This is a genomic window from Porphyromonas uenonis 60-3 (assembly GCF_000174775.1).
Taxonomy (GTDB): domain Bacteria; phylum Bacteroidota; class Bacteroidia; order Bacteroidales; family Porphyromonadaceae; genus Porphyromonas; species Porphyromonas uenonis_A.
The window spans coordinates 1-41,601 of the sequence record NZ_ACLR01000192.1 but is presented as its reverse complement, the minus strand read 5'-3'; the positions used below and the strand labels follow the sequence as shown (position 1 = coordinate 41,601).

30 protein-coding genes and 1 riboswitch are annotated in these 41,601 nt (G+C 52.5%); of the genes, 28 read left to right on the top strand and 2 right to left on the bottom strand.

All coding sequences use genetic code 11. The features are described from left to right. The first annotated feature begins 467 nt into the window (after positions 1-467). The 17 genes from PORUE0001_RS07880 (at position 468) to PORUE0001_RS07795 (ending at position 29,469) form a co-directional block, all read left to right on the top strand. Positions 468-1,046: a DUF3575 domain-containing protein gene (locus PORUE0001_RS07880; RefSeq protein ID WP_007365893.1), complete on the top strand. Its 579-nt coding sequence runs from the start codon at positions 468-470 to the stop codon at positions 1,044-1,046. Positions 1,047-1,079: 33 nt separating this feature from the next. After that, on the top strand, positions 1,080-2,534 hold the full coding sequence (locus PORUE0001_RS07875) for a DUF3868 domain-containing protein (RefSeq protein WP_232501440.1): 1,455 nt from the start codon (positions 1,080-1,082) through the stop codon (positions 2,532-2,534). A gap of 45 nt (positions 2,535-2,579) precedes the next feature. Continuing rightward, positions 2,580-3,749, top strand: coding sequence for a fimbrial protein (locus PORUE0001_RS07870; RefSeq protein ID WP_007365901.1), 1,170 nt, complete (start codon positions 2,580-2,582; stop codon positions 3,747-3,749). 215 nt (positions 3,750-3,964) lie between these two features. Then, the gene (locus tag PORUE0001_RS07865; RefSeq protein WP_007365902.1) at positions 3,965-4,912 is read left to right on the top strand and encodes a FimB/Mfa2 family fimbrial subunit; all 948 of its coding nucleotides are present in this window, start codon (positions 3,965-3,967) and stop codon (positions 4,910-4,912) included. 31 nt (positions 4,913-4,943) lie between these two features. After that, the gene (locus tag PORUE0001_RS07860) at positions 4,944-6,263 is read left to right on the top strand and encodes a DUF4906 domain-containing protein (RefSeq protein WP_007365918.1); all 1,320 of its coding nucleotides are present in this window, start codon (positions 4,944-4,946) and stop codon (positions 6,261-6,263) included. 25 nt (positions 6,264-6,288) lie between these two features. Continuing rightward, positions 6,289-8,304: a hypothetical protein gene (locus tag PORUE0001_RS07855; RefSeq protein ID WP_007365909.1), complete on the top strand. Its 2,016-nt coding sequence runs from the start codon at positions 6,289-6,291 to the stop codon at positions 8,302-8,304. Between the two features lie 6 nt (positions 8,305-8,310). Then, positions 8,311-10,071 (top strand): hypothetical protein, encoded by a 1,761-nt coding sequence (locus PORUE0001_RS07850; protein ID WP_007365911.1) that lies wholly within the window; start codon positions 8,311-8,313, stop codon positions 10,069-10,071. A gap of 484 nt (positions 10,072-10,555) precedes the next feature. Next, positions 10,556-10,885: a hypothetical protein gene (locus tag PORUE0001_RS07845; protein ID WP_007365915.1), complete on the top strand. Its 330-nt coding sequence runs from the start codon at positions 10,556-10,558 to the stop codon at positions 10,883-10,885. Then, complete coding sequence (ruvC, locus tag PORUE0001_RS07840) at positions 10,882-11,460, top strand: crossover junction endodeoxyribonuclease RuvC (protein WP_004331386.1); 579 nt, start codon at positions 10,882-10,884, stop codon at positions 11,458-11,460. Before PORUE0001_RS07845 ends, ruvC begins: the two co-directional genes overlap by 4 nt. 28 nt (positions 11,461-11,488) lie before the next feature. Then, the gene (locus tag PORUE0001_RS07835; RefSeq protein ID WP_007365905.1) at positions 11,489-12,880 is read left to right on the top strand and encodes an alpha/beta hydrolase family protein; all 1,392 of its coding nucleotides are present in this window, start codon (positions 11,489-11,491) and stop codon (positions 12,878-12,880) included. Positions 12,881-12,891: 11 nt separating this feature from the next. Beyond that, positions 12,892-14,343, top strand: coding sequence for a leucine-rich repeat domain-containing protein (locus PORUE0001_RS07830; protein ID WP_007365916.1), 1,452 nt, complete (start codon positions 12,892-12,894; stop codon positions 14,341-14,343). 90 nt (positions 14,344-14,433) lie between these two features. Next, a riboswitch (cobalamin riboswitch) is annotated at positions 14,434-14,651 on the top strand. Between the two features lie 183 nt (positions 14,652-14,834). Further along, positions 14,835-15,944: a hypothetical protein gene (locus tag PORUE0001_RS07825; RefSeq protein ID WP_007365897.1), complete on the top strand. Its 1,110-nt coding sequence runs from the start codon at positions 14,835-14,837 to the stop codon at positions 15,942-15,944. 25 nt (positions 15,945-15,969) lie between these two features. Then, positions 15,970-22,956 carry a DUF4465 domain-containing protein gene (locus PORUE0001_RS07820; protein ID WP_007365900.1) on the top strand — a complete coding sequence of 2,329 codons (6,987 nt, stop codon included), beginning with the start codon at positions 15,970-15,972 and terminating at the stop codon, positions 22,954-22,956. Between the two features lie 603 nt (positions 22,957-23,559). Next, positions 23,560-25,311 (top strand): phospho-sugar mutase, encoded by a 1,752-nt coding sequence (locus tag PORUE0001_RS07810; protein ID WP_007365906.1) that lies wholly within the window; start codon positions 23,560-23,562, stop codon positions 25,309-25,311. Positions 25,312-25,329: 18 nt separating this feature from the next. After that, on the top strand, positions 25,330-27,576 hold the full coding sequence (locus tag PORUE0001_RS07805) for a tetratricopeptide repeat protein (protein ID WP_007365894.1): 2,247 nt from the start codon (positions 25,330-25,332) through the stop codon (positions 27,574-27,576). Positions 27,577-27,611: 35 nt separating this feature from the next. After that, on the top strand, positions 27,612-28,883 hold the full coding sequence (locus PORUE0001_RS07800) for a phosphoglycerate kinase (protein ID WP_007365908.1): 1,272 nt from the start codon (positions 27,612-27,614) through the stop codon (positions 28,881-28,883). Further along, positions 28,873-29,469 carry a GNAT family N-acetyltransferase gene (locus PORUE0001_RS07795; RefSeq protein ID WP_198400687.1) on the top strand — a complete coding sequence of 199 codons (597 nt, stop codon included), beginning with the start codon at positions 28,873-28,875 and terminating at the stop codon, positions 29,467-29,469. The genes PORUE0001_RS07800 and PORUE0001_RS07795 overlap by 11 nt, the downstream gene beginning before the upstream one ends. Before the next feature lie 217 nt (positions 29,470-29,686). On the opposite strand, the gene PORUE0001_RS07790 is transcribed toward PORUE0001_RS07795, so the two are convergent. Beyond that, a complete protein-coding gene (locus tag PORUE0001_RS07790) occupies positions 29,687-31,417 on the bottom strand; it encodes an ABC transporter ATP-binding protein (protein ID WP_007365914.1) in 1,731 nt (576 codons plus the stop codon). 3 nt (positions 31,418-31,420) lie between these two features. Beyond that, positions 31,421-33,196 (bottom strand): ABC transporter ATP-binding protein, encoded by a 1,776-nt coding sequence (locus tag PORUE0001_RS07785; RefSeq protein ID WP_007365917.1) that lies wholly within the window; start codon positions 33,194-33,196, stop codon positions 31,421-31,423. A gap of 673 nt (positions 33,197-33,869) precedes the next feature. Between PORUE0001_RS07785 and PORUE0001_RS10740 the strand changes: the two genes are divergently transcribed. From PORUE0001_RS10740 to PORUE0001_RS07735, 11 genes are all read left to right on the top strand, one after another. Further along, positions 33,870-34,043: a hypothetical protein gene (locus PORUE0001_RS10740; protein WP_198400686.1), complete on the top strand. Its 174-nt coding sequence runs from the start codon at positions 33,870-33,872 to the stop codon at positions 34,041-34,043. A 26-nt stretch (positions 34,044-34,069) separates the two neighbouring features. Then, positions 34,070-34,960: an OmpA family protein gene (locus PORUE0001_RS07780; protein ID WP_039865803.1), complete on the top strand. Its 891-nt coding sequence runs from the start codon at positions 34,070-34,072 to the stop codon at positions 34,958-34,960. A 59-nt stretch (positions 34,961-35,019) separates the two neighbouring features. Further along, positions 35,020-35,178, top strand: coding sequence for a hypothetical protein (locus tag PORUE0001_RS07775; protein WP_157750202.1), 159 nt, complete (start codon positions 35,020-35,022; stop codon positions 35,176-35,178). A gap of 19 nt (positions 35,179-35,197) precedes the next feature. Further along, on the top strand, positions 35,198-35,623 hold the full coding sequence (locus PORUE0001_RS07770) for a TerB family tellurite resistance protein (RefSeq protein ID WP_007365904.1): 426 nt from the start codon (positions 35,198-35,200) through the stop codon (positions 35,621-35,623). Between the two features lie 20 nt (positions 35,624-35,643). Continuing rightward, on the top strand, positions 35,644-35,958 hold the full coding sequence (locus tag PORUE0001_RS07765; protein WP_007365895.1) for a hypothetical protein: 315 nt from the start codon (positions 35,644-35,646) through the stop codon (positions 35,956-35,958). Positions 35,959-36,080: 122 nt separating this feature from the next. Beyond that, positions 36,081-36,725, top strand: a complete 645-nt coding sequence (locus PORUE0001_RS07760) for a hypothetical protein (protein ID WP_007365910.1) — start codon at positions 36,081-36,083, stop codon at positions 36,723-36,725. A 13-nt stretch (positions 36,726-36,738) separates the two neighbouring features. After that, positions 36,739-38,070, top strand: a complete 1,332-nt coding sequence (locus PORUE0001_RS07755; protein WP_007365913.1) for a hypothetical protein — start codon at positions 36,739-36,741, stop codon at positions 38,068-38,070. 25 nt (positions 38,071-38,095) lie between these two features. Beyond that, positions 38,096-38,299 carry a hypothetical protein gene (locus PORUE0001_RS07750; protein ID WP_007365899.1) on the top strand — a complete coding sequence of 68 codons (204 nt, stop codon included), beginning with the start codon at positions 38,096-38,098 and terminating at the stop codon, positions 38,297-38,299. A gap of 60 nt (positions 38,300-38,359) precedes the next feature. Next, entirely contained in the window at positions 38,360-38,602 is a 243-nt protein-coding gene (locus PORUE0001_RS07745) for a hypothetical protein (protein ID WP_007365903.1), read from the top strand. Positions 38,603-38,637: 35 nt separating this feature from the next. Continuing rightward, on the top strand, positions 38,638-39,243 hold the full coding sequence (locus PORUE0001_RS07740) for a pyroglutamyl-peptidase I (protein WP_100067382.1): 606 nt from the start codon (positions 38,638-38,640) through the stop codon (positions 39,241-39,243). Then, positions 39,221-40,912, top strand: a complete 1,692-nt coding sequence (locus tag PORUE0001_RS07735) for an ion transporter (RefSeq protein ID WP_007365896.1) — start codon at positions 39,221-39,223, stop codon at positions 40,910-40,912. The genes PORUE0001_RS07740 and PORUE0001_RS07735 overlap by 23 nt, the downstream gene beginning before the upstream one ends. Positions 40,913-41,601: the final 689 nt, after the last annotated feature.

The window sequence follows — 41,601 nt, the reverse complement described above, 5'->3', positions numbered from 1 at the left end:
GCTTCTTCCGAAGTTTCATTTCATTCTTCCGAAGTTTCATTTCCCGGCTCCGTGGAAAAAGTTCGTTTCCTCACTGGATATTTGCGATTTCCTCCATAGAGGCGTAGAGGAACTCATCGTATATCATGCGTCAACTCTGGGCAAGCGGGACTGTCATTTTATATCTTATCAAGAAATAACCATCTTGTAGAGGCTCTTGTCGATATTTAGGCCCTTGGCACCAACAATACACTATACATCAACACATTAGATATGATGTCATGTCCGAAAATGACAAGTGCGCCATGTAATCCTGTCCGAATATGACAAGTTTTTGTCCGCAATTGATAAGATATTTAACACCGCTGAAGTCTAATTTTGCAACAGAAACCTAGGAGACAGATCAACTACCTCGATCACGAGATGAACATTAGGTACAGGAGATGCCTCCCTTCCAGATTAGTCATGAACCCGTTATTGCAAACCGTATGAAAAATAGACTTATCTCTCTCCTTATCTCCCTGCTGGCCACCATAACATGGTGCACGGCGCAGGATGTTGGGATCAAGACCAATTTCCTCTACTGGGGGACTGCTACACCCAATCTTGGCATTGAGGTCCGGGTCGCACCACGCTGGACCATCGATCTATCGGGTGGGTACAACTTCATCAATCCGATCAATAAGGAGACAGGCTTGAAATGGATGCACTTCTCCGTCCTACCTGAGGCTCGTTACTACCTCTGCGAGGCGTTCAATGGCCATTTCTTCGGTCTTCATGGTCTCGTCGGTTTTTACAATGTCAATAGACTCAACGTCCCCATAGGTCGTCTCAAGCGCCTCAAAGATTACCGCCTGCAGGGGTGGGGATATGGTGTCGGTATCACCTACGGATATGAGTGGGTACTTGCTAAGCACTGGAATCTGGAAGCCTCTATCAGTGCGGGCTACGCACTCTTTGACTACACAAGGTACAATTGTGAGCACTGTGGTAAGGTGGTCGCCAAAGAGAAGAAGAACTACTTCGGCCCGACCAAAGCAACGCTTTCACTGATTTACCTCTTCTAGATTACATCACACGATAATATAAGCAGAGAAGATATGAGACACACTATATGTAATATGTCACTCGCCTGGATGGCTCTCCTGATGCTATGCTCCCTGTCGACGCTATCCGCACAGCGCCAGGAGATGAATCCCCTACAGGGGATCAAGAGTACCTCGCAGACCGTCGTGACAAGACATGGAGACAAGGCTTTGGTAGACTTCACACTCGACCTGACCGAGATGACTCGTCTCAACAGTAACACGGTCCTAGAGGTCACCCCTGTCCTGCAGTCCAATGCTGACTCTAATCAGCTCGCATTGCCTCCTATACTTATCTCAGGACGCACTCGGGCTATCATGCTCCGACGCAAAAGCATCGAGGCAGACATCATACGCAGCAAGCACCGGGAGCAGAGCTATCAGTACACGATAGAGGTACCTTTTGCGCTATGGATGAAAGACGCCTCTTGTCTACTCCGTGCTAAGAGCTCCGGATGTGCTGAGTGCGACCTAGGCGACTATACCGCTTCACTGACACCTAATGCGCTCGCTCCGCTCTATCAGCCTACTTATCGCTATGCGATGCTCGTACCTGAGGGTGAGGAGACCAAGCGTCGTGAGGAGAGCCTCACGGCCATGATTACCTTCCCAGTCAATAAGACGAATCTGAATCTGAACCTCGGTAATAACCGCGCTGAGGTCAAGCGTATAGACAACAAGCTCCAGGAGCTCACCACCAATAGCGCTCTCACTGTCGATGCACTCTCATTGACTGGATACGCTTCGCCAGAGGGTAGTGCTGACCTCAACCAGAGACTCTCTGAGGGTCGTGTCGAGAGCATAGCTGCTTACCTCGTACGCACCTATCCACGCTTCAAGAATCACTACACTTCACGCGCTATGGGTGCCGACTGGGACGGACTACGAGCCGCCATCGAGGAGAGCAGCGTTGACTATAAGGAGCAGATCCTCCAGATACTCCAGGAGCGACCCGCCAGCGAGCGCACCGCAGCCCTACGTGCTATAGACAATGGCAAGACCTATGCCCACCTGCTACAGACGTACTACCCGCCACTACGTCGCACCGTCATCACCTTCTCCTTTGTCGTCAAGGGCTTTGACCTAACCGAGGCCAAGGAGGTAATCAAGAAGCACCCGACACACCTCAGCCTAGCCGAGGTCAATCTGGTGGCCAATAGTTACCCCGCCGGCAGTGCTGAGCGGTACGAGACCTGGGCGATCGCTGCAGACGCTTTCCCCAATGCTGTCGAGCCTGCGACCAATGCGGCGATCATGGACTTTGAGGCAGGTCGCTATGCGCAGGCCGTCAAGCTACTAGAGCGATACAAGAAGAATACGAAGCTCTACACCATCCTGGGCATCGCCTACGCCTATAATGGGCAGTACGATGATGCTCGTACCTACCTAACCAAGGCTGCACAGCTCGGTCTGCCCGATGCTCAGTACAACCTCGATGAGTTCCTACACTATATGCAGGACAACTTCTAAGCAGATAATCAAACTAAATATTCACCACTAATCAAATCAACTATTATGAAAAGTAAGCTTTTCCTACTGAGCCTCGTGGCTCTCACGCTCGCTTTCACAGCGTGCAACAAAAAGGACGATGTCAAGTCCGAGACAGACGCTACCATCAGCGTTGCTATCAAGTCTGCCGACCTCAGAGCTTATGAGGATGGCGCAGGCACTGCCGATATGCAGGTTAAGACCCTAGCCGTCATGGTCTACGAAGGTCAGGCACAGGTTGCCTACAAGGAGGCTGCCACGGCTGGTGATCTCGAGGTCAAGGATATCGAGACCACCGCTGGTACCAAGACGCTACTCGTTGTTGCTAACTTCGAGGGGACTGATTTCCAGGGCAAGTCTCTAAATGATGCTCTCGCTATGACCCATGAGCTAGGTGCTGACGATCAAGATCCAGCTAAGGGCAAGCACATGCTCACCTCTGACGCTACTCCGGTAACGCTCAAGAAGGGCAAGAACTTCTACGGCTATGCAGATGGTGACGGCAATCACATCTCTAATGATCCTATGCAGCTCAAGCACATCCACGCTGGTATGTCTTTTACCAGTGTAAAGGTTGACTTCGCAACTCAGTACAAGGATCTCTACAATGTCAAGTTTGACAAGGGCGCTATCATGGCACTTATCGCTAAGAAGCAGTCTAACGTCTTCGGCGCATCTCTTGTTAACGCTGATCCTAACTACCTCTATGGTGAGCAGCACTTCGGCCAGGCTGACAACAAGTACACTCCAAAGGCTAACTACAAGGAGATGGCAGAGCTCAAGATGGCTATCACCGAGATCTCTGAGACTATGACGGGCAAGGGCTTCTACGTGCTAGAGAACAACTCCGCAGAGCACCCAACGATCCTCTGCATCAAGGGCGAGCTCACACAGAAAGGTGGCGCAGCTCTAACAGCTGATCAGGCTAAGGAGGCTGTAGCTGCTGGATGGATCGTATCTGAGACAGATCACTCTACTTTCTACCCTGTCCTAGTTAACTGGGAGAAGGACGGCTACACATTCACAGGCACGACTGACAAGAAGGGTATCGTACGCAACAACAAGTACGAGATCTCTCTTACGATCACTGGCCCTGGTACGAACTCTCCTGAGGAGCCAACACAGGAGAAGGCTAACCTCGATGTCATGTGCAAGGTTACTCCTTGGAACATCGTCAAGCAAGAAGTCGTCTGGTAAGACGCTCTCTACAGATAGCTTTAGAGCCACCGGCTAGTTGTGGTGGCTCTAGAGCCGTCTCTATCACAAGTCGGAGAGCCTGCGTCATACGCTTGCTCGGTCATCTTTCCTTGCTTCATAATAATTTGATAGTCAGACACACGATCAGATGTCGTTTGACGGCAGCCTCTCCCACTTGTTACTCTTTACTTTAAGCACCCCATTGAGACACTAATATGAATATCGTACAGAGATGGATCAATAAGACAGCGATCACGGCGTGGACAGTGTCGATGATAGCCCTCTTGTCTGGCTGCATCGCAGAGGATCTCGAGGATTGTCCCCAACCTTTCGAGCTGACCGTACGAGCTGTAGATATCTCCAACAAGGATATAACCTCTGATGGGGATGTAGAGAACGTGGTTCTCTTCACGTTTGATGAGTCTGGCAAGCGCCTTGACAAGATCCTCCTCAACGCTAAGGAGATCAAGGCCCGCAAACCTATTCACATCGAGCACTACGGCCCTAAGTCGCTCACTTTCGTCGCTTGGGGTAATGTAACAACTGCTGATATGGCTCGTCTAGAGTCCGTACAGCGTATCGAGGATGTCCAGATGCCACTACAGCGTGCAGACGGCTTTGGACAGTACCCCACAGACCTATTTTCTGGCCGACTAGACCGAGAGCAAGTCTACGGCAAGCTCGAGCTAGGCAAGCCTGCTACTGTAGACATTTACCGACGCACCTGTCAGGTCAATGTGACAGTCCTAGGCTATGAGCAGTGGCTAAACCGCCAGGGGTATAAGAGACAAGCTTTTGACCCGACAAACTACGCTGCAGCCCAGATACTATTCGGTAAGTCCCTAGACAACTACTCTATAGTTGACACATACGGTGGTAACCCCACGACCTACCGTCTGACGGGCTCTCTAGATAGCTCTACGGGCGACTATCACATAGCACCCTTTAGGGTCTACCCGCCTATCGAGAGCAAGCCATTCCAGCTAGACTTCTACGTCGGCGACAACTGCTTAGAGAGCTTTACCAAGGACTCACGAGGCACGCTCCTACTACCTGAGATAGGCAAGATGCTCAACGTACTCATCGACATGCGATCTGGAGATATATCCGTGCAGGTCGTTGTGACCCCGTGGAATGTCGTACATCAGTTTGTCATCTACTAAAGTCTCATTCACATGCAAAGCTTGAAATCCTATGAAACCATATAGACCTATACTTACAACGCTGCTCGCACTATCGGCACTCCTCTTGACAGTGCTCTCAGGGTGTAAGCGCAGTGAGCTGAGAGAGACTTTAGAGCCTGCCACCGTACAGCTCTCTATTCCGACGATGACCCTGCGCGGGGGAGAGCTCCTCGTAGAGGACTTGCCCGTGCAGACGATCCGTATCCTAGTCTTCAATAAGGCGGGAGGAGCTCTAGATGCACAGCAGAGCTTTAGCTCTCCGACCGATCTCAGCGACTGGCTACGTGTGGAGGCTCACGAAGGAGCTAAGGATATCTACGTCATTGCCAACGAGAGTCCCGCTATGAGCGACGCACTCAATAAGATCGTCTTCAAGCAAGACCTGCTCGGCATGGCTATCCCTGATAAGGACCCCAGCAGTGTGACAGAGCCTCAGCCGATGTTGCTGATCGGTCAGGGTACAGCTACCCTCACGAAAGATCAGAAGAATGAGGTGACAATCGCCTTGGTTCGCTCGAGAGCTAAGATCACGCTCGACTTGAAGCAGGAGACGGCGACCGATGACCAGATCATCATCCGTAGCGTTTCGATCAGTCGCTTGCCTAAGACCAGTATGCTTTTGACACCCGCCTCTTATCACCTGGGCGAGACCTGGATCTACAGCAACGCCGAGAAGGTTACGCTAGTCAACAACGCAACGACAACTTATATCCCAGACAAGACGCTCTACACCTACGAGAGTCTCGATAGCGATACGACAGGCCATGCGCCTATTCTGACCGTTGAGGCTCTCTATAATGGAGTTCCTACAACCTATACGGCCTATGTCAATGATGAGACGAGTGATGCCGACCATCACTACGCACTGCATCGCAATCATCACTACCAGCTAACAGGTACGATCACCAAGATCGGAGCGCACAACGCATTACTGCTGAAGACGGAAGTCTTGCCCTGGGATGTAGAGACGAGTGAGAAGAAGCTCGAGGTGCCTAAGATCGTGAGCATCACTCCTTCTCCTACGGAGACCTACTACGTGACCGACACAGAGGCTGCCGAGTTCAAGGTCAAGATAAGCTCCAGCAGCGACCCCTCTAAGTGGCGCGCCACACTGACCAATGCTCTTGACTTCCGCTTTGACATCACAGGGGGCGCCGTACGAGAGGGATTAGCCGATGGCACTACCGAGTACACCATTCGGGTGATCGCTACGAAGCCCGCAGGCGTTAACCTGCGCTGCACGCAGCTACTCTTCACCTCGGAGTATCTAGACCTAGTAGGGGCAGGGATGCCTAAGGAGGGTATCAAGATCTGTCAGAAGCATGCTTAGCAAACCATTAGAAGCATCATAGATTATGAATAGACTAATAGATATTTCTACCCGCTTAGTGGGATATGCCTTGATACTGCTGATGGTATCAGGTTGTATAGCGGAGAGACCCGTGGCATGTCCTGATGACGACTCCTCAGCGCAGCTATCATTACGACTAGCCGTACAGGATATACGTTCTCTTCGTGCTACAGAGCCAGGGGTTGAAGCTCTTAATGAGAACAAGATTGAGAGCTTACAGATCCTCTTTTACAGTTCAGGTGCACTCTACTGGTCAGTCTCTCCAGCGCCCTCCACGGATGGCAACTATAGTATACCGATCCCAGAAGATAAGCAGGGAGGCTTCGATGGCAACTCTACGTATGACATCTATGTCGTGACCAACCTGACCTTCACAGCTCCACCGCAAGAGAGCGATCTAGCGAAGATCCCGGTTAGCGAGTCGGTAGCTAAGCTGCCTAACGATAAGTTTGTCATGCAGGGCAAGACTTCCAAGCAGATCGACCTAAAGACCCCTGAGGGCAAGCAGCTCGGTGCCGTTGAGCTACGTCGTGTCGCCAGCAAGCTACGCATCACGCCTACCGTAGATATCACAGGATATGCAGTGACTGGCGACATACAGGTCAAGTTCGTCGGAGCTACAGATCGTGGATATCTTACGGCTGAAGAGTCAGCTGACGGAGCTACACCCATCAGTTATGACTATCGAGCTACTCAGGATCAGCAGCCACAGCTCTTCTACTCTTACTATAGTAATTGGAGTAGCGATCCCGACCAGGCTCCCTACTACCTCCTCACCGTGCCACTCAAGAAGGAGGGCGAGATGACAGTTGTCAACAACTACTATCGCGTAGCCCTGACGCCTGCGGAGCCGCACTTTACGGCCAATAAGCTCTACGACCTGAAGCTCGGCATCCACAAGCTGGGCTCCACAACTCCCGAAGAGCCTGTGGCGATCACGGGCACGCTCTCTATCCTCCCCTGGGCTCTCTGTGATGATCAGTATGATCTCCCAGCAGCTAACTATCTAGAGGTGTCAGAGAAAGAGGCTCATATCTACAATGTGGAGACTCATACCATATCTTATGAGTCCTCTAAAAAGCCAGTCACGCCCCAGATCGTGGAGGTTAGCTTCAGCTATGTCAATGGAGCTACGGGAAAGGCAATAACAAAAGCTATCCCCACCTCCAGTGATCAGTACCCGACGGTTACCGTGGTGGGCAATCAGATCAAGATCCAGTCTAAGCTACCGATCAACAACATTCCCAAGAAGATCCGCATTAAGGTCAGCAATGGCATCGCAGAGCTAGATAAAGAGGTCACGGTATATCAGTATCCATCCCTCTTTATTACCCACACGATGGGCACGAAGTCTTCGCTCAGACCTGACGGGACCTTAGCACATAACGGACTAAACAACAAAGCCATCTACCGTATCACCGTACAGAACCCACCCGAAGGTATGATCCTAGGCTTCCCGCCGAGAGAGACGACAGACTTCTGGCCAGGATACTGGAATGGTAGTCGCTGGGTGCTAACAGGAGGAAATAAGATCTCTAAGCTTACCACAAAGCGTGACGCTGAAACCGCTCAGATGGTCTCTCCCAGCTTTGAGCTAGCCTCTCAGCTTGGAGCCACAGAAAAGTGGTCCTACCTAGAGTATGGTTGGACTCAAGATTACTCAGGGTGGAATCTATCTTGGACTAGGACTAACAAGATAGGAGCTTTTGATGAGACCGCTCTATGCGACTGTGCTCTCTATACGGAGACGCGTATAGTCAATGGCCAGGAGGTAACCCTCGGTGATTGGCGACTACCGACAGAGGCTGAGATCAGACTGATAGATCAGCTACAGAACGACCCCAATAGTGCAGTCAAATCCATTATGACGGGTAGATACTACTGGAGTGCTAAGAGCGATGCAGCAATAGAGTTGCAAGGTGGTAGCAGCGGCTCCACTAGAGAAGCATTCACCCGTTGTATACGCGACGTCAAGGAGCCGACGATTCAGTCACATGTACCGTACAGATTAGACCGATAGAAAGTTATGACTAGAACGAAGATATTTCTATACTTCCTCCTGCTGGTAGCCTTTATGGCGCTATCTGCGTGCCAGCAGGAGCAGCGTACAGCTCCTGTAGATCAGGATGGAGAGCGGGTCACTGTATCCCTCTCGGTAGATGTACCATGCTATGCCCCCATGCGTGCTATGCAAGAGGGCATCGATGAGAACAAGATCGACCGGCTAGAGCTACTCGTCTTCAACGAGGCGGGACTGATGGCTGACTATGCACTCGCTACGAATCTAACCAAGGTTGGCGACAATCAGTACACCTTCACTGCCCAGCTGAAGCCACAGACGGAGCCGTGCGTCATCCACTTTGTTGCCAACCGCAACTACGGGGGTAGCGACTCGGGTCGGCAGTATCTAGGACGTAAGGAGAGCGATGTACTCCTCTCAGACCTCGTGACTATGGCGGAGGTCAGCCAAAAGAAGAGCATCCCGATGTGGGCTCGCAAGAGTTACTCTGAGGTAAAGGAGAATAGCAACCTAGGCGAGATCAAGCTCCTACGCTCTATGGCCAAGTTTACGCTAGAGAGCCACACCACTAAGCTCGCTGATGTCTCCTACACACTATGTAATAGCTACGACTGTGGCACCGTGGCTCCCTTCAAGCGAGCCGAGCTTCCAGACCTAAACGAAGCTTTTAGCGTAGACAACCGTGTGCCGACCGTGCCGAGAGAGACCTTTCTAGACAATGGAGATGCAGGCCTCGGCTGGTACGCAAGTGGGGCTTCTATTTACGGCTTCGAGCGAAGGAACAAGGTGGCAAAGCCTATCTCCTGCCTCGTCATACGAGCTAAGTATGACGGAGCTACAGACTACTCTTACTACAAGCTCGACTTCGTCAAGAGTGCTAATCGTCTAGAGCGTTACGACCTCATCCGCAACTACTGGTACAAGATGACCATTCAGGACGCCTTAGCTATCGGAGCCTCCACCCTAGACGAGGCACTTGCCGGGCCCGCAGTCAATAACCTCGCACTCTCTGAGGAACTGCAAGCCTACCCCTCGTACTCCGATGGTAAGGGCCGACTAGAAGTCGAGGCGAGCAACTATATTATAACGCATGGAGAGCAGACGCTCACCTTTAAGGCAAATTATTACCCCGAGGGCAGTGCCACAGCTCAAAATGATAAGCTCCAGATCGTTGCCGTGCGCAATGCTACTGACTACAACGCCATAAAGGGTAAGGGTGATGTCTCAATCGATAATACCACAGGACAGATTACAGCAACGCTCCAACCGGCTTTGATTGAAACGAGTCGTATCTCCGACATTATCGTAGGTGTAACGGGTGACCCCGACTTGATGCGCATCGTACGTGTAGAGGTGAGAAAACCTTATAACTATGAGCTCTTTCAGGTGAATGGGCAGCCTGCGGTTGGCAATGCGGTTACGGCTAACGTCCATGGGCAGAAGGGTGCACTCTCTTTCGTTATAACCCTGCCAGAAGACTTTAGGGCGCAACAGCTACCGATGCGCCTGCGCTTCTTTACGGAGCACTTCTATCCAGATGTAACAACGGAGGATGGCCGTATGGGCAAGTTCTCCTTCGGCCTTGCCAAGGATGGTGCAAATCCAGTGGGTCGTCCCTGCTACACGACCATCATCACCAAGCTGCCGACAGACCGGACACTCAGGTGCACCTTTCTCTCGAACAAGAGCACCTGTGCCGAGACCATTGAGGTGGTATCGGTCGAGAATCTCTTTGACACACAGCGTGTCATCGTCAAGGCCAACTAAGTACTTAAGAGGGGGGCTCTACTACTTAGTTGAGCTAGTGAGGCTGTTACTCCTTGTGGAGTGGCAGCCTCATATTGTTAAGTTGAGGACCAAGGAATATATAAGCTGAGCGTCGCTACGCAGCGCCACAGCCCGACTCTAGTCACTCCACCAGTCGCGTTGATTCGGATATCCTCCCGAGGAAATCGAGAAGCGCCAGGGAGCAAATGAAAATTCCCCACGGAACCGGGAAATAAAAGTTCGGAAGAATGAAATGAAACTTCGGAAGAAAGATTTCGAAGTTCCGAAGAATTTTTCCATTCCTCCGTGGATAATCAACAATCTCCACCGAGGAATTCTTCGATTTCCTTGATAGTCCCGTCGATGAACCCTTTCGATACCATGCGTCCACTCTGAAGAAGAGGAGAAGGAGGGGCTTTTTTGGTATCTTTGTGGCGTGCGGCTGGTTAGTCGCACGATACTCTTTAGTTAACTACTGCTTCTTATGTACCGAGTGAATGTCTCTTTCTTTCTCAAAGCTCAGGAGTATGCGCTCCTTGACGAGTTCCTACGCACTAGGCTGGTGCCACTACTCCGTGACGATGAGGGCGTGGCGCAGGTAGATCTCCTAGAGGTGATGGCGCAGGCGCCTGTCGTGGAGATGGCGCAGCCGATGGACGATATGGTTCTAGCTCTGCTCATCTCTCTAGAGCAGGAGCGAGATCTAGAGCACTATCTCTCTGAGGTACTGGGCGAACGTTTGGAGCTGCTGGGCAAGACCTTCGGCGAGCGCGTCCTATACCATGTCACACCGATGAGAGAGATCGCACTATGAGCAAGTCACGTGGCGAGCGCATACTGATAGGCATTGATCCTGGCACCATCGTGATGGGCTACGGGCTGCTTTCTGTGCGGGGGCAGCATGCCGAGATGCTCACCATGGGGGTGATCGAGCTGAGCCGTTACGAGGACCACTACACCCGTCTGGGACGCATCTACAAGCGTGTGGCGGGGCTGATCGATGAGTTCCTACCTGACGAGATGGCTCTGGAGGCACCGTTCTATGGTAAGAATGTGCAGTCGATGCTCAAGCTGGGGCGGGCGCAGGGAGTCGCTATGGCGGCGGCCCTGAGCCGAGATATACCCATCGCAGAGTATGTGCCGATGCGTGTCAAGCAGGCGATCACGGGTACGGGGCAAGCTTCCAAAGAGCAGGTGGCGACAATGCTCCAGCGGGTGCTACGCATTCCCGCCGAACTGATGCCCGAGAAGCTTGATGCGACCGATGGCTTGGCGGTCGCCTACTGTCACTTCCTGCAAACCTCCAATGCGGTGGCTACGTCCAACGAGAGTGCCAAGAGCTGGAAGGAGTTTATCAAAGCCAACCCCAACAAAGTGCACGGACTCTAAGCGAAACCAAACCATGACACTAGGAACTATGACCTCAACCCGCAAACTACTCACACTCCTCTGCTGCTACCTCTGTGGCGTACTGCTTCTATCGGCACAACAAGCGACAAAGCAAGTGGCTCCTCTCGGCATTTGGGAGGGCACCCTACAAGTTTCAGGCACGGAGCTACCGCTCCGCTTCAACATCTTCAGAGATAAGCAAGAGACTATCTACTGCACAATGGATAGTCCGTCGCAGATGGCGACAGGTATCGAAGCAACAATCGAGCTTGCCGATGGCATCGTCATCACCATCCCGAACCTATACGTTCGCTACGAGGGCAAGCTCGTGAGTAGCGATACCATCGTAGGGACCTTTGCGCAGGGTGGTATGTCGCTACCGCTCACACTCGTACGGGCCAGCAAGCCCGCCAAGGCTGATCGTCCGCAGACACCACAGCCACCCTACCCCTACGAGACGGAGGAGGTGACCTTTTACAATGGCACGGCACCGCTCCACGGCACGCTCACCTACCCTGTCGGACATCAGGCAGGGAGCCGTGTGGAGCAGGTCGTTCTCTTTGTCTCTGGATCGGGCATACAGGATCGTGATGAGACCCTTGCGGAGCATAAGCCCTTTGCCGTGCTGGCGGACTACTTGGCTCGGCAGGGCGTAGCGACGCTGCGCTACGACGACCGTGGCTATCACGACGATATAGACTCGGTCGGTGTTGCCGAGGCGACCACCGCAACGCTAGCGGACGATGCTGCAGCGGCGATCAACTTCCTACGCAGTCGGAAGATTTTCGACAAGGTGGGCGTGCTGGGGCATAGCGAGGGCGGTACCATCGCCTTCATGCTGGCAGCTCGAGGTATCCCTGACTTCATCATTAGCTTAGCGGGGAGCACGCTGCCTGGCAAGGAGGTTTTACAAGACCAGATGGACCTTGCCCTAACTCGGGCGGAGGTGCCAGAAAAGCTTCGCGCAGAGTATCTACGAGCTGCTGTAGCAACCTTTGACCAAGCGGCTCAGAGCGACTTGCGTGGCGAGGCTTTGGTCACCAAGGTGCTTTCGGAGGGACATTACCAGCTCCCTATTGGGTTGGTTTTGGATCTCAAGAAGGTTGCCGACGGGCTGACCCCTTGGCTGATCTACTTCACACAGTATGATCCAAAGGGGGATATAGCGCAGACGCACTGCCCAGTGCTGGCGCTCAATGGTTCGCTAGACCAACAGGTGCTAGCGGATAAGCATCTGCCCGTCATCGAGCAGAGTCTCCCGACGGGGACACCACGGCAAGTGTGCCAGCTGGAGGGGCTGAACCACCTCTTCCAGCATGCGACGACAGGAGCCGTGAGCGAGTATTATCAGATCAGTGAGACGATCGCTCCCGAGGTACTGGAGCTGATCGCTGAGTGGCTCACCAAACTAACTAAATAAGGAGTAAATCAATGAGTAAGATTAAGATGCCAAAGAGCGGTGAGACGGGGCAGCTCTTGTGGCGATATGACCCCAAGGATAGCTCTCTCACGCTGTCAGGTACGGGAGCTCTGCCCGACTACCCTATTGGGCAGGCCCCATGGTTTGAGTTCAACGATCAGATTGATATGATCGTCCTGAAGGAGGGTGTGACCCGTATCGGTGACTACGCCTTCTATAACTGCACGGAGCTCACAAGCGTTGAGATACCCGAGGGGGTGACCTATATCGGAGAGAGCGCCTTCGCCTGCTGTCAGAGCCTAGAGTCTGTGACGATCCCAGGGAGCGTCACGGAGATTGGCGAGGGGGCTTTTGAGTCTTGTGACAGTATGCTCGCACTAGAGCTTACCTCGGGACTGAAGTGTGTGGGCGCTTTTGCCTTTAGCGAGTGTGTCGCTCTCAGGGAGCTCGTCCTCCCAGACACGGTGGAGCGGATCGGGCGTAGTGCTTTTGCAGGTACTATGGCGCTCCACGAACTGGTCATCCCGGGCAATGTGCAGGAGATCGGGGACAACGCTTTCAATGGTTGCATCCAGCTCAGCAGTCTCACGCTCTCGGAGGGCATTCGGGTGATTGAGGAGATGGCTTTCAGCAATTGTAGTGACCTTACGAAGGTGCTAATCCCCGCCTCGGTAGAGCGTCTAGGCGATGGAGTCTTTGCGGACTGTCTGGCTATGGAGCAGATCTCCGTAGCTCCAGAGAGTGAGCACTACGTCGTGCGGGATGACATCCTATACAGTAAGGATCTGAGTGTCTTGGTACACTACCCTGCGTCTAAAGAGGAGCAGGAGTTTACGATACCTGAGGAGGTGCGTAAGATTGCGGGGCTAGCCTTCGCGAGCAACTACTTTCTAATGGAGGTGATGCTCGGAGATCATCTAGAGGAGGTGGGGTCGTATGCTTTCGCCCGCTGCTCGAGTCTCAGCTTTATGTCTCTGCCTGCACAGACGACTCGTCTTGGGGTTTCCCCCTTCCACGACTGCATCATGCTCCTCGAGATCGAGGTGGATCCGAACAATCCATGCTACTCCTCGATCGACGGCATCCTATATAATAAGGAGCAGACGCAGCTGATCCAGTATCCAGCGGGACTTTATGATGATGATGTCTATAGAATCCCCGACACGGTGCAAGAGATCGCTGAGAATGCTGGCTACGATGCTCAAGACCTTGAGGTCCTAGTGATACCCGAGAGCGTGCGCAAGATCGGAGATATGGCGTTTGCCTTCTGCGATAAGCTCCGCAAGGTGGAGATACGTGTTGCCGACCCCGCACAGGTGGAGGTCGGAATAATGGCTCTATTTAGCGTAGCTGGCACGGCTCGCAAGCTCATTGTGCCAAAGGGAAGTAGCAAGCTCTACAAGAAGAGCGAGAGCTGGCTAGAGTTCACCTCAAACATTGTCGAGGCGAAGGATAAGGGATAGAGATTAGAAGTTAGAGGAGCCCCGCGTCACGAGTTGACTTGCGGGGCTTCTTTTGCGTAACTGTTTTTTGTTGAGTTGATTGCTTTTAGTACCTTTGCCAGCGATCTTGGTTAGTGGAGAGGTGCGCCACTCCACTCTAAGAGGGAATCAGGTGCAAATCCTGAGCAAACCCGTTGCTGTAAAGCTCACCAAAGGCTAATGTGTCATCGACTTGATGAAGCCACTGCCCCGCTAACGTCACTCAGGGGTGGGAAGGATACACCTTAGCGAGCTAAGCCAGAAGACCTGCCACGATCCTTTTTCTATCAGTCTGCAACGTGGACTTTGCAGCACGATACGCTTGGGGCAAGGGGGCGCTCGTACGCTCTCTGGTACTAGATGACTGGGACAGATGCTCCTAGTCCGTGGCTCGTTGAGCCGTAAAGTCGTTGATTCGTAAAGTCTGCCACGCTGTACTGATACAGCATGTTAGTTCCCCTAGACTCTACGATATGAGACCTATCTACTCGCTTGTACTACACAGCCTCGCCTATCTACTCTTCTTAGGTGTGGCGACACTCTCTGCCCAGGAGAGTCGCATTACAGAGGTGGTCGCTTACCACCCAGCTCCCGGACAATTTATGGGGAGCGAAGTGATGGCGAGCAAGGGCGTAACAACTTATCAAGAGCTACTCCAGCAGGCACAGCGCATCCTCGTCCAGGATGGGCGCTTTCTCTCTCTCGGTGGGTGGGGTGGCTACATCATCGTTCGCATCCAGCCCGCATTGGTCAATCAACCTAACCAAGCGGACTTTGCGATACTGGGCAATGCTTTCATCGGTAATGCCGAGCCAGGGATCATCTATGTGAGCCAAGATACTAATGGTAACGGACTGGCGGACGACCCATGGTACCGCATCCGTGGCAGCGAGGACTATCGGAGCAACCTAGACTACGCAATCACCTACTACAAGCCAAAAGACCCATACAACGACCCCGTCGCTTGGAGCGACTCGGAGGGTGACTCGGGACTCATACCGCGCAATAAGTACCACACGACAAATAGCTACTACCCGCTCTGGGAGGGTGACAAAGTAACCTTCTCGGGGGTTCGCCTACCAGACTGTATGAAGCAAGAGCATGAGGGAGGCCTTTGGGAGTCTCAGCCTTACGCTTATGGCTATGCAGACAATCACCCTAACGGTTCCCTGGGTAGCTACATTGATATAGACAGTGCAGTCAATGCTAAGGGTGAACTGGTACAGCTAGATCGCATCGACTTTCTCAAGGTGCAGACGGGCGTCCACCAGCAGACCGATGAGACGGGCGAAGTCTCGACCGAGTTTGCGGGCATCAAGCCCCTCGCCAAAGGAACCAGCATCATTTCCCCCACAGTAGCGACACCAGCCGTGCATCTCTTCTATAGCGACAACCAGCTATATGTCGAGAGCGAAGTGACGGGTACGCTATACCTATATAATATAGACGGGCAACTCGTCTTGACGCACCCGCTCTCTGTGGGTAGCGCGACGGTCGCTCTGCCCGCTATGAGCGATTGCTACGTCGCACTCTTACGCCTAGAGGGCGGAGCCTTTGCGACTTATCGTATATGCAGACAATAACAAACTATACATTCACTCAATTACTATGCAAAGAACAGTAACGACAACGCTCCTACTACTCTGCTGGTTACTCCTGCCACCGATCGTGTGGGGACAAGAGGACAAGACGCTCTTGATGCCCACGTCGATCTATGGCAATAACGAGCATAAAGTGGGAGACACCCCGCTCATCCTCTACGATAGTGGAGGAGCCGATGGCAATGCCCAGGCAAACAAAGCTGGTAAGATCGTCTTCATGCCAGAGCAAGCTGGCAAATGTATCGAGATAGAGATACAGGAGCTTGCCTTAGCCAATCAAGACGAACTTTACATCCTCGAGGGCAGTGCACCTTTCTCTGATTGGCTGACGCCTAACGAGAAATTAGTCATCAGGAAGTTTGCCAAGGCGGATAGACCAACGCTACCCCTTAAGCTTCGCTCTAGTGACAAGTCTGGTAAGCTAACAATCGGTAGCAAGACGAAGGCGAATCCAGGCGCAGGCTTTAAGATCATCGTACGCACGGTCGATCAGCCTGCGATCAAGATTACCTCTATCCTAGAGGACAAGAGCGCTAGCCACGACCCTTACATCGGTGAGCAGTCGCTCATCGTCTCTAACCTCAAGATTACAACCGAGGGACTAGCCAAAGCTCCCAAGCTGACGGCTCTGCACTACAAGCTCAGCAACACAAAGCCGAGCGACATCACGGCGATATACCTCTACGAGGTGAACAGCCGTAAGCCCAAGCAGCTAGACGCTGACAAGCTACTCGGCAAGACGACCGAAGTCTCTGCCGAGGGTACGATCACTCTCTCTAAGGAGTACACGCTCTCTGAGCCTAACTATGATCTAGTTCTGGTCGTTGACCTCAAGAGCGACGTGGCGGCTGGTAGCCGTATTGATGTTGCTACGACGAAGCTCACGACGACTCTGGGCGATCACGCCGTAACGCTCCAAGAGCCTAAACCGCTCACCGTAGAGGATGCCTACGCGCTTGCTAAGACTCCGAAAACCTACACCGTAGGCGACAAGTCTCTGACACTATACGACGATGGCGGTAAGCACGAGCCGATCAGCGAGAAGTTTGACGGATACGCTGTCTTCAAGCCAGAGACTGCTGGCAAGGTGATCCAGGTAGACTTTACAAAGCTAGATCTCTTTAGCTACTCTTCTATCGGTCGTGCCGACCTAGTTGAGGTGTACAATGGCTCAGAGGTCAATGCGGACAACCTCATCATCAAGCTCAACAAGGAGAAGGCTTACAAGGCAACTTCTACAGCTTCTGACGGGAGCCTGACGATCCGTCTCGTAACGAATGCGGGGACTCCCAAGGCTGGCTTTGAGGCTCTGGTCTCTCAGATCGCTCCTCTGCCTATGGCGGTTGACTCGCTCTCGGGTAGAACCATTGAGGTTGACACTTTTGCAATGCCTATCAATGCAAGTGTCAAGCAGGTCGGCATGGTTGCCTTCACGCTCGTCGCTCAGGGAACCAAAGACCCTGTCACACTGCAGCGTCTAGACCTAAGCTCTATCAGCAAGACGACAGACATCGCTCAGGTTGCTCTCTACTACAGTCCGATCGTCGATGACTTTACGAAGGCTAAGGAGATCGCACACTGGGACTTTGCCCAGGCACTCACCGCCACACTCCCCACACCTCAAGCACTGCGCGAGGGGGCTAACCACTTCTACCTAGTCGTAGACCTCCAGGAGACTGCGAACAAGGGAGGCAAGATCAACCTATCCATTGATAAGATCCACCTCTCGGCAGGCGAGAAGACGCTACCCGAGAAGGAGCGCACCCGCACGGAGGCTCTAGAGGTAATGAATAAGATGGTGCTCACCCTCGGTAAGCATCATGTCAAGGTGTACGAGCCTTGGGACTTTACGCCTCAGCTCAAGCACAGCCTTACCACGGGATATGACACCGACGCAGGCGAGCGTAGCGTCACCTTTGAGGCTACCGCTCCAAACAACGTCATCCAGCTAGACATCAATGAGTGGGACTTCTACTATTCCTCTTGGGGTAGCAAGCCTACGCTCCGGATTTATGACGGTGAGGATGCCACAGCTCCTCTGCTCTTTGAGCTAAAGCCCGACCGAGAAGCCTTCAAGACGAAGCCATCCGACTACATCCGCTCTACCCAAAAGTATCTGACCTTCGTCTTTGACGCTAAAGGTGGTTCCGGCTCGCTAGGCTGGCGTGGTCAGGTCAAGCAGTACCTGCCACAGGACATGAAGGTGGACTCAGCCGCTGCAAAGCAGATCGAGCTTCCCTTCATCGCTGTCGGCTCAGAGCTGAACCCTGTCTTAGCTCTTGACATACATACGATCGGAGACCGCAAGCCGATCCACATGGACGGTCTCACGGTAGACCTCAAGGGTGGCGCTCCTCAGATCAAGCGTGTGGCTCTCTACGCTACTACGGCTGAGGGCACACTCGAGGCGAACAAGCTCATCGCAGAGGCTCAGGTGGAGCCAACGATGCAAAGCGTTGATCTCCCAGCCGATGCACTAGCGAAAAACGGCACGCTGAAGGAGTTTGCCAATAACTATATCCTCGCAATAGACATTCGCAAGGATGCTCCATTAACTGAGAGTATAGACGTGGCTATCGCCAAGCTAACTGTCTCTGGTAAGCCTATTACCGTCCGTGACGCTGATCCTAAGGGATCGTACAAGCTGGTCAACATCTTCAATCACCCAGCCTCAGGCGACAATAAGGAAGTGACCGTAACCACGCCCCTATCGTACTACGACGAGGGCGGTCCCGATGGCAAGGTGCTCAAGAACACAGGGTCGTACGTGACCTTCCTCCCATCCCACGAAGGCGAGGTGGTAACCCTCACGATCGACTCAATAAATCTACGAAGAGCCACCTTCGGCATCTACTCTGGACGTGACCACAAGAATGAGAGCAAGCTTCTCTCCACTGGAGATAACAACATACTCAAGCAGACTGGTGTCAGAACCTTCACCTCGCAAGAGCAGGACGGCTCTCTGACGGTCTACTTCAAGGGTTCAGACACTTACACTTTCGGGTGGGCTGCTCGTGTAGAGAGCGTCAAGCCTCGCGACCTTTTTGTTGAGAAGGTCTCCGCCACGGCTCTCCCCGTAGATAAGCAGGGTGTACTCTCGGGTAGCTCACTGCCCGCTGTACGCATCGACCTAACCACAGCTGGAGAGAAGGGCAAGACGACCCTCGAGAAGCTACAGCTAGAGATCTCTAGCGAAGGCATCGAGGAGCTCGCACTATACGCTACAGGAGCTATCAGTGAGTTTGATGAAGCTCATCTGATCGCAACGGCTAAGCCACAAGCTACGCAGACGGAGGTCATCTTTAAGTTTGACCCCGCCGATATACTGAAGCTACCACGCACGCAGTACTACTGGGTCAAGGCTCAGCTCGCTGGCGACCTCAAGGTAGGCACTCCTATCTCGGTTACTGCCAAGAGTGTTACCATCGGAGGTGCCAAGTACGATGTAAAGCAGGAGAAGCCCTTTGACACGAAGACGCGCAAGGGTGGACTCCAAGGCACGCTCCGTGTCGGCTCTAGCAGTGCTGCCTCCTACAAGAGTCTAGCTGCAGCCGCTAAGGATCTGACCAAGCAGGGAGTCTCTGGCGCCGTCACCGTAGAGGTCGAGCCAGGTGAGTATCCCGAGGCAGTCCTCCTAGAGCGTATCCCCGGAGTTTCTGCCAAGAACAGCATCACCATCGTTGGTCTCGGCAACACTCGTGACGAGGTCGTCCTCTCTGCCAATGGGTATAACAAGCCTACTGGAGACGATGCCCACCGACGTGCTTATGGTGTGATGACCGTACGCAATACCCCCTACGTGACGCTACGAAATATGACGATCCACTCGACAGACCTAGGCTTCCCAACAATGGTCTACGTACAGGAGAACTCATCGCACTTCACGATGGATAATTGCCATGTCTACACCAAGAACACGAGCAACTCTAACTACAACATGTCTCCAAGCCTTGTTAAGGTAGAGGGAGCTAGCAACCCACACGCTCAGAGCTGTGATGTCTTGGTTGAGAACTCGCTCTTTGAGGGTGGACACATTGCTCTACAGATCGGTGGTACGACGACCGTTGCCAACCCCGTAGGCAAGGGCTATACGGTGCGCAACAACCGCTTCGTAGATCATAGCGGTAAGGCTATCTACGTCACACGTGCCTCCGAGGTGCTTATCGAGGGCAACGAGATGGTACAGCAGATCGCTCCTCAGAGGGATTACAGCGGTATCGATGCGACCTTCCACACGGATGCTAAGATCATCGGCAACGACTTTGACCTAACACAGCCGAAAGCTTATAAACTCAGCAACCTCGTCGGTATCAATGTCCGTGAGGTACAAGGCGAGGGGCTACTCGTCGCCAACAATGTGATACGCATCACGCGTGGATCTGCTACTAGCCGAGCTTTTGCAGCTAGCAAGGTGACAGGACTGAACTTTGTCTTCAACACCGCTATAGCTCGTGACGGCAAGTGTACAGCACTCCTCATGCTCAATAACACGATTGCCTCGTCTCTCATCTCAGACAACATCCTGCAGAACCGAGACGGTGGGGGCATCCTCTTTAGCAATCAACCGCTCCCCAACGAGCAACTCACTTGCGACCGCAATGCGCTCTACACCTCTGACAGCAAGGGCGTACTCATCACCGCTAAGGGTAAGAAGTACGACGCAACCAACTATCAGCAGGCGACAAAGAGCACAGCATCCAAGATCGTAGAGGTACCCTTCGTCTCTGACAAGGTGCTCTACCCGAAGGATATGACCGTACTGCCACAGGGAGCTCCGCACGCTGCTATCACAACGGACATCCTCGGCACAGCTCGTGACAAAGAGCATCCGACCGTCGGTGCTTACGAGCAGGATCCTAATGTAAGCAACGAGGCTCCTAAGCTAACCAACAAGCAGGTGGTTCGTACACTACATCAGTCCGCTACGATCTCTGTCGAGCCAGATCAGATGACCGACGTCTACCTGATGACGATCGTAAAGGGCGAGAAGGCTCCAGACGCTGCTGCGATACGAGACAAGGGCAGACACTTCACCGCTCTTGGCAAGCGTACGACTGAGTTTACCATCATGGGGCTAGAGCCTGAGACCACTTATGAGGTCTACGGACTCCTCCACGGTACGCTCAATAATAAGGATGCCGAGCCTGAGCTCCTCTTTACCTTTACCACCACCTATATGCCTACACGAGTAGCTACCTTTGAGAAGGACAACCGCACCATAGAGGGCGATGTCGTCTACTCAGGGACCAATAGCTTCGCAGGAGTCAAGGTCGTCGAGGACTTCACCCGCTCACGCAATCAGATTGCTGAGATGGCGGGCGACAAGGTGACCATCACCGTGACCAACTCCAAGGGCAAGATACCTCAGCGAGGCTTCTCGCTCATGGCAGACCGCCCCGTCTATATGCGCATCGATGGCGGTACGCGTATCACGCTCCCCGCTACTGAGCAGGAGTGGGCATACGTAGACCTGGCTCAGAGAGGCGACATCCATGAGGTGACACTCGAGAGCCGTGGCAAGCTATGGATCGACGACTACAACGGCGACGCCCTCGCCATGCAGCTCGCTATCGCTCCCGTGACCATCAATCTCGGACAGCAGGCTCAGCTGACGGCTGAGGTGATCCGTGGCGTAGCGCCTTATAGCTATAAGTGGTCACAAGGCGACTCACTGCAGACTGTCTCCGTAACTCCTACGCAGACGACACGCTATAGTGTCACTGTGACCGATGCTGCTGGTAGCCAAGTAACCGAGAGCGTCTATGTTTACGTCAATGGACTACACGGCGAGGCGATGGTGGCAACCTTTGAGGAGGAGCCACTCTCTAGCGAGGAGCCTTACAGCCAAAAGGCTCCATTCGGCAGTGGCTCGTTTGCTTTCTCCAACAGCTACAATGCTGAGTGGAATAGCTGGAGTGGCTTTGCCCTAGCAGCTAGTGCCGATACGACCTACACGGGCAACTTCCAGACGCAGCAGTATAACAACGTCGTCGGTGGTGGTCAGGAGCAGGAAGGTAAGTCCAAGCAGTATGTCGTGGCTTACTGCCCAGGTGATAATCCTCAGTGGGGCTCTTACAATCCCGTCGTCACGGTCATGTCTGGTAGCGACCGCAAGGTGCAGCTCGAGGGTGTCTATCTGACCAACACAGCGTGGGTCAAGAGCTTTGCCACCCAGGGCGATAAGAACTATGGCCGTCCCGCCTTTAAGGAGGGTAGCTTCTTTATCGTGACCATCACGGCTGACAATGGTAAGAAGGTCGAGGTACCACTCATCGACTATCGCAATAAGAAGCGCGAAGTGGTCAACGACTGGAAGTGGGTCGATCTCTCCTCTCTCGGTGAGGTCAAGACGCTCAAGTTCTCCATCCAGTCGAGCGACAGCTATGCGCCTAGCTACTTTGCAATGGACAACCTGCACATCAAGCAGGATGCCTCTACCAAGCCCGCTAAGGAGCAGATAGCCCTTGAAGTGGTCGCAACCACCGAGAGCACAGCGCAGATACGCTGGCAGACGCTCCCCACGCAGGTAAGCTACACCGTAAGCTATCGTCCTGTAGGAGCTGACGCTAGTGCGACGCAGACGATGCGCCTTGATCCTACGCAGCAGCTCCGCTCGCTAGAGCTTCGTGACGGCTACGTCTACACCACCCTCGAGGGGCTACAGACGGGCACACGCTATGAGGTCACCGTCGAGGCGACCATCATGCCCGCTATGCAGACGGTCGCTCAGGGTAAGACCACCTTCACGATTCAGGCGACGGCCATCAACGCTATCGACGGTGAGACCGCACGTGTCGTAGCCACTCCCGAGGGTATCCTCGTGATAGGTCTACAGGGTGCGACCGTTGAGCTCTACACAGTTAGCGGTGCTCAGATAGGTCGCTACCAGATCACCGAGCCTGAGCAGCTCATCGCTGAGCAGCTCCAGTCTGGTATCTACATCGTCGCAGCCCACAAGGCAGGCGCAGTACGTACCTTCCGACTGATCCTCTAGCGATAAGCTATACACGGAGCCTTAGCTCCACACGCTTCGTAGCCCCACTCGGTCCTCGTGCCGGGTGGGGCTACTGCTTGGTGCGGGGGGCTCTCCTACCCGCCCCAAACTCACGCCACAAGCGACAATAAGGAACACTATCCAAGTTTTCCAAAATCATTCCTCGCTTGGAAACTTTCTTTTCCTCCGTAGGACACTTTCTTTTCCTCCGTAGGAAACTTATCTGTCCTCCTAGGAAACTTATCTTTCCTCCGTAGGGAACAGCCATTGTCCACGGAGGAATGAGAAAATTCTTCGGAACTTTGATTTCATTCTTCCGAAGTTTCATTTCATTCTTCCGAACTTTTATTTCCCGGTTCCGTGGGGAAAGTTCGTTTTCCACCGAGCTATTGGGAATTTCCTCGTTATGCGCTACTCTGTATCGCTTATTTTGCTAACTTTGCTCCTACTGCGAGAGGTTAGCTAGTGCAAGCCATTTACGGTATATGGGGCGCCTTCTGACCACTCGCTACGAATCCACAACGGCAGCACGGGTAGCGCTACAATAGGGCGCACGCAACCTGCCAACAATACTTTCAAACAATCTAACGACACAATAGAACTATGGCAACTTTATCACCCGAACTTATACAGCAAGCACAGGAGCGTGCCAAGCAGTGGCTCGAACCCGCTTTCGACAGTGAGACACGTCAGCAAGTAGAGGCTCTCCTTGCGGCTGAGGACAAGACGCCTCTCGTGGAGGCTTTCTACCAAGTACTAGAGTTTGGCACGGGCGGCCTGCGAGGCATCATGGGCGCTGGTACCAACCGCATGAATAAGTACACCGTCGGCATGGCTACGCAGGGCTTGGCGAACTATCTCCTGCAGTGCTTCGCTGGCGAAGAGATCTCCGTAGCTATCGGCTACGATGGACGCAATAACAGTCCCTTCTTCGCTCAGACGACGGCCGACGTGCTTACGGCAAACGGCATCAAGGTCTACCTCTACGATGCGCTGCGCCCTACCCCGATGGTTTCCTATGCGATCCGTCAGCTGGGCTGCAAGAGTGGCGTCATGGTGACTGCCTCTCACAATCCCAAGGAGTACAACGGCTACAAGGTCTTCTGGAGCGACGGTGCTCAGATCATCGCCCCGCACGACAAGGCGATCGTCAATGAGGTGAAGAGCATCACAGACATTGACCAAGTGAAGTGGCAAGGCAATCCAGCGCTCGTCGAGATGATCGGAGCCGAGATGGACGACCGCTTCATCCATGATGTCTGTGCCCTATCGCTCTCGCCTGAATCGGTGCAGCGTCACAGTGATATGGCGATCGTCTATACACCCATTCACGGTACTGGCGTACGTATCGTACCTCGTGCACTAGAGGCTTTTGGCTTTAAGAATATCATCCATGTGCCCGAGCAAGATGTGATCGACGGCAACTTCCCGACGGTCATCTCGCCGAATCCCGAGGAGCCGGCAGCGATGAAGCTGGCGATGGAGCGTGCCGAGGCTACGGGCGCTGATCTCGTCCTAGCGAGTGACCCTGATGGTGACCGCATCGGTGTCGCTGTGCGCAACGAGCAGGGCGAGCTACACCTGATCAATGGTAATCAGATCTGCGCCCTCCTGACCTACTACACGATAGCCCGCCGCAAGGAGCTGGGCGACCTGCGTCCCGATGACTTTGTGGTCAAGACGATTGTGACCACGGAGTTGATCCCCACCATTGCCAAGGACTACGGCGTAGAGTGCATGGACTGCTACACGGGCTTTAAGTGGATCGCCAACGAGGTGCGTGAGCAGGAGGGCAAGCGCCGCTACATAGGTGGTGGCGAGGAGAGCTACGGCTACCTCTGGGAGACCTTCGTACGAGACAAGAGTTCGGTGTCAGCTTGCTCTATCTTTGCAGAGCTGACGGCGTGGGCACTGGACAAGGGGTTGACCATTGATAAGCTTTTGGAGAAGATTTACAACGAGCATGGCTACTTCCTCGAGAAGGGTATTAGCGTAGTGCGCAAGGGCATCAAGGGCGCTCAGGAGATTAGCCAGATGATGGTCGACTACCGCTCCAACCCGATGAAGGAGCTGGCTGGCAGTCCCGTGGTGAAGATACTAGACTATCAGTCGCTCGAGGGTAAGTGTCTCAAGAGTGGCGAGACCTTCCCAATCAAGATGCCAGCTACCAGCAATGTGCTACAGTACCACACAGCGGACGGAACGGTCCTCTCGATACGTCCCTCAGGTACGGAGCCTAAGATCAAGTACTACATTGGGGTCACCTACAAGCGTGGCACTGACCCTGCCTGCGACAATCCCGAGCAACTACTCCGTGATCGTATCCAGGCGATACGTGAGCAGCTAAGCATCTAAGCAGGTACACATTATTATATGGTTACAGACGACATCTACCGGCTCATCTCTGAGCATCAGATCGCCCAAGCGGTCAAGCTACTAGGCGAGCAGATGCAGTCTCACGTGCGTATCCCCGTGGAGCAGCGCGACCGCTACCACTCGGCAAAGCGTATCCTAGAGACGATGCTACAATACCTAGAGTCTCCGATACAAGACCCTGAGCTGGTGACGAACTACAGCTACCTGCTCCGGACACTCTATGAGGTGACCGATGCACTACGAGATACGGAGTGGGTGGCTCAGTCGCCTCAATACGAGAAGCAATCAAACTACTACGCTCTACTGCTAGACAATGGAGGACTCGCAATGGTTGTCGAGCAACTGACGCTCCAGTCGAACCTCGCAACGGTTGACCGACCACGCTACGACGAACTGGTCAAGCGCCTCACAATGGGACTCCTCTATACGCAGGAGTGGAGCGACGAAGTAGCCACCTCGCTAGACCAGCTAGACGACTACATACAGCAGGCAGCTCTCACGGCTGTAACCCTAGCTTTGCTACGCTCGTGGCACTGGGGTAAGCTCTGCTGGCTACTCGCTAAGCTGATGGAGACACGAGGCGAACAGACGATGGTGCGCATTCGTGCTGTCGTCGGGGTGCTCCTCGTCGGCGAACTATACAGTAGCCGTCTGGCACTCTACGAGGAGCAGCTCCCCTACAAGCCTCAGCAGATCAGCGAGGCGATTACCCTCGAGGAGTACGACATGATCTGGAGCCATCGCCTCCGCATGAAGTACACGCCACAAGTGGTGGAGTATGTGCAGAAGCTCTTCGGACGCTTCAACAGCCCAGAGTTTCAGCAGCGCTTTCAGGAGATCATCTCTTCGACGGGCGACAGAGAGGAGCCAGCCACCTTCGAGAGTGTCTTCGGGAATGAGGAGGAGCTCCTCCCTCTCGTGGGCGATGTGCAGGAGGGCTACGAAGCGCTGAAGCGTCTCGTGGCTCGTGGTTTCGATGTCAACGCTTTTGCGACTAGCTCGCTCCTGCAGGGACCTTTCTTTGAAGATGAGGCGCATTGGTTAGTTCCCTTTGACCTGCAGCACAGTTCGCTGGGAGCCGTGATGGCTCAGTTTAGCAATGAGTACCAGCTCGGCGAGGATCAGATCATGACGCTACTGCGTGAGTCCATCTTCCAGCAGGTAGACATAGACTTCTACGGCTCCATCTTTAGGATTAGCCAACTGCCTGGACAGGTGCTACAAGGCATCTCGCAGGGCGTCCTAGCTATGGAAAACGTGATCAACCGCACCCCTTACATCCGTCCACAGGAGCGACGGACGCTAGAGGCGGACGACTATACGAAAGCGCTACAAGGCTACATCTGCCAGCTGGCACGCATCTTCACCTTTATTGAGGCAAAGGTGGCTGCTAAGACACCCTTCATGATGCACTTTGGCCAGCCCAATCCCTTTGCACAGGCGCAATCGGAGCAGCTCTGCGACAAGCATCTCGACCTATTGCGCGCTTACTGCGTCCAGACGAAAGAGTATGCAGGCGAGCAGGCTGCTATACAGTTTCAGCTGGGACGCACCTCAGAGCCAGAGGCTCGTGCGCAGCTTATGTACCGCCTTGCGCAGACCTATTACGAGGAGCAGAAGTACATGCAGGCTTACTTCGTCATGCAGCAGATCCCTCCGCAGCTACTCTCGGGAGACACGAGCCCGCTCTTTATCGCCCAGATCCTCTACCGCATGGAGCAGCCGATGCTCGCCATCTCACTACTAGAGCAGGTGCGACAGCAGGCAGATCCTGAACGGCCTTCGCTCGCTATCTCACGACTACTCGGTGTGCTCTATGTAAAGCTCCGCATTTACGACAAGGCGCTCCCGCTGCTCTTGCAGTGCGAGTTTGAGGACGAGCACCCCGACACGCTCTATCCGCTCATCGCTTGGTGCCTCATGATGACACAGCGCTGGGAGGAGGCAAAGGCTTACGCTAGTCGCTCCGTTACCTCGTACGATCAGCTGGGCAAAGACTCTCTGGAGCTTCAATACAAAGAGTTTGTACCCCTACTGCCCGCTCTCTTTACGCTCGTCGGCGGAGATCTACAGGGCACCCTGCAAGCTCTGGGCAAGCTCCTCGCATCGGCTGACGAACAGCAACAGAAGCGGTTCATCTCCGCCTACGGGGAGTGCATGTACGACCTGAGGCAACTAGGCGTACCGAGCCATCTGCTGGAGCTAATACAGACTTGGCTCCATCAGCGCATCAATACTTTCTAAGTTTATTCACACAGACCAAATACACACCTCTATTCATGACAAACATTCATCAGTTCGACTTCTCCGGTCTCCGTGCTCTCGTGCGTGTAGACTTCAACGTTCCCTTTGACGACAAAGGGCAGATCACCGACGACACCCGCATGCGTGCCGCCCTGCCTACACTACGCAAGATCCTATCCGACGGCGGGAGCGTCATCATCGCCACGCACCTCGGCCGCCCCAAGGGTCGTGACCCCAAGCTCTCTACAGCGCTCATCGTGCCCCACCTCAAGGAGCTCATACACGTACCCGTCATCCACTGCCCCGTGAGCCGTGGTGCACAGGCACAGGAGATGGCGCAGGCACTTCAGTCGGGCGAGATATTAGTATTGGAAAACGTACGCTTCGAGGAGGAGGAAGAAGGCAAGCTCCGCAATGCTGACCAGTACACTGACGAGGAGGCTCTCAAGGCTGCAAAGGCTGATCTCAAGGAGCGTCAGAAAGCTTACGCTAAGGAGATGGCCACGCTAGCAGATGTCTATGTCAACGATGCTTTTGGAGCAGCACACCGAGCACACGCCACGACGGCGCTCATCGCTCAGTACTTTGCCGCAGACAAGAAGATGTTTGGCATGCTCATGCTACAAGAAGTCGAGGCTGTACAGCGTGTCCTGCATGGTGCTAAGCACCCCTTTACCGCTATCTTAGGAGGGTCTAAAGTCTCCTCCAAGATTGACATCATCCTCAACCTGATGGACAAGGTGGACAACCTCATCATCGGGGGCGGTATGGCCTACACCTTTGTCAAGGCGCAGGGTGGCGAGATCGGTCGCTCCCTCTGTGAAGAGGACAAGATCGACGTGGCACGGGACATCATGGAGCGCGCTAAGGCTAAGGGCGTACGACTCCTCCTACCCGTAGATACGGTCGCCACGTGCGACTTTGCCAACGATGCGCCTGCCGAGACCTTCCCAACCAATCAGATCCCTGCCGACCGCATGGGTATGGACATCGGTGCTCAGGCTTGTGCCGACTACCGTGAGGTTATCCTGACCAGCAAGACGATCCTATGGAATGGTCCTGCGGGAGTCTTTGAGTTTGACAACTTCGCTCGTGGCTCCGAAGCTATAGCCAAGGCAGTCGCCGAGGCTACACGACAGGGCGCCTACTCGCTCGTCGGTGGCGGGGATAGTGTCGCCTGCATCAACAAGCTCGGGCTAGGTGACGAAGTATCTTACGTATCCACTGGTGGCGGTGCGCTCCTAGAGGCTATCGAGGGCAAAGCTCTCCCAGGCATCGTAGCCATCGACCCCAACTATGGCAAGTAATATGGGACAAGACGCATCCGCTACCCCACTCGTCTCGCTCGTTCGTATGACACGGTGCGACCTCTGCAATGAGACGCACCAGCACCATCTGCCTACGCTCAGACAGCTCTACGAGGAGGCCTTTCCCCATAGTGAGCGTCGCCCTTGGAGTGACCTAGAGCAGCTCATTGGGGCGCAAGGCGCTTACCAGTTCTTCCTCTTGGAGCATCCAGAGCTAGGGGTCGTGGGCTTCATCACGCTGTGGCACTTCGACGACTTCTACTACGGAGAGCACTTTGCCATCCTACCGCAGCTACGCAACCATCGCCTAGGCGAGCAGACGCTACAGACGGTCAAGGAGTACATTGGGCGCGAACCAATCTACTTTGAGGTTGAGCCCGAGACGCTCTCCGAGATAGCTGGGCGACGCATCAACTACTACGAGCGTAATGGCTTTCAGGTGGTCAAGCGGGACTACCTGCAGCCCCCGTATCACCGTGAGGAGCAGGGCGTACCGCTCTACATCATGTCGTCCGAGCTAGGCGAGAGAGACTTCATTGAGCGAGTCTGCCAGACACTCATTGATCAAGTCTACCCACACTTCTAGACACGACATCCCCATCAACGTAAGAGGAGACGGCCACACCAGCTGGTCGTCTCCTCTTTTTCTTGTTTCCTCCCTTGGAACCGAAAAGTTACAAGAGGAGAACTCTTTTTGGAACTCGTATGTACTACTAAGCCAACACAAGACAAAGAGGTTCCAAGTCCGCCCCTCAGCTTTCGCCCAAGGGGGGCAGTAAGCTGAGGGGCTAAGTTGCCTTCGCCTAGCTCTCTACTTGCTGCAGGTCACAGGCGGTGCGGTAGTAGCCCGGCACATCGTACAGTTCGTCAGGCGTGCCAGAGGCAGCGACCGTGCCCCCAGAGAGTACTACGATGCGGTCCGCATTGCGTATCGTACGCATACGGTGGGCAATGATTAGCACCGTCTTATCCGTCGTAAGCTGTGAGAGAGCCCGCTGTATATGCGTCTCACTCTCCGCATCTTGGCTCGCAGTCGCCTCATCGAGGATGATGATCGGAGCATTCTTGAGGATAGCTCGAGCTATTGATATGCGCTGACGCTCACCACCAGAGAGGCGACTGCCATTCTCCCCTATCTGCGTCTGGTACCCCTCGGGCAACCGCGCTACAAAGTCGTCACACTGCGCTAGCCGAGCAGCCTCGAGTACCTCGGCATCTGTCGCCTCTTTGCGTCCGACGCGAATGTTTTCCAGCACCGTATTATTAAAGAGTACCACATCTTGAAAGACGATGGCGTAGTACTTGAGAAGTGTCTCTGGATCGACTGCTGTTAAGTCTTCGCCTCCGAGCGATACGGTACCACTCTGACAGTCCCAGAAGCGGGAGGCTAGTCGTGCACAGGTACTCTTGCCCCCACCGCTCGGACCGACGAGAGCCGTCACCTCGCCCTGCTTGGCGGTAAAGGAGACATGATTCAGCACCTGCGCACCCTCATTGTAGGAAAAGGATACATCCTCAAACGTTAGGTCGAAGCTCTTAGGCGCAAAGTCTGTCCGCCCCTCCTGTGTCGGCATATTGTAGATCTCATTCATACGATCTATCCGCACAGAGGCAAAGAGCGTTACGAGTGCATTCGCCATCAGCATAGTCAGCGGTGTATAGACCGACACGGAGATGAGCAGGAAGAAGAGGAGGATGCCGAGCGACACCTCTCCTGCCAGGTAAAGGTGGCTCCCCACGACGACTAGCGTCGGTATCGCCAGCTGTAGCAAAGAGCGTAGTCCATTGACCACGACGAAGCTAGCCAACTCGGTGTTAAAGCTGGTGCGTTCATGACTCGCCAAGACGGCATCCAGCTCTGTCATATAGAGCGTTTCGCCACCGTATGCCTTGATCGTCTGATGTAGCTGTAGCCCCTCCTCGACCTTTTCGCTCACAGAGAGTTGCGACTTAGATGCCTTGACGAAGGAGCGCTTTTGCGAAGCCAGACATCCCCATAGGATCAGGAGCGACACGGGCGCTGCCCAAAAGAGTGCCAAGGCTAACCGCCAATCTAAGGAGGCTAATCCACATCCCGCCAAGATGAGGACTATAAAGGAAGCTACCATCTGTGGCAGAGTATGCGAATAAGCGTTTTCAAGAAATGAGACATCAGACATCACACGGCTTGTCAGATCACTCGCATCGTGGCGGTCGAAGAAGGAGAGCGGGAGTCGTCTCATCTTCTCCGCTAGTCGTATGCGCATAGTAGCACTCTCGCTGTAGACGGCGAGGAAGGTGCTGTTGTACTGTCTGCGAGTGATGAGATACATACCTATTATAGATAGGAGTGCCATCCCTACCAGTGCCCAGAGGGTGAGGTCTCTGCTCTCGCCAAATAGCTCCATCATTAGGAGGTAAACGAGCATCACGGGGAGCATGAAGGAGAGGTTTTGCACACCAGTCCAGAGACAAGCCGAGAGGAAGTTGTGCGCTCCTCTAGGCGAGAGCGCCATCTTGCGCTCCATCCAGTTGATTAGATTTAGATGCTTCATAGCTTATATAGTCCATTTGATAGATTCTTGATACTCTTGCCACATAGAGGCATAGAGTCCATTAGTACGAGCCAGTAGCTCCGTGTGGGTGCCTTGCTCTACGATGCGTCCCTGCTGCATCACCACGATGAGATCCGCATTGACGACCGAGGAGAGACGATGCGCTATCATCAGGACGGTCTTGTGCGCCATCAGACGATGCAGGCTCTCCTGGATCGCATGCTCACTCTCAGGATCTGCAAAAGAGGTAGCCTCGTCCAGGAGCAGTATCGGCGCATCCTTGAGGAAAGCTCTCGCCAAAGCTATCCGCTGCTGCTCTCCCCCACTGAGGTAGACACCCTTAGAGCCGATGACCGTGTCCAACCCATGTGGCAAACTACGCACCAGCTCTAGGCAGTGCGCTTTGTCGAGGGCGGCATAGATCTCTTCGTCCGTAGCCTCAGCAGATCCGTAGGCTACATTGTCACGGATGGACTTCTTAAAGAGCCTTTCATTCTGGAAGACGAAAGAGATGTGCCGTAGCACCTCCTCGACAGCAACCTGACTTATATCTTCTCCCCCAATAGTAATCCGCCCTGTCTCCACATCCCAAAAGCGAGCCACGAGACGAGCCAGCGTTGTCTTGCCACTCCCGCTAGCTCCTACGAGAGCCACGCAGGCGCCCTCAGGGATTGTGAGCGTCACATCACTCACTGCCAGAGGAGCCTCTGGACTATATCTAAAGGACACCCCCTCCAGCTGGATCGTATGACTAGAGAGCGAGAGAGGCGTACTACCCTTTGCCTCAGTAGAGGCATCGCAGAGGGCATCCAGCCTATCCAGAGCTTGTACAGCCTCACGCTTGCCACTGACCACATACATGAGCCGCATCGTACACTCACCGATGAAGGGAGTCACGAGGATAAAGAAGACCAAGCTGCTCACCACACCGACCATATCTTCGCCTCGACTCAAGAGATAATAGGCGAAGGGTACCAAGATAAAGGCATAGCCAAAGGAAGCTACCGTATAGATGCTAAACATCCGCCGACAACTACGTGCATAGACCTTCGCCCATTTAGCATAGTCCAGTAGCGTCTGGTGAAAAGCATTGAAGGAGTAGATCGACTGCTGGAAAGCTTTCACCACGGGCATACCACGCACATACTCAACCGCCTCGCTGCTCATCCTTTGCTGGTGATTCATATAGGCACCCATACTCTCACGGTACGCTTTGTTGGTCATCATCGACCCCATCGCCAGGAGCTGTATCAAGACAGGTATGAGACAGAGCAGAGCCATGCGCCACTCTAGGACAAACATCATCACGCAGAGCGTCACAAAGCAGACCAGCGTCCCAACGAGGTCTGGCAACTGGTGAGCGCAGAAAGTGTGGGTCAGGCCAACATTGTCGTCGATGACGTTTTTGAGCTTGCCTAGGTTCTGCTGATCGAAGAAGCCCAAGGGCATCTCCAGCATACGCCTCATAGCATCCCCTCGCAAAGTCCGCTCTACCCTAAAGGCTGCCACATGCGTCAGCATCAATGCCAACCCATAGAGGAGTATATGGAGCAGTCCCGCCCCGACTGCCAACCAAGCCCATCGCGTGATGGCGCCTGAGTCCACAGAGCCACCGAGTAACTCCCGCAGGATAAGCCAAATAAAGATGAATGGCACCAGTGCCACCACGTGCGCCACGGCAGAGCAGACCAGCCCTAGATAAGCGAGCGGTCGCTTGCTCCCCATGGAGCGCCCTAGGCGTCCCAATGCACCTAGAGATTGATTGTTTGATTGTCTCATATTGATCTGTTGTTATATACTTGGAGCCGTTTTACTTAAAATAGATCCTATGCGCAAGAGCGCTCAGCGAGGAGCTAAAAAAGCATCGTCCTATGGGCACCCTTACACAGTGCAAAGGTAGAGCGTAATCCTTAGAACAGCAATACCAAATAGTCGGTAATCTATTGTATATCAAAATGATGCGAACGTTCAGCATCTATCGTTCGAAGCCTGTCAGGACTCCTTCCTTCGATTAGTTAAATTCTGAATATTATACGGAGAGAGATGCGCTCAGATACTGGTTTCTCCCGAGGAAATTGAAAATCTCCAAGGAGCAATCGGCAAATTCCTCGGAACTTTGAAATCTTTCTTCCGAAGTTTCATTTCATTCTTCCGAAGTTTTATTTCGAACTTCCGATAAAATGAAAAATATCTCCGTGAATATTTTCAAATTCTTCCGAGAAAATCTTCGCATAACTCCACATTTCAACCAATTACTCAGTTTCCCAAGAACAAAACTCCCTTCATTTCGGTATTTTATCGACATTACACCGCTAACAATCAAACAGTTAAACGAATTCTCGCCGGCAACTGTTTTTTTTTGTTAAACATTCCGTACCTTTGCCAGTGAAGTTACTAAGGAGCCTATGCTCCATTGCAAAAAGACATAACAAAAATCAGATGATATAACCCTATGGGACGCAAACGATCGACACCTATACCCGGTCTCTCCTTCTCATGGCAGAGAGCCGTAGGCGTAACGAAGCTCAGACAGCGAGTATCTCGGCGCACTGGTATACCAACGAGCAAAAGTGGTCTGAACCAAAAGATAGGCCGTGGCATCCTGAAGAAACTATTCGGACGATAAAACAAAACTATAACACGATAAAACCTATGGACAAAATCAAAGTATTTGGTAAAGCTCAAAACCGCACAGCACTAGGTATCGTACATGCCTACATGATTATGTATCCACATGCGACCCTAGCAGACCTGCGCAAAGCATTTCCTAATGAGCTAAACCCTGACAAGGGTGTCCCAGAGACCTTTATCTATGCAGATGAAAAGGGGACTACAGCTAATTGGAACGGATACTTTAAGGCTCCCGACGAGCTACTCACGACGGGTGACGGCAAGAAAGTCGCTCTCGTCAGTATGTGGACCAAGCCGAGCTTTGAGAAGATCGTACGACATGCTACACAGTATGATATTGTGGTAGCAGAGTTTGAGAAGGCGGGACGAGTTGGCGAGAAGGGCGGCTTCCGACTAGAGTACCTCAACGGCTACATACCCCCAGTGGCTAAGAAGAAAGGACTCCCCTGGTGGCTCTGGCTCATCATCGCACTACTCCTCATCGGAGGCATCGTCGCATTCTTCCTGCTTCGTAAGCCCAAGGTGGTCGAGGTCGAGAAGGTAGTTACGGTTGAGAAGGTAGTCTATCGAGATCGTGTTGAGAAGATTGAGAAAGACTTCAATGCCGCCAAGTTTGTCCAGGGCAAAGCAGATCTAACGGACGAGGCTAAGTTTGTCCTTCATGACCTAGCCAAGCTAATGGAGGCTAATCCAGACCTAAAGCTCAAGATCGAGGGACACACCTCAGAGGAGGGCGATGAGGCCTTCAACCAGCGACTCTCAGAGGAGCGAGCTCAAGTCGCTGTAGACTTCCTCATCAGCCAAGGCATCTCGGCAGACCGCTTGCAAGCTGAGGGCAAGGGATCTAGTGAACCAATTGACCCAAGCAACCCTGATGTCAATAGGCGCACTGAGTTCATCGTCATAGAGTGAGCACGCAGAGGCTCACCATCACAACGCAACTAATAAATAACCAACTAAGTAATACTACAATGGCAGTAAAACGAACTAAATCAGGTAAAATCGACAAGCGTACCAAGGAAGGTAAGGCTATGCTCGAAAATCTAGCAAAGGCTCGCGCAGCAGCCGCAAGAAAACGTCGTCAAGAAGACGCTAGTCTACTCAGACGTATCAAACGAATGCTCAAATAAAAAAGACAACGACAGAACTATGAAATCAGATATAAAGAATGTAGCAGCTTTTCTAGCTGTAGCCATCTGGGCAGACGGTGTATACTCCGAGGAGGAAAACGATATGCTCACAGACATCGCAGAGGCACTTGACGTAGACTCCGCATCACTCATCCAGCAGGTACAAGAGGCGGTCAATACCCTAGAGGGTAAAGATGACGACGCTGTCCAAGAGTACCTCATCAACAACGCTTCGGCTATTGAAGAGGATGAGACCAAGAGACTCTTGCAGTGCGCTATCGAAATTGTGATGGCTGATAATGTTATCACAGTGGATGAGGTACAGGTGCTCTTTGACCTAGCAGACGCTATGGGCGGAGAGGTAGAGCATGCTGACGTAACGCTCATGCTGCTAGACCTCGTTAAGTACAGCCCTGAGATTGAGGTAGAGTTCCAACCATACTAATAACCAATAACTATAACAACATGGCAGACTTTCGCATTGACAGCCGTATGAAGGTTAAAACCCTCAAGGCAAACTTTAAGAAAGAATTTGGAGCTACGCTCCGCGTCTACACGACGGAAAACTGTAAGGCAATGGCCGATGACGAGGCTACAATCGGATCTCTCATGACCTCCTCTGCAAAGGGTGGTGTGCTGACCGTAGGTGGCAACCTAAGGGTCGGTAACTTCGAGAAGAAGATTGCTGAGCTGTACGGCGTAGGCGTGCAAGTGGCCAATGCTAAGAACACTGAGCTCAGTAGCGACAATATCACACTAGTCGCTGCAGGCAAGAAGTAATCTACGTACATGTCAATGGAGCACTACCCCTCAGTAGTGTCTCCATTGACTATATACCCGTCTCAAAAGGAAAGAGCTACTTTTCCCCCTTCTACACACAGACTACTTAGCGGTACCTCTATATGAGTACGAAGAAGATTATCATTTACGCTGTTCTAGCCCTTCTAGGGTTTGTATTCATCGGTAACGTAATCAGTACGGCTTGTAGCAGTAGTGCTGTCAAGCAGTTTAAGAAAGCCCTCGAAGATGGTAACCTCTCCGAAGCCTCTAAGTATATCGAGCAGATTGACGACAGCTCCGACAAGGAGCGCTGTGCGCTACGTCTGATACGCGTCTACCTAGAGCTAGATAACTCCAAGCAGGCTATCTATGTATACGAGGTCCTCACGCCATACCACGAAGGTCGAGACAATATCTCGTACTCCTTTAACGTCTACGAGCGGGATGCCTGTAAGCTACTCAGAGATTACCTAGTCAAGCATGGAGACTACGAGACTGCTTGGAACTACTATCCCCTAAAGTCTCTTGATGAAAACTATATAGGTAATGCCCCCTGTCTCTACGACTACATGAATGATGTCGTAGTGGCTATGTGTGCTGCTGGACGACAAGATGAGGCTAGTCAGTTTGTAAGGAGTAAGCTATCGTGGTTCGCCACCTATGTAGACGCAAGTAGTAGTCAGTACGCCAGTGAGTATGCTGCTTTCCAAAGTAATCAGGTGAGAGAGCGGTTAGAGCAACTCATAGATGAGTCTTATAACTACTAGACGAAGAGAAGGGATGAAAGGTCTGTTACAGATACTCTATGGAGGATTGCTCCTTTGCACTCTCCTAACTTGTGTAGGATGCGGGCAGGGCAATAAGAAGGACGCAGAGCTTGACAAGATCTCTGAACTAGAGCAGATGAAGTATGACAACATATCGCAAAAGCTAGACCTCCTCTGCTCAAAAGCTCAAAGTGCACACAGCGATCTAGACTTACAGACGATCTATACTGAGTTAAGTCAGATCGAGTACGACTACAATCCCGACGGTATGGGCGAACGTGCACAGCAAAAGTGCCAGCAGCTCAAGGATAGACTCGCTGTGCTCCAAGCAAGTCCGAGTAGTCTACAACAGATTTCTTCCTCTAATGAAGCTAGCACTTCAGAGTCAAGACCTTCCGCTAGCAAGGGACTCATATCTAGAAGACACATGAAGGTTGACGCTGTCAAGCGTTACCCTTATTACTTCAAGTCTCAGGACCAGCTCCACATCTCTGTGACCCCTCATGGCTCTGCGCGTGTCTCCCTCTTTGACATCAATCGCCAGAAGCGTCTCAAGCAGTGGCACGTACAGAGTACTCTAGAGGAGCAGGTGACTATACCATCGGACGGCATCTACATGATAGAGTTACGACCCGATGGTGGAGAGCTTATCACCGATATATCTCTCTCATACGAAGGCGCAGATAACAACAAGCGACCACGCGTCTCGGAACGAACGGTAAGCTGTAAGCAGGGAGACTTCCTGGCAGAAGCTACTGCGAGTGTGCGGGTGTCGACAGTCTTTAAAGAGCCAAAGAAAGTCGGGCTCCGAGGCAATCTCAAGTCTATCTTCTCTGGTAAGTCTCGAGCTTTGATATCCGTACCTGTGCCTGCGGGGAGTGATGCCATACTATACTATCTCCGTATATCTACCAATGAGAAGACAGCTCCCAGCGATGGCAAGTTTGCCGACAACTTATCCCTCGCCTCTAAGCAAATCAAAATCCTGGGCATCAAGGTATACGAAAAGCGCACCCTCAGTAGTAGTGTCATCGACCGACTGCTCTTTAATACGCGTCCGCCTCGTGAGGAGGATGCCTTTTGCAATATGTACGTCTTGACCGATGCTACGCAAGCCAAGAAGTTTCAAGACGAGACAGCCTCCTCTGGGCACTATAAGTATGCTGTAGAGCAGTCTCAGATGGGCACCCAATCTTGTAATGGAGAGCTCAAGCCCAAAGGGCGTAAGACCCTTTACCTAGGCTTCGAAAATGAGCGCATGCGCTACGATAACTACATCTGGCTAGAAGTAGCCTCCTTGACACATACTAAGGAGTACACCCGACCGGTGTATTTCACTAGATAATTCTTAAAACCAAACCAAAAGAACTATGGCAAAGAAAACAGTAACCACAGGAGAGTACATCCTCAACAAGCTAGACAACGGTAGCATCACCGTGTACCGCGTATACGACAACGTAAAGGGAGCCCTACGTGAGATTGCAGAGCAAGAGGGCTTTGAGTACGACAACGACTGGACGACACGCCAGTTTGGATCCAAGCTGATGTCCTTTCTAGAGGATAGAGAGGGCTAGCACGGCGCCTCTGTAGTCATCTATCAATATATACGACAACAGAAGAAGCAAACTTATATCATGAGCAAAGAACACTATAAGAAAAAGATCATAGATCTACGTGCCTCTATCGCAAGAGAGCGAGAGCAGAAGAAGCGAGACAATGAGTACTACGCAAGTAGAATCAGGAGTGCCTCGTCTCCCTCTTCAAAAGCCTCCTATCGCAAGAGCAAGATAGACAAGTCTGCCTATCACGATCGCAAGATCGAAAACTATAAGAGTCAGATCGAGAGTGCTAAGGCTAGCCTCAAGAGGTGTAAGTAAGGACGACAAAGACACGCAACGTGTATACTGTACTCGTGACAGGGTTTGAGCCGTACTGGGACTACCCTGACAACTCATCGTGGGTGGTGGCTCAGGAAGTGGCCACCCACGATCTAGCTGGTATCCGTATCTGTACGGAGATGATGCCTGTCAGCTTTCATCAGGTAGCGGAGGCTCTCCGTAGGGCTATAGACCTACACACGCCAGACCTAATCATCATGCTGGGACAGTCTGGAGGTAGTGACCGCATCAAGCTAGAGCGCATCGCTATCAATCTGATGGAGTCCAAACTCCCCGACAACGATGGCTACCTTCCCAATGAGGAGACCATCTATACTGACGGAGCATCAGCTCTATTTACCAATACATCAATCAAGGAGCTACGCACCACCATCGAGCAGCTCGGGATAAAGGTCAAAATCTCCAACTCCTCTGGGCTCTATGTCTGCAACCGCCTCTACTATGAGGCTCTCTCGATCACCCAGAGCAGACCGTCCACTCAAGCCCTATTTGTACACCTACCATACTATGAGGGTCAGCCCTCAGCCAAGCCTGCCAGACCTACCATGCCACTAGCCGATATGGTGCAGGCTATCGTAGCCATAATCAAACGAATCAGTGGGACGCATCAAGCAGTTTAAGCATCAGCTCGGACGGGTCTTTGATACCAACCTTGAGACCAAGCAATGGGGCAATTATGTCGACTATACCATCGTCGGACTGATTGTCTTGAGTACGCTCTCTGTCTTTATCTCCACATTTGACATCTCCGAGAGCTGGGAGCGTGTACTCCATGTGATAGACGTAGTCACTGTCATCATCTTCACGATAGAGGTGTCGCTACGTATTTGGACTGCTGATGAGCTTAGTCCTAAGTATCACGGCTTCTGGGGGAGGGTGCGCTACTGTCTCACCTTCTACGGTATGATAGATATACTCTCTACCTATACCTTTTATCTGGCTCTCTTCCTCCCGCTACCCTACCAAGTGCTCAAGTCTCTACGTGTCGTGCGTGTCTTGAGGATTTTCCGCTATATGCGCTCATTCCGACTGCTACAACAAGCTATCACCTCAAAGTCCAAGGAAATCCTCATCTCATTACAGTTTCTCCTAGTCGTGACTTTGATGCTGTCGTTTGTACTCTTTTTCTATGAGCATGAAGCACAGCCCGAGACCTTCAACAATGGGATGACCTCCGTGATGTGGGCGTTTGCACAGTATATAGGTGATCCAGGACAGTTTGCCGAAACCCCGCCAGTTACTCCCGTGGGGCAAGCAGTCGCTTTCGCTGTAGGGATCCTAGGCATCGCACTCTTTGCAATACCAGCCGGCTTGGTCGGAGCGGGCTTCTCGGAGACGCTGGAGGAGGAGGTGCACAAAGAGACTATTAAGAAGAATACGGAGAAAATGTTCAGCGCCTTCGAGCGAAAGTTAGACCGCCCGACAGGCTTCCAAATTGTGCCTCAGCACCTCTCTATATGTGATCTACAGGCTCGCATAGGACTCAAAGTAGGAGACATACTAGATGTCGTGGACGAAGCGGACAACTTTCGACTGATTAACCTAGCCACCACTCAGACCATCGATGAGCGACCACAGGACAAGCTCGCTGTAGAGCACTTTATAGTCAATAAGCCTTATGGCTACTACATAAACAGAGGATCTAAGGTGACGATCATATCACCATCTAGTCTAGCTGATGCCGCCATTGGTAATTTCTCGTACTACCTAGCTCTGATCGGTGGATTTAACTATATCAGTCGCGAGCTGGGAGAGATGAGACCGTATAAGTCTTACTACTCTTTTGACAATCGTCAGGTCGAGCCCAATCTGACTCAATATATGGAGGACCTAGAGGAGCTCAGCTCACGTCCTGGTAGCTGGACCTTGACCCCGCTCGTAGCTAGCGGAGCCAACGAGCCGAGCTATCCGACCATCTTCCACTTCTCTGCTGGAGGAGCTAAGGGTGATGAGAGCTTTACGGGAGACAATCTAATCGTACAGGATATGGATGGGTATCAAGCCTTTTACCAAGACTTGACCGCTGAGCTAGAGCGACGCTTTGAGATGACTTCAGATCATCAGAGGTATCACAACTTGACCAGTCCACGACTCTTCGCTCGCCACTTTAGTGAGGGACGCGGATCTCGCAACAACATAGTCCTACGTATCGCTTGGAGTGCCTGTCTGTGGGACTCGAGGCGTATAGCTATTGCGAAGACTATAGCCGATGCCCTAAATCGTCACTTCGAGAGCGATATAGATAAAGAGTATTCCCCCGAGCTAAAGATTAAACGAAGTGGATATTAGAACAGCAATACCAAATAGTCGGTAATCTGTTGTATATCAAAACGATGCGAACGTTCAGCATCTATCGTTCGAAGTCTGTCAGGACTCCTTCCTTCGATTAGTTAAATTCTAAATATTATACGGAGAGAGATGCGCTCAGATACTGGTTTCTCCCGAGGAAATTGAAATTCTCCAAGGAGCAATCGGCAAATTCCTCGGAACTTTGAAATCTTTCTTCCGAAGAATGAAATGTGCTGTTTTAGGGTAGTGTGATTTTGCTGGTATATTGCTGACAGCTATTTGGTTACATTCTTTTGACAGAGGCGAGTTGATAGTCTGCTTCTACGATGAAAGTTGCTAGTTAGCCTTTACAGGGGTTTACGTAGCCGTTTGTATACCAATGCTTTGTGCAAATGTTTCACAGACTTAATGTGTGCTTGGCTACAAAATGGCTACATTTAGATTTTCTAAGACTAAGATGTAAGGTGTTTTGAACACTTTCTCTTCATCACCAAACTACTAACTAACAATGTTCGTGATGAAGAGATTAGACTTGGACGTTAAAGTCCGCTACTACACGAGGCATAACAAGAGCTATCAAGGCGATAGCCCTATTATGATACGCCTGTATGTACAAGGCGAGCGAGCCAGCTTAGGTCAGGTTGGCTACTCTGTCCGACCTTGCTATTTGGTTAATAACAAGGTTGTGG

Coding starts and splice junctions, on each gene's coding strand:
- PORUE0001_RS07880 (WP_007365893.1), top strand. CDS start 468: ATGAAAAATAGACTTATCTCTCTCCTTATCTCCCTGCTGGCCACCATA.
- PORUE0001_RS07875 (WP_232501440.1), top strand. CDS start 1,080: ATGAGACACACTATATGTAATATGTCACTCGCCTGGATGGCTCTCCTG.
- PORUE0001_RS07870 (WP_007365901.1), top strand. CDS start 2,580: ATGAAAAGTAAGCTTTTCCTACTGAGCCTCGTGGCTCTCACGCTCGCT.
- PORUE0001_RS07865 (WP_007365902.1), top strand. CDS start 3,965: ATGAATATCGTACAGAGATGGATCAATAAGACAGCGATCACGGCGTGG.
- PORUE0001_RS07860 (WP_007365918.1), top strand. CDS start 4,944: ATGAAACCATATAGACCTATACTTACAACGCTGCTCGCACTATCGGCA.
- PORUE0001_RS07855 (WP_007365909.1), top strand. CDS start 6,289: ATGAATAGACTAATAGATATTTCTACCCGCTTAGTGGGATATGCCTTG.
- PORUE0001_RS07850 (WP_007365911.1), top strand. CDS start 8,311: ATGACTAGAACGAAGATATTTCTATACTTCCTCCTGCTGGTAGCCTTT.
- PORUE0001_RS07845 (WP_007365915.1), top strand. CDS start 10,556: ATGTACCGAGTGAATGTCTCTTTCTTTCTCAAAGCTCAGGAGTATGCG.
- ruvC (WP_004331386.1), top strand. CDS start 10,882: ATGAGCAAGTCACGTGGCGAGCGCATACTGATAGGCATTGATCCTGGC.
- PORUE0001_RS07835 (WP_007365905.1), top strand. CDS start 11,489: ATGACCTCAACCCGCAAACTACTCACACTCCTCTGCTGCTACCTCTGT.
- PORUE0001_RS07830 (WP_007365916.1), top strand. CDS start 12,892: ATGAGTAAGATTAAGATGCCAAAGAGCGGTGAGACGGGGCAGCTCTTG.
- PORUE0001_RS07825 (WP_007365897.1), top strand. CDS start 14,835: ATGAGACCTATCTACTCGCTTGTACTACACAGCCTCGCCTATCTACTC.
- PORUE0001_RS07820 (WP_007365900.1), top strand. CDS start 15,970: ATGCAAAGAACAGTAACGACAACGCTCCTACTACTCTGCTGGTTACTC.
- PORUE0001_RS07810 (WP_007365906.1), top strand. CDS start 23,560: ATGGCAACTTTATCACCCGAACTTATACAGCAAGCACAGGAGCGTGCC.
- PORUE0001_RS07805 (WP_007365894.1), top strand. CDS start 25,330: ATGGTTACAGACGACATCTACCGGCTCATCTCTGAGCATCAGATCGCC.
- PORUE0001_RS07800 (WP_007365908.1), top strand. CDS start 27,612: ATGACAAACATTCATCAGTTCGACTTCTCCGGTCTCCGTGCTCTCGTG.
- PORUE0001_RS07795 (WP_198400687.1), top strand. CDS start 28,873: ATGGCAAGTAATATGGGACAAGACGCATCCGCTACCCCACTCGTCTCG.
- PORUE0001_RS07790 (WP_007365914.1), bottom strand. CDS start 31,417: ATGAAGCATCTAAATCTAATCAACTGGATGGAGCGCAAGATGGCGCTC.
- PORUE0001_RS07785 (WP_007365917.1), bottom strand. CDS start 33,196: ATGAGACAATCAAACAATCAATCTCTAGGTGCATTGGGACGCCTAGGG.
- PORUE0001_RS10740 (WP_198400686.1), top strand. CDS start 33,870: ATGGGACGCAAACGATCGACACCTATACCCGGTCTCTCCTTCTCATGG.
- PORUE0001_RS07780 (WP_039865803.1), top strand. CDS start 34,070: ATGGACAAAATCAAAGTATTTGGTAAAGCTCAAAACCGCACAGCACTA.
- PORUE0001_RS07775 (WP_157750202.1), top strand. CDS start 35,020: ATGGCAGTAAAACGAACTAAATCAGGTAAAATCGACAAGCGTACCAAG.
- PORUE0001_RS07770 (WP_007365904.1), top strand. CDS start 35,198: ATGAAATCAGATATAAAGAATGTAGCAGCTTTTCTAGCTGTAGCCATC.
- PORUE0001_RS07765 (WP_007365895.1), top strand. CDS start 35,644: ATGGCAGACTTTCGCATTGACAGCCGTATGAAGGTTAAAACCCTCAAG.
- PORUE0001_RS07760 (WP_007365910.1), top strand. CDS start 36,081: ATGAGTACGAAGAAGATTATCATTTACGCTGTTCTAGCCCTTCTAGGG.
- PORUE0001_RS07755 (WP_007365913.1), top strand. CDS start 36,739: ATGAAAGGTCTGTTACAGATACTCTATGGAGGATTGCTCCTTTGCACT.
- PORUE0001_RS07750 (WP_007365899.1), top strand. CDS start 38,096: ATGGCAAAGAAAACAGTAACCACAGGAGAGTACATCCTCAACAAGCTA.
- PORUE0001_RS07745 (WP_007365903.1), top strand. CDS start 38,360: ATGAGCAAAGAACACTATAAGAAAAAGATCATAGATCTACGTGCCTCT.